Genomic DNA, 44,440 nt, shown 5'->3' on the forward strand with positions numbered 1-44,440 from the left:
AACGCATTTCTACGCGCGATGATTTTGTTGAAGGTTTTGCTGATGCTGTCCCTCGGTTCGTCAGCGGCTTGGGCCGAGTGCGATGAGCATGAAAAACAAGCGGCGAACGGACACGTGGCGCAGGGCGAATTGATGCTTGCCGCCAATGAAGAACAGCAACCCGGCGATCAGGATGATGACGATTCGACGATTGATGATGACCCGGATGCCGATGATGGTGGTGAGGGTGATAGCCAGACGTAGGGTTCAGACAACAAAAAACCCCTGCTGCCCGATCCTATATTTGACCGGGCAGCAGGGGTTTTTCATGTTCGCAGATGCATTACGCGTGGCGAGGGAGCTTGCTCCCGCTGGGGCGCGAAGCGGCCCTGTTTTTCAGGACTGCTGCGCAGTCCATCGGGAGCAAGCTCCCTCGCCACAAGTGCTGTATTGCCTTTTGGTTTACGCCGCGCCGTCGAGGAATTGCTCGGCGTAGTGACAGGCCACCTGCCGGTTATCCAGCAACCGCAGGGCCGGTTCTTCGGTCTGGCAGCGCTCGGTCGCATACGGACAGCGCTTGTGGAAGGCGCAGCCGGACGGTGGGTCGAGCGGGTTGGGCAGTTCGCCGACGATCTTGATCTTCGGCTTGTTCGGGTCCGGGTGGATGGTCGGGGTGGCCGACAGCAGCGCCTGGGTGTACGGGTGCAGCGGACGGCTGTAGATGGACTCGTTAGGGCCCATTTCCACCGGACGGCCGAGATACATCACCATCACGTCGTCGGCCACGTGCTGCACCACCGCCAGGTTGTGGGAGATAAACACGTAAGCGGTGTTGAACTCCTGCTGCAGATCCATGAACAGGTTCAGCACCTGGGCCTGGATCGACACGTCCAGCGCCGATGTCGGTTCGTCCGCCACCAGCACCTTGGGTTGCAGCATCATGGCGCGGGCCAGGGCGATGCGCTGGCGTTGGCCGCCGGAGAACATGTGCGGGTAGCGCTGGTAATGCTCGGGGCGCAGGCCCACCTGCTTCATCATCGCCTGGACTTTCTCCCGCCGCTCGGTGGCCGACAGGTTGGTGTTGATGAGCAAGGGCTCGGCCAGTTGATCACCGACTTTCTGCCGAGGGTTGAGGGACGCGTACGGGCTCTGGAACACCATCTGCACGTCTTTGCGCAACTGCTTGCGCTCGGCCTTGTTCGCCCCGGCCACTTCCTGGCCGGCGATCTTCAGGGAGCCGGTGGACGGTTCCTCGATGAGCGTCAGGGCCCGGGCGAGGGTGGATTTGCCGCAACCGGATTCACCCACCACGGCGAGCGTCTTGCCGGCCTCCAGTTCGAACGACACACCGTTGAGGGCACGTACGGTGGCATGGCCCTTGAACATGCCACGGGACACTTCGTAATGACGGGTCAGGTCACGGGCGGTAAGTACGACGGCCATCACGCCACCTCCTGGTTCAACGGGTAGAAGCAGCGGACGAGGCTGGCGGCTTTCGGGTCAAGGTTGGGGCGCTGCTGACGGCAGTTGTCCTGCACATACGGGCAGCGCGGCGACAGCAGGCAGCCCTGCGGACGGTCGTAGCGACCGGGGACGATACCTGGCAGCGTCGCCAGGCGCTCGGCGCCCATGCTGTGTTCCGGAATCGCCGCCAGCAGTGCTTCGCTGTACGGGTGGGCCGGGATGTCGAACAGCTCCGGGACCTTGCCCACTTCCACCGCCTGGCCGGCGTACATCACGCACACGCGCTGGGCGGTTTCAGCCACCACGGCCAGGTCATGGGTGATCAGCACCAGACCCATGTTCTGCTCTTTCTGCAGGGCCAGCAGCAGGTCCATGATTTGCGCCTGAATGGTCACGTCGAGGGCGGTGGTCGGTTCGTCGGCGATCAACAGTTTCGGCTCGCCGGCAATGGCCATGGCAATCGCCACACGCTGGCTCATGCCGCCGGACAGTTGGTGCGGGTAGGCGTTCATGCGGCTGGCGGCGCCCGGGATTTCGACTTTCTCCAGCAGTTCGATGGCGCGCTGACGGGCGGCCTTGCCGGACATCTTCAGGTGCAGGCGCAGCACTTCTTCGATCTGGAAACCCACTGTGTAGCTGGGGTTGAGCGCGGTCATCGGGTCCTGGAACACCATCGCCAGGTCCTTGCCGACGATCTGCCGACGCTGGCGGTTGCTCAGCTTGAGCATGTTCTTGCCATCGAAGTTCAGCGCGTCGGCGGTGACGATGCCAGGGTGCTCGATCAGCCCCATCAGCGCCATCATGGTCACGGATTTACCCGAGCCCGATTCACCGACGATGGCCAGCACTTCACCCTTTTCCACGCTCAGGTCCAGGCCGTCGACCACCGGCACGGCGGTGGCGTCGCCGAAGCGAACGTTGAGATTCTTGATTTCTAGCAGTGACATGGGAATCTCCTCAGGCGGCATTCTTGAGTTTCGGGTCCAGCGCATCGCGCAAACCGTCGCCCATCAGGTTGATTGCCAGCACGCTGAGCAAAATGGTCAAGCCAGGCAGGCTCACCACCCACCAGGCGCGTTCGATGTAGTCTCGGGCCGAGGCCAGCATGGTGCCCCACTCCGGGGTTGGCGGCTGGACGCCCAGGCCGAGGAAGCCCAGGGCGGCGGCGTCGAGGATCGCCGAGGAAAAGCTCAAGGTTGCCTGCACGATCAGCGGCGCCATGCAGTTGGGCAGCACAGTGATGAACATCAGGCGCGGCAGGCCGGCCCCGGCCAGGCGGGCGGCGGTCACGTAGTCACGGTTGAGTTCGCCCATCACCGCGGCGCGGGTCAGGCGCACGTAGGATGGCAGCGACACGATGGCGATGGCGATCACGGTGTTGATCAGGCCAGGGCCGAGGATGGCGACAATCGCCACGGCCAACAGCAGCGAGGGCAGGGCGAGCATGATGTCCATCAAACGCATGATGGTCGGGCCGAGCAGGCGCGGGAAGAACCCGGCGAACAGTCCCAGCAGGATGCCCGGGATCAGCGACATCACCACCGACGACAAGCCGATCAGCAGCGACAGACGCGAACCCTGGATCAGCCGCGACAGCAAATCGCGGCCCAGTTCGTCGGTGCCCAGCAAAAATTGCATCTGACCGCCTTCGAGCCAGACCGGCGGTGTCAGCAAAAAGTCGCGGTACTGTTCGCTCGGGTCATGGGGGGCGACCCACGGGGCGAAGATCGCGCAGAACACGATCAGGGTCATGAACATCAGCCCGGCCACGGCGCCCTTGTTGCGGGAAAACGTCTGCCAGAATTCTTTGTAGGGGGACGGGTACAGCAGGCTTTGATCGACTGCTACCGAGGTAGTTGGAGTACTCATGGTTTTGATCTCAGCGCTGGTGACGAATACGTGGGTTGGCAAAGCCGTAGAGCACGTCCACGACGAAGTTGACCAGAATCACCAGGCAGGCGATTAACAGGATGCCGTTCTGCACCACGGGATAGTCCCGGGCGCCGATGGCTTCGATCAGCCACTTGCCGATGCCCGGCCAGGAGAAGATCGTTTCGGTCAGCACCGCACCGGCCAGCAGTGTGCCGACTTGCAGGCCGACCACGGTCAGCACCGGGATCAGCGCGTTGCGCAGGCCATGCACGAATACCACTCGCGAAGGCGACAGGCCCTTGGCGCGTGCGGTGCGAATGTAGTCTTCACGCAGCACTTCGAGCATCGAGGAGCGGGTCATGCGGGCGATCACCGCCAGTGGAATAGTGCCCAGCACGATGGCCGGCAGGATCAGGTGGTGCAGGGCGTCGAGGAACGCACCCGGCTCATCGGCCAGCAGCGTGTCGATCAGCATGAAGCCGGTTTTCGGCTCGATGTCGTAGAGCAGGTCGATCCGTCCCGACACCGGCGTCCAGCCCAGGGACACCGAGAAGAACATGATCAGGATCAGGCCCCACCAGAAGATCGGCATCGAATACCCCGCCAGGGAGATGCCCATCACCCCGTGGTCGAACAGGGATCCTCGCTTGAGTGCCGCGATCACCCCGGCCAAAAGGCCCAGGATACCGGCGAACAACAGGGCGGCCATGGACAGTTCCAGGGTCGCGGGAAACAGGGAACTGAACTCGGTCCAGACGCTTTCGCGGGTGCGCAGCGATTCGCCGAGATCGCCCTGGGCCAGTTTGCCGATGTAGTCCAGGTACTGGGCATACAGCGGTTTGTTCAGGCCAAGGCGTTCCATTGCCTGAGCGTGCATTTCGGGATCGACCCGACGTTCGCCCATCATCACTTCCACGGGGTCGCCGGGGATCATGCGAATCAACGCGAAAGTCAGCAAGGTGATGCCGAAGAACGTGGGGATCAATAATCCCAGTCGGCGGGCAATAAAACTAAACATCTTAAGGTGTACCTCATCAGCCGGTTAGGCGTGCCCGACAGCTCCTGGATAAGAGTTGCCGGGCGTTTTCTTATCTACTTCACCTGGGTAGTGGCGAAGTTATTGGTCGTAAGCGGGCTAATCACATAACCCTCTACGTTCTTGCGCATTGCGGTAAACATTCGGGTGTGGGCCATGCTGATCCACGGCTGGTCCTGGTTGAAAAGCACCTGAGCCTGTTCATAGAGCTTGGTGCGCTCCTCGGGGTTCACTGTGGCGCGGGCCTGGTCGATCAGCGCCTGGAATTGCTCGTTGCACCAGCGCGCGTAGTTTTCGCCGTTCTTGGCCGCTTCGCAACTGAGCATAGGCGTCAGGAAGTTATCCGGGTCGCCGTTATCGCCCGCCCATCCGGCGGAAACCATGTCGTGCTCGCCGTTCTTGGCGCGCTTGAGCATTTCGCCCCACTCCATCACGCGGATGTCGACCTTGATCCCGACTTTGGCCAGGTCGGCCTGCATCATCTGCGCGCCGAGCATCGGGTTGGGGTTGGTCGGGCCGCCGCCGTTACGGGTGAACAGGGTGAACACGGTGCCTTCAGGTACGCCGGCTTCCTTGAGCAGTTGACGGGCTTTGTCCAGGTCCCGGGGCGGATTTTTCAAATCATGATTGAAGCCCAGCAGCGTCGGTGGGTACGGGTTGACCGCCACGGTGGCGTTGCCCTTGCCGAACAGCGCGTTGACGTAGGCTTCCTTGTCGAAGGCCAGGTCGATGGCTTTGCGCACCCGCACATCGCTCATGTATTTGTGGCTGGTATTCAGGGCGGTGTAGGAAACGGTCATCGCGTCCAGTTCCGCCACCTTCAGGTTGGGGTCTTTCTTGATGCTCGGAATATCGTCGGGTTTGGGGTACAGCGCGATCTGGCACTCGTTGGTCTTGAGCTTTTGCATGCGCACGTTGTTGTCGGTGGCGATGGCCAGGATCAGCGCATCAGCCGGTGGCTTGCCACGGAAGTAGTCCGGGTTGGCCTTGAAACGAACCTGGGCATCCTTGTTGTAGCGCTGGAAAATGAACGGGCCGGTGCCGATCGGCTTGCTGTTGAGGTCGCCGGTCTTGTTTGCCTTGAGCAACTGGTCGGCGTATTCAGCCGGGTAGATCGAGGAGAAGGCCATGGCGATGTCCGCCAGAAATGGCGCCTCGCGGCGGGTCAGGCTGAACCTGACTGTGTGCTCGTCGACTTTCTCGACGCTCTTGAGCAGCTCTTTGAAGCCCATGCTTTCAAAGTAGGGGAAGCCTACGCTCGACAGCTTGTGCCAGGGATGATTCGGGTCCAGCTGGCGCTGGAAACTCCAGACCACGTCGTCGGCATTCATGTCGCGGGTCGGCTTGAAATAATCGGTGGTGTGAAACTTGACGCCTTTGCGCAGATGAAAAGTGTACGTCAGGCCGTCGTCACTGATGTCCCAGGATTCGGCCAGGGCCGGAATCACTTCGGTGGTGCCGGGCTTGAAGTCGGCCAGGCGATTGAAGATGGTTTCTGCCACGGCATCGGCAGTGACTGCAGTCGTGTACTGGACCATGTCGAAGCCTTCCGGGCTGGCTTCTGTGCAAACCACCAGGGGTTTGGCCGTGGCGCCTACGGCGACACTCAGCAACGCAGCGGCGATGGCTGCGCGTAGGGGATTCATGTTCATCGGCAATCCTCTGCAATCGGTTCAATGGCAAAAACCGAACGACCGACCTTGTGAGTCGGCCGTTCGGTGGATGGTTTAGAGAATGTTGAACGGGATGGTGGTGACCAGGCGGAATTCGTTGAGGCTGCCGTCGGCCTGGTTTTCGCTGGCGCGGTGCGTGGTGTAGGTCGCGCGTACCGCGGTGGCTTTCAGTGGGCCGCTTTGTACGGCGTAAGACGCACCGATGCCGTATTCGTAGTGATGTTCACCGTCCATGGCTCTCACATCGGTATAGCCGGTGCTGTTGTAATGCGTACCGTCGATGCCCCAGCCGCGAGCCTGATAGATGTTGAATTTCAGGCCTGGCACGCCGTACTCAGCCATATTCAGGCCATAGGCGATCTGGAAGGACTTCTCGTTCGGGCCGTTGAAGTCCGACAGCAGGGAGTTGGCCAGGTAGATGCCGTTGGTTTCGTGCAGGTAGTCGAAGTACTCGTTACCGTCCACTTCCTGGTACGAGAACGTCAGGCTGTGGGCTTGGTGAGTCAGGCCAAACGACAGGGAGTAGGTATTGTTGTCGATATCACCCAGTTTGCTTTTGCCCGAATCCACGGTCCTGTAGTAGTTCAGGCCGGTGGTCAGGCTGAGCACCGAGCTGTCGCCCAATACGTGGCTGGCGCCGAAGTAGTATTGGTTCCACAGGTCTTCGGCCTGGGTGCCCCACAGGCTGGTGGTGAGGCTGGCGAACGGCTGGTAGGTGATACCGGCGGTGTTCACATGATCGGCTTCGGCCGAGGAGCTGCCGTATTCGGAGCGGAACTTGGCGAGGCTTTGCTCGGTACGTGGAGAATTGCGGTCGAAGGTCGCGACGTCGAATGCCAGGTTTTCCAGTTCTTCGCTGTGCAAGCTCACGCCCTGGAAGCTCGAAGGCAGGGCACGGTTACCGATGACGTCGACCATCGGGCTGCTGAAGTTTTGACGACCGGCGGTCAGGGTGGTGTTGGAAACCCGCGCCTTTACGTTCGCCAGGCCCAGTTTGCTCCACTGGTCGACGGCGTCGCCGTCGGAGTGTGCCAGGGTACGGTTGGAACCGCCCATGATGTCATCGTGATCACCAAGCAACGCGATAGCGTTATAGGCCGCGACTTCGGTGCTGAAGCCAACGGTGCCTTGGGTGAAGCCGGAGGTGTAGTTCAGGATGGTGCCCTGAACCCAGTTGGTACGGCGCGAATCGCTGTGTGTAACGCCGTCGCGCGTGTAGCTGAAGGCGCCGCCGCGGCGTCGCAATTCGTTCGAATACCAGTTGCGAGTGCTGCCACTGACCGACTGTCCTTCTACGAAACCGGTGGCTTCGGATTGAGCGCTGGTGGTCTTGACGGTCACCGGATTGAACGCCTGGCTCTGCGATTCTGCGTACGCCGTGGCGGTGACGCTGCTGATGGCCAAGGCCAGTAACGCGGTGCTGCTAAGTTTCATGGGTAACGCTCCTTTTCTTTCTTTTAATGCCGGTCTTTTTTAGTGATACGGCTATCGGTTTTTACAACTCATCTTGGCTTCGCAAACGTTTGCACCACGCCTGAACGGTGAATTTCGGCAAGACGTCTACGTGAGGGCCCCAAATGGGGCCCTGCTGTATGGCTAATCAGTTATGGGTTCAGGCTGACGCCCGAGAACACGTTGCGACCGAAGGGGCTGACCTTGAACCCTTCGACTTTGGCGCTCAGCGGCTGGTTGACCGTCGAGTGAGCGACAGGGGTGATCGGCACTTGCTGCTTGAGCAATTGCTGGGCCTGTTTGTAGAGCACGGTGCGCTGGTCGCGATCGGTGACGACCTTGGCCTGCTTGATCAGCTTGTCGTAGTCCTGATCACACCACATGGAGTAGTTGTTGCCGCCAATGGCATCGCAGCTGTACAGCGTGCCCAGCCAGTTGTCCGGGTCCCCGTTGTCACCGGTCCAGCCGATCAGGCTGACATCGTGCTCGCCGTTCTTGGTGCGCTTGATGTATTCGCCCCATTCATAGCTGACGATCTTCACCTTCAGGCCGATTTTCGCCCAGTCGGCCTGAAGCATTTCGGCCATCAGCTTGGCGTTGGGGTTGTACGGGCGTTGGACCGGCATGGCCCAGAGGGTGATTTCGGTGCCTTCCTTGACCCCGGCAGCCTTGAGCAACTCTTTGGCTTTTTCCGGGTTGTAGGCGGTGTCCTTGATCGTATCGTCGTAAGACCACTGGGTCGGCGGCATGGCGTTGACCGCCAGTTGCCCTGCGCCCTGGTACACGGCGTTGAGGATGCTCTGCTTGTTCACCGCCATGTCCAGCGCCCGGCGCACTTCGACCTGGTCGAACGGTTTGTGACGGGTGTTATAGGCGATGTAGCCGAGGTTGAAACCGGGTTTCTCGATCAGTTGCAGTTTCGGGTCGTTCTTCAAGGCCGGCACATCGGCTGGACGTGGATGCAGGGTGACCTGGCATTCGTTGGCCTTGAGTTTTTGCACCCGTACCGAGGCATCGGTGTTGATGGAGAAGATCAGGTTGTTCAGCTTGACCCGCTCCGGCGCCCAGTACTGTTTGTTGGCGACATAGCGGATGTTGGAGTCTTTCTGGTAGCTCTTGAACTCGAACGGCCCGGTGCCGATCGGCTTCTGGTTGATGTCGCTGGGCTTGCCGGTCTTGAGCAACTGATCGGCGTATTCGGCCGACAGGATCGCGGCGAAACTCATGGCGATATTCTGGATGAACGCGGCGTCCACACTGTTGAGCGTCATGACCACGGTCAGCGGCCCGGTGGCCTCGACCTTGGCGATGTTCTTGTTCAGGCTCATGCCGTTGAAGTATGGAAACTCGGTCGGGTAGGCCTTACGGAAGGGGTGCTGCGGGTCAAGCATGCGGTTGAAGGTGAACAGCACGTCGTCGGCGTTGAAATCCCGGGTCGGCGTGAAGTAATCGGTGGTATGAAACTTCACCCCTTCGCGCAGGTGAAAGGTGTATTTCAGGCCGTCTTCGGAAATGTCCCAGCTAGTCGCCAGACCAGGTACGACGTTGGTCGCGCCCTTTTCAAACTCGGCCAGGCGGTTGTACAGCGGTTCGGCGGCATCGTTGTCAGTGGCGGTGGTGTATTGCGCGGTGTCGAAACCGGCGGGGCTGCCTTCGGAGCAGAACACCAGACTGCCGCCGGCGGCCTGGGCCATGGAAGTGGCGGCCAGCAGGCCGGTGCCCAGCAATGCGGATAAAACCAAGGTATGGCGCATGACGCTCCCTCTCTCTATGGGGTGTTTAACAGTGACCGGCGCCCGTGCAGGACCTGTCCGGGCACTGAGTTCAATCCATTGCGAACAGCGATGCCGCAGCGCCAGCAGATCGACCTGGCTCCCGACGGTATGGGCCGCGGGCCAGGCAGTAAATGCGTAACGCCTGAAAGACTTGTGGGAAAAGGCGATACGTCCTAAACCAGCTGCTGTGGTACGCAGTGCTTTTGGATGTAGGCGTTTTCCTGAGTCTTGGCCTAAAGCAACGGTATGCCGTGGGAGCGAGCCCTGCTCGCGATGGCGTTGTTGGTACACCGCCATCGCGCTTAAAAAGGGGCTGCTACGCAGCCCAGCGGGAGCAAGCTCCCTCGCCACAGGTCACTTTATTTGCTGACGCTGACGCCGTAGAAGGAGTTCAAGCCAAACGGGCTGATCTTGAAGTCCTGCACATTGGCGCGCATGGGTTGATACACCGTCGAGTGAGCGATAGGTGTCATCGGCACAGCGTCCTTGAGGACGTGTTGCGCCTGTTTGTACAGTTCGGTGCGCTTGGCCTGGTCGGTCGTGCGCTTGGCCTGCTTGACGAGGTCGTCGAACTTCTTGTCGCACCATTTGGAGAAGTTGTTACCGGCCAGCGAGTCGCAGCCGAACAGCACGTTGAGCCAGTTATCCGGGTCACCGTTGTCACCGCTCCAGCCAATGATCATGGCCTGGTTCTCGCCGCCCTTGGAGCGCTTGATGTACTCGCCCCATTCGTAGCTGACGATGTTGACGTTCAGGCCGATCTTCTTCCAGTCGGACTGCAGCATTTCAGCCATCAGCTTGGCGTTCGGGTTGTACGGACGCTGTACCGGCATCGCCCACAGGGTGATGTTGGTGCCTTCCTTGACGCCGGCTTCCTTGAGCAGCGTCTTGGCTTTCTCAGGGTCGTACTTGGCGTCCTTGATGGTGGTGTCGTAGGACCATTGGGTCGGCGGCATGGCGTTGACCGCCAGTTGACCAGCGCCCTGGTAGACCGAATCGATGATCTGTGGCTTGTTGACCGCCATGTCCAGCGCCTGGCGAACTTTCAGGTCGGCCAGAATGTTCGGCTCGTTGCTGCCCTTGATCTTGTCCATCACGTTGTAAGCGATGTAGCCCAGGTTGAAACCCGCCTGGTCAGGCATCTTCAGTGCCTTGTCTTCCTTCAGCGCCTTGAGGTCGGCTGGGCGTGGGAAGAGGGTGACCTGGCACTCGTTCTTCTTCAGCTTCTGGATACGTACCGATGGGTCGGTGGTGATGGCGAAGATCAGGTTGTCGATCTTCACGTCTTCAGGCTTCCAGTAGTCCTTGTTCCCGGTGTAGCGGATGTTGGAGTCTTTCTGGTAGCTCTTGAACACGAACGGGCCGGTGCCGACCGGTTTCTGGTTGATGTCGGGGGCCTTGCCTTCCTTGAGCAGCTGGGCAGCGTACTCGGCGGACTGGATCGAGGCGAAGCTCATGGCCATGTTCTGGATGAACGCGGCGTCAACATCCTTGAGGGTGAACTTGACGGTGTGGTCGTCGACTTTATCGATCTTGGTGATGTTGGTGTCCATCCCCATGTCGGTGAAGTACGGGAATTCGGTCGGGTAGGCCTTACGGAACGGGTCATCCTTGCTGATCATGCGATTGAAGGTGAACAGCACGTCGTCGGCGTTGAATTCACGAGTCGGCTTGAAATACGGGGTGGTGTGGAACTTGACGCCTTCACGCAAGTGGAAGGTGTAGGTGAGGCCGTCTTCGGAAATGTCCCATTTGGTCGCCAGGCCAGGAATCACAGCGGTGCCGCCGCGTTCGAACTGGGTCAGGCGGTTGAACATGGTTTCTGCAGAGGCGTCGAAGTCGGTTCCGGTGGTGTACTGACCAGGGTCAAAACCGGCCGGACTCCCTTCGGAGCAGAACACCAGGTTAGTCGCCGCATGGGCGAAAGGTGCGCTGGCTAACAAGCCTGCGCCGACTAAAAACGGAATGACCGCGTGTTTAAGCATGTTGGCCTCATGATTTGTTGTCATTTTTGGATTTGAGGGCGACCTCGTGAGTCGTCCTGCGGATACTTATGCAGGCCCCATACCCAATGCAAGATCCAGAGCGGTTACAGGCCTGAAACAGTGGCACGAACGTACCTTAATGTCGCATCTGTGTAACTTCTGACGCATTTGATCGTTTGCGTGGCCGTTTCTGATACAAGTCGCGCCCGATTCCTGTGCGCCTCGAAGGTATTTGTGCACCGCATTGGGGCAGGTATCACCCCATGAAACCCGCGAGATAGAGGGGTGCAACCCAAGGGTCTTTATGTGTTTATCGACGCGGCCTTTGTGTGTATTGCGCGCTACTGGGTTAGCTCGGGTTGGTGACGTGGCGGCCTGCTAGCCGGCCTGTTTCTTGCGGTTGTACCCCGATCCAATGGTGGGAGCGAGCCTGCTCGCGAGGGCGGTCCGGCAACCGACGCCTACGCTTCGTCGAACACCAGACCCGTGGCGAGGGAGCTTGCTCCCGCTGGGCTGCATAGCAGCCCAAAACCTGACACCTCGGTTTGTCAGATGAATGGCGTCGCTGTTTTTAGGGCCGCTTCGCGCCCCAGCGGGAGCAAGCTCCCTCGCCACGGGGTTTGCGGCGTCAGGAAGCGAAGCGGCACGAGTCATTCATTTGTGTCGGAAGGATCACCGGCCCCGAACCGAAACATCCCACAGTTTTTTAGGGTTGCCGCTCGGAAGTGGGCTCTCTAACCTTTTTCTTGTCGCTGCGATTCAGCGACCGGGAGTGGGAACCCGAAATTAATAGGTCGTAAGCCTCACGACCATAACGGCAAGTGATGGCTCCAATTTCATCAGGAGCATGCACATGAACGAAGGAAAGACTGAACCGAACTTCAACAGAACAAATCCATTGGCGGATTTCGATTCCATCGAAGACCTACTCAAAGACCGAGCCGCCGCAGAGCGGGCACTCAATCATTACCTCAATCCAAAAAAACCAGAGCCAAGCACCGATCCGCGCATCGACAGCCTGTTTTCCGTCACAGCGGAAGCCGACGCCGACACGCTGCTGACCAGCACCTCCGAAACCCTGGCCTCGATAAAAGCCATGGCCGAGGACCTGGCCTTTGAAGTGGAGGGCACGCGGCGAAGTGTGGCGCTGGGGATTCATCAGTTGGTGGAGTTGTGTCAGTTGCTGGTGGACAAGGCGTTGGATCAGCTTGAAGTGCCGGCCAGCCCGGCACCTTGATCCCCTCGCCACGGAAGTTGATCGTTCCCATGCTCCGCGTGGGAATGTAGCCCGGGACGCTCTGCGTCCCTTTCCAAAGCCGAACGCGGAGCGTCCGTGGAGGCATTCCCACGCGGAGCGTGGGAACGATCGGCAACGATCAGGCGGGTTACTGCATCAACACCTCAACCACCCCATCCGCCGTCATGTTCACTTTGCTGGTGCCCGCTTCCACTTCAGGCGTCACCGACTCGGCATCCATGGACGCCGCTTTCATCATCATCTGCGGGCGCATGTAGGGCTGTGGGTAGCCGTTGCTGTTGAGGTTCAGGTTGACGATTTTGTAACCCTTGCCGCCCAGGGCTTCGGTGGCCAGTTGGGCGCGGGCTTTGAAGGCGTTGACGGCGTCCTTGAGCAGGGCGTCTTCGCTGGTCTGGCGGGTGGCGGTGGAGATGGTGAAGTCCATGCCGCCCATTTTCAGGTCGGTGAGTAACTCGCCAGTGAGTTTGGACAGGGCCGCGAAGTCGGCGCTTTCCAGGCGCAGTTCGGCGCGTTCGCGCCAGCCGGTGATTTTCTGGCCTTTGTTGTCGTAGACCGGGTAACTGTTACGGCTGCCCTGGCGCAGGGTGATGTCCTTGACCTGCTTGGCCTGGCCGATGGCTTTGTTCAGCGTGGTGGTGACGGCCGCGGCGAGTTTGGCCGGGTCGGTGTTTTGTTCCTCGGTGTAGAGGGTGACGATCATCAGGTCGCGGGCGACTTCCTGGCTGGCTTCGGCGCGCAGGGAAATCTGGTTGTAGTGAAGCTCATCGGCGGCCAGGGCCGGCAGGCTGGCGACGGTGCCGAGGCTGAGGGCGAGCAGGGCGGCGTGACGACTGAACGTTTGCATGAAAGCTCCTTGGGATGAGGCGCAGGGGTGAGATCCGGGCCTGCGTGAACGGTAAGACTCTAGCTTTTATGGGCGGGTTCGCACAGTTACAACTTCTATACAGATTGCGGGTGAGAGGCTTTTTGTGGCGAGGGGATTTATCCCCGCTGGACTGCGCAGCAGTCCCAGAATTGTCATGATCTAGCTCAGCGTGGTGCCCGACCTTATTTTGGGAGCCGCTTCGCGCCCCAGCGGGGATAAATCCCCTCGCCACAATGGTTAGTGTGTCATTTCGGGGCTGTGGCGCTTTGCCGCATAGCTGCCTGTGCAAGCCGCGCCTTGGTTATACTCCGTGCGATCCGCCTGGAGCGCTCATCAGGAGAGCTCATGCTCGCCCCTTTGCAAATGACTTCCGCCTCTCGCCAGAACCTCTGGCGTCTGACGTTTATCCGCATTCTGGTCCTGGCCGCCCAGGCCGGGTCCGTGGGGCTCGCCTATTGGTTCGAGCTGCTGCCGCTGCCGTGGCTGCAATTGGCGATCACCCTGGCCTGCTCTTCGATACTGTGCGCGCTGACCGCCATCCGCCTGCGCACCTCGTGGCCGGTGACTGAGCTGGAATACGCCGTGCAACTGGCCTGCGATCTGTTTATCCACAGCGCGTTGCTGTATTTCTCCGGCGGCTCCACCAACCCTTTCGTGTCCTATTACCTGGTGCCGCTGACCATCGCCGCGGTGACGTTGCCGTGGCGGTATTCGCTGATCCTGTCCGGCATCGCCCTGGCGCTGTACACCTTGTTGCTGGCGCGCTTCTATCCGCTGGAAACCTTCCCCATTGCCCGGGAAAACCTGCAGATATACGGCATGTGGCTGAGTTTCGCCCTGGCGGCGGCGGTCATTACGTTTTTTGCTGCGCGCATGGCCGAAGAGTTGCGTCGTCAAGAAGAGCTGCGGGCCATTCGCCGTGAAGAGGGCCTGCGGGACGAGCAATTGCTGGCCGTGGCGACCCAGGCCGCGGGTGCCGCCCATGAGTTGGGCACGCCGTTGGCCACCATGAGCGTACTGCTCAAGGAGATGCGCCAGGATCATCACGACCCGGCGCTGCAGGAAGACCTCGGTGTATTGCAGGATCAGGTCCAGCTCTGCAAGGAAACCCTGCAGTACCTGGTGCGTGCCGCCGAGGCCAACCGCCGGCTGGCCATCGACATGCAGGACGTCACCGACTGGCTCGACGAGGCCCTGAATCGCTGGCACCTGATGCGCCCGGAGGCCAGTTATCGCTTCCAGCGTCTGGGTCAAGGACCGGTGCCGCGCATGGCGCCGCCACCGGACCTGACCCAGGCGTTGCTCAACTTGTTGAACAACGCCGCCGACGCCTGCCCCGAAGGCCTGGAAGTGGCGCTGGACTGGAATGCCTACGAGCTGACCATAAGCATTCGCGACCATGGCGCCGGTGTGCCGCTGGCGATTGCCGAGCAAATCGGCAAGCCGTTCTACACCACCAAGGGCAAAGGTTTCGGCCTGGGCCTGTTTTTGAGCAAGGCCAGCGTGACACGCGCCGGCGGCTCGGTGAAACTCTACCCCCATGAGGAGGGCGGCACGCTCACCGAGCTGCGCCTGCCCCATGCCGACCGAGGAGACGAACATGAGTGACGAGATCCAAGTCGACGGCGAAGAACTGCCGCATCTGTTGCTGGTGGACGACGACGCCACCTTCACCCGCGTCATGGCCCGGGCCATGTCCCGTCGGGGCTTTCGCGTGAGCACCGCCGGTTCCGCCGAGGAGGGCTTGAGCATCGCCCAGGCCGACCTGCCGGACTACGCCGCGCTGGATTTGAAAATGGACGGCGACTCGGGCCTGGTGCTGTTGCCCAAACTGCTGGAGCTGGACCCGGAAATGCGCGTGGTGATCCTCACCGGTTACTCGAGCATCGCCACCGCGGTGGAGGCGATCAAACGTGGCGCCTGCAATTACCTGTGCAAACCGGCCGACGCCGATGATGTGCTGGCGGCCCTGTTGTCCGAACACGCCGATCTGGACACCCTGGTGCCGGAAAACCCCATGTCGGTGGACCGCCTGCAATGGGAGCACATCCAGCGGGTGCTGACCGAGCACGAAGGCAACATTTCCGCCACTGCCCGCGCCCTGGGCATGCACCGGCGCACCTTGCAGCGCAAATTGCAGAAGCGCCCCGTGCGTCGCTGAACCTGCGCTGAACAGATGTTGTCCACCCTCGCGGCAAATCGGGCCGTTGTTCTATGATCGGCCCGAGTTTTTTTTCTTTACAGAGCCTTAACCATGAATCAGAACGCTGAATATTCCGCGGTCAATGATGCGGTGCGCGGGCAGTTTTTCCGCCGTGTCTGGCAAATGACCACGCCGTACTGGCGCAGTGAGGAGAAGGGCAAGGCCTGGACGCTGTTGATTGCCGTCATCGTGCTGTCGCTGTTCAGCGTGGCGATTTCGGTGTGGATCAACAGTTGGTACAAGGATTTCTATAACGCCTTGCAGGAGAAGGACAGCGTCGCGTTCTGGCGGTTGATCCTGTATTTCTGCGGCATCGCCGCGGTGGCGATCCTGGGCGCGGTGTATCGCTTGTACCTCACGCAGATGCTCACCATCCGCTGGCGGGCCTGGCTCACGGAGAAACACTTCGCCCGTTGGCTCAATGACAAGAATTACTACCGACTGGAGCAGGGCGGTTACACCGATAACCCGGACCAGCGGATTTCCGAAGACCTCAACAGTTTTACCAGCAACACCTTGGGCCTGGGCCTGGGGCTGCTGCGCACCGTGGTCAGCCTGGTGTCGTTCTCGATCATTTTGTGGGGCGTGTCGGGCAGCATCCAGGTATTTGGCTACACCATCCCCGGCTACATGTTCTGGTGTGCGCTGGTGTATGCGGCGGTGGGCAGTTGGCTGACGCACCTGATCGGTCGTCGCTTGATCAGCCTGAACAACAACCAGCAACGCTTTGAAGCCGACCTGCGTTTTTCCATGGTGCGGGTGCGTGAGAACGCCGAGAGCATTGCCTTGTACAACGGCGAACCCAACGAGAACCGCCGCTTGAGTGGCCGCTTTGGTCTGGTCTGGCATAACTTCTGGGACATCATGCGGGTGTCCAAGCGCCTGACCTTCTTCACCTCCGGCTACGGCCAGATTGCAATCATCTTCCCGTTCATCGTCGCCGCGCCACGCTACTTCGCCGGCAAGATCCAGCTGGGCGAGCTTATGCAGATCAACTCGGCGTTCGGCAATGTGCAGGAGAATTTCAGTTGGTTCATCAGCGCGTACACCGACCTTGCCGCGTGGCGCGCCACGTGTGACCGTCTGCTGAGCTTCCGCCAGGCCATGAGCGACAACGAAGACCGCGTGCCGGCCATCGATGTGCAGAACCAAGGCCATGCATTGAAAGTGCAAAACCTGGGGTTGGACCTGGCCGACGGCCGCCATTTGCTCAGCCATACCGACATGACCGTCGAACCGGGCGAGCGGGTGATGCTCAGCGGGCGTTCGGGCAGCGGTAAATCCACCCTGTTCCGGGCAATGGGGCATTTGTGGCCGGATGGCCACGGCGCGATCCGGTTGCCCGCGGCGCGTTATCTGTTCCTGCCGCAAAAACCCTATCTGCCCATTGGCACCCTGCGCGAAGCGCTGAGTTATCCACAACCGGGCGACACGTACCCGCCAGAGCGTTATGCCCAAGTGCTGGAAACCTGTCGCCTGCCGCATCTGGTGGCGCGACTGGACGAGGCCAACCACTGGCAGCGCATGCTCTCGCCCGGCGAGCAGCAACGCCTGGCGTTCGCCCGCGCATTGCTCTACGCACCACAATGGTTGTATATGGACGAAGCCACGTCGGCGATGGACGAAGAAGATGAAGCGACGCTGTACCAGGCGCTGATTGATCAGTTGCCGGGGCTGAGCATTGTCAGCGTTGGCCATCGCAGCAGTTTGAAACGGTTCCATCCGCGACATGTGCGTATCGAAAATGGCCAACTGGTGGAGCAAGCTGTAGTCGCCTGATTGTCATTGCCGAACACCGTTGTGGCGAGGGGATTTATCCCCGTTGGGTGCGAAGCGCCCCTTCAAAATCAAAGGTCAACGATATTGATCTGCTGGTAGATCAAGAGGGCTGCTCCGCAGCCCAGCGGGGATAAATCCCCTCGCCACAACGGTGCATGGCGGCAAACTTTGCCAAGACCGCCAGGGAGCACGGTGATCGTACAACCCCGTTGCGCTATCATGATGCGCATTCAGCCGCTTGCCGAGACACAGACACATGGAAAGACCGATCGACGTACCACGCCTTCCCCGCAAGCGCCGCAGCCTGGCGCAGGAGCTGGTGACGGTGTTGACCGAGCAGATTCGCGACGGTCTGCTCAAGCGTGGCGATAAATTGCCCACCGAGTCGGCGATCATGGAAGCCCATGGCGTCAGCCGCACCGTGGTGCGCGAGGCGATTTCCCGTTTGCAGGCCGCCGGCCAGGTGGAAACCCGCCACGGCATCGGCACCTTCGTGCTGGACACGCCCAGCCCGAGCGGCTTTCGCATCGACCCGGCGACGGTGGTCACCTTGCGTGACGTGCTGGCGATCCTGGAGCTGCGCATCAGCTTGGAAGTGGAGTCCGCTGGGCTTGCGGCGCAGCGTCGTAGCGACGAGCAGTTGGCGACGATGCGCGCCGCCCTCGACGCCTTGAACGAAAGCGCCGCTCACGCCAGCGACGCGGTGGCCTCGGACTTCGCCTTCCACCTGGAAATCGCCCTGTCCACCGGCAACCGCTACTTCACTGACATCATGACCCACCTGGGCACCAGCATCATCCCGCGCACCCGGCTGAATTCGGCGCGCCTGGCCCACGACGACCACCAGCACTACATGGATCGCCTGAGCCGCGAACACGAAGAAATCTACGAAGCCATCGCCCGCCAGGACTCCGACGCGGCCCGTGCGGCCATGCGCTTGCACCTGACCAACAGCCGCGAACGGCTGCGCCAGGCTCATGAAGAGGCGCAAGCGCAGGGCTGAATCGCTCACTGCTCTGCTGGCAAGGATGCTGTCGTGGCGAGGGAGCTGGCTCCCGCTGGGCTGCGAAGCGGCCCCTCAGCTCTTTCGGTCGATCGCCGTTCAACAGGTTGGCGACTGCTTCGCAGTCGAACGGGAGCCAGCTCCCTCGCCACAGCGGTGCCGTGTTTGGTTCGAGTGCAATAAGCCCTACACCTTAATCCGCAACTTGAAGAGCGGTCCGCTGCCTCGCAGGGCAAGATTCCTCAGTTTGCCAGCAAACCTCAAAGACCCGATCTCAAAGGCTTTTCGCCAAACTCCGCGCACCTGACCCCCGACAAAAGACGAAATGCAGTTGACGTTCGTATTTTAAGTTGTACGATGACTTACAACTTCTCTTGAAGCTGAACCGTTTCCTACAACACAACATTTGCGTCCAGGGTGTTCGAATAATGAATCCACAAGAACTGAAGTCCATCCTCTCGTCTGGCCTGCTGTCTTTCCCGGTCACCGATTTCACTGCTCAAGGCGATTTCAATCGCGACAGCTACGTCAAGCGCCTCGAGTGGCTGGCCCCGTATGGCGCCTCGGCACTTTTCGCAGCGGGCGGCACTGGTGAGTTTTTCTCCCTGGCGGCCAGCGAGTATTCGCAAGTCATCAAGACAGCTGTTGATACCTGCGCCACCAGCGTGCCAATCCTCGCCGGTGTTGGCGGTGCTACCCGCCAGGCCATCGAGTACGCTCAGGAAGCCGAGCGTCTGGGCGCCAAGGGCCTGTTGCTGCTGCCGCACTACCTGACTGAAGCCAGCCAGGACGGCGTAGCCGCCCACGTTGAAGCCGTGTGCAAATCGGTGAAGATCGGCGTAGTGGTTTACAACCGCAACGTCTGCCGCCTGAACGCCACGCACTTGGAGCAACTGGCCGAGCGCTGCCCGAACCTGATCGGCTACAAGGATGGCCTGGGCGATATCGAACTGATGGTGTCGATCCGCCGTCGTCTCGGCGATCGTTTCAGCTACCTGGGCGGCCTGCCGACCGCAGAAGTCTATGCCGCGGCCTACAAGGCCCTGGGCGTGCCGGTCTACTCCTCGGCGGTGTTCAACTTCATTCCGAAAACCGCGATGGATTTCTACCACGCCATTTCCCGTGAAGATCACGCGACCGTCGGCAAGATCATCGACGACTTCTTCCTGCCTTACCTGGACATTCGTAACCGCAAGGCCGGTTATGCCGTGAGCATCGTCAAGGCTGGCGCGAAGATCGTCGGCTACGACGCAGGCCCTGTGCGTACGCCGCTGACCGACCTGCTGCCGGAAGAATACGATGCCCTGGCCGCGCTGATCGACAAGCAAGGCAAGCAGTAACAGATCCGACGAAGCCGCTGAGCAATCAGCGGCTTTTTGCGTAAGGCTTGATCGTTCCCACGCTCCGCGTGGGCACGCAGCCAGGGACGCTCTGCGTTCCTAGACAGCTATTGTAGAAGGAGTAGCTCCGTGGCAGATTCAAAGCGTTTCGATAACTACATCAACGGTCAGTGGGTGGCCGGTGCCGACTATTGCACCAACATCAACCCGTCTGACTTGTCCGATGTCATTGGTGAATACGCCAAGGCTGATGCAGCTCAAGTCAATGCCGCCATCGAAGCCGCCCGCGCCGCGTTCCCGGCCTGGTCGACCTCGGGCATCCAGGCCCGTCACGATGCGCTGGACAAAGTCGGCAGCGAGATCCTCGCCCGTCGCGAAGAACTCGGCCAACTGTTGGCCCGGGAGGAGGGCAAGACCCTGCCCGAAGCCATTGGCGAAGTGACCCGCGCCGGCAACATTTTCAAGTTTTTCGCTGGCGAGTGCCTGCGCCTGTCGGGCGATTACTTGCCGTCGGTGCGCCCGGGCGTCAACGTCGAAGTCACCCGTGAAGCGTTGGGTGTGGTCGGTTTGATCACGCCGTGGAACTTCCCGATCGCGATCCCTGCCTGGAAGATCGCCCCGGCGCTGGCCTACGGCAACTGTGTGGTGATCAAGCCCGCCGAATTGGTGCCAGGTTGTGCCTGGGCCCTGGCGGACATCATTTCCCGCGCCGGTTTCCCGGCCGGTGTGTTCAACCTGGTGATGGGCAGCGGCCGTGTGGTCGGTGAAGTCCTGGTCAACAGCCCGAAGGTCGACGGTATCAGCTTCACCGGTTCCGTGGGCGTGGGGCGGCAGATCGCGGTCAATTGCGTGGCGCGCCAGGCCAAGGTGCAACTGGAGATGGGCGGCAAGAACCCGCAGGTCATCCTCGACGACGCCGATCTCAAACAGGCTGTCGAACTGGCGGTGCAGAGCGCGTTCTACTCCACCGGCCAGCGTTGCACGGCTTCGAGCCGCCTGATCGTGACCGCCGGCATCCACGACAAGTTCGTCGCTGCCATGGCCGAGCGCATGCAGTCGATCAAGGTCGGTCATGCCTTGAAGGCCGGCACCGATATCGGGCCGGTGGTTTCCGAAGCCCAGCTCAACCAGGACTTGAAGTACATCGACATCGGCCAGAGCGAAGGTGCGCGGCTGGTCAGCGGTGGCGGCCTGGTGACGTGCGACACCGAAGGTTATTTCCTGGCACCGACACTGTTTGCCGACAGCGAAGCCTCGATGCGCATCAGCCGCGAAGAAATCTTTGGCCCGGTGGCCAACGTCGTGCGTGTGGCCGATTATGAAGCGGCGCTGGCGATGGCCAACGACACCGAGTTCGGGCTGTCCGCCGGTATCGCCACCACCTCGCTCAAATATGCCAACCACTTCAAGCGTCATTCCCAGGCGGGCATGGTGATGGTCAATCTGCCGACCGCCGGCGTGGATTACCATGTACCGTTCGGCGGCCGCAAAGGTTCGTCCTATGGCTCGCGCGAGCAAGGTCGCTATGCGCAAGAGTTCTACACCGTGGTGAAAACTTCTTACATCGGATCGTAATTGCGACACCGGCCGGAGCGGGACAACCCGCCCGGCCGTACAACCAGATTTCCCGTATAAAAATAAATAGTGGAAGTAGATTTAAATGCAAGAAACCAAGCCGACTCGCGTCCGCTATTTGATCCTGCTCATGCTGTTTCTGGTGACAACGATCAACTATGCCGACCGCGCAACCATCGCTATCGCCGGCTCCAGCCTGCAGAAAGACCTCGGCATCGATGCCGTTACCCTCGGTTATATCTTCTCCGCCTTCGGCTGGGCCTACGTGGCCGGGCAGATCCCGGGCGGCTGGCTGCTTGACCGGTTCGGGTCGAAAAAAATCTATGCCTTGAGCATTTTTACCTGGTCGCTGTTCACCGTGCTGCAAGGCTATGTCGGTGAATTCGGTGTCTCCACCGCCGTGGTGGCGCTGTTCATGCTGCGTTTTCTGGTGGGGCTGGCCGAGGCGCCTTCCTTCCCGGGTAACGCCCGCATCGTCGCGGCCTGGTTCCCCACCGCTGAACGCGGCACCGCTTCGGCGATTTTCAACTCGGCCCAGTATTTCGCCACGGTGTTGTTTGCGCCGCTGATGGGCTGGATCGTCTACCGCTTTGGCTGGCAGCACGTGTTCATCGTGATGGGCGTGGTCGGTATCGTGTTCTCGCTGGTCTGGCTGAAGGTTATCCACAGCCCGCGTCAGCACCCGATGATCAATGAGGCCGAGTTCAATCACATCGCCGCCAACGGCGCGATGGTCGACATGGACCAGGACAAGGGCAGGGGTAAGAAGACCGACGGTCCGAAGTGGGATTACATCCGCCAACTGCTGACCAACCGCATGATGCTCGGCGTGTACCTGGGCCAATACTGCATCAACGGCATCACCTACTTCTTCCTGACCTGGTTCCCGGTGTACCTGGTGCAGGAACGCGGCATGACCATCCTCAAGGCTGGTTTCATCGCCTCCTTGCCGGCGATCTGCGGCTTCATCGGTGGCGTGCTAGGCGGGGTGATTTCCGACTACCTGCTGCGCAAGGGCCACTCGCTGACCTTCGCTCGCAAGGCGCCGATCATCGCCGGCCTGCTGGTGTCCAGCAGCATCGTGGCGTGCAACTACGTGGACATCGAATGGATGGTGGTGGGCTTCATGGCCTTGGCCTTCTTCGGTAAAGGCGTAGGCGCACTGGGTTGGGCCGTGGTGTCCGACACTTCGCCAAAACAGATCGCCGGTCTGAGTGGCGGCCTGTTCAACACCTTCGGCAACCTGGCATCGATCACCACGCCGATCGTCATCGGCTACATCATCAGCTCCACCGGTTCGTTCAAATGGGCGCTGGTGTTCGTGGGCTGCAACGCGCTGATGGCGGTGTTCAGTTACCTGGTGATCGTCGGGCCGATCAAGCGTGTCGTGCTCAAAGAGCCCGCGGCCCGGGATGATCAACTTTCCAGCCTGTCTGAAGCGAAATCCTGAAGGAGCGATGTCGATGCAACTGATTGAACATGCCGATTCGCCCCGTTACATCCGCCTGAATGAGCGGGACAACGTGGTCATTGTGGTGAACGACCAGGGCGTGCCAGCCGGGACTGAGTTCCCGGATGGCCTGGTCACCGTGGACTTTGTACCGCAGAGCCACAAGGTCACCCTGGAAGATATTCCCGAGGGCGGCGAGGTGATTCGCTACGGCCAGGTCATTGGCTACGCATTGCAACCAATCCCCCGTGGCAGTTGGGTCAAGGAAGACCAACTGCGCATGCCCACCGCGCCGCCGCTGGACAGCCTGCCGCTGTCCACCGACGTGCCGGCGGCCGATGCGCCGTTGCAAGGCTACACCTTCGAGGGCTATCGCAACGCCGACGGTACCGTGGGCACACGCAACATCCTGGGCATAACCACCACGGTGCAGTGCGTGACCGGGGTGCTGGACCATGCGGTCAAGCGCATCAAGGACGAATTGCTGCCCAAGTACCCGAACGTCGATGACGTGGTGGCGCTGACCCACAGCTACGGCTGCGGCGTGGCGATCACCGCCACCGACGCGTACATCCCGATCCGAACCGTGCGCAATCTGGCCCGCAACCCGAACCTGGGTGGCGAAGCGCTGGTAATCAGCCTGGGCTGCGAGAAATTGCAGGCCGGGCAGGTGATGCATGAGAACGACAGCTCGGTGGACCTCAGTGAGCCGTGGCTGTATCGCTTGCAGGATTCCAGTCACGGTTTCACCGAAATGATCGAGCAGATCATGGAACTGGCCGAAACCCGGCTGAAGAAACTCGACCAGCGCCGCCGCGAAACCGTGCCGGCCTCGGAGCTGATCCTGGGCATGCAGTGCGGCGGCAGCGATGCGTTTTCCGGCATCACCGCCAACCCGGCCCTGGGCTATGCCTCGGACCTGCTGCTGCGGGCCGGGGCGACGGTGATGTTTTCCGAAGTCACCGAAGTGCGCGATGCGATCTACCTGCTGACCTCCCGGGCGCAAACCCGGGAAGTCGCCCAGGAGCTGGTACGCGAGATGGACTGGTACGACCGTTACCTGGCCAAGGGCGAGGCCGATCGCAGTGCCAACACCACACCGGGCAACAAGAAGGGCGGGCTGTCGAACATCGTCGAAAAATCCCTGGGCTCGATCGTCAAGTCCGGCAGCAGTGCGATCAACGGCGTGTTGGGTCCGGGCGAGCGCTTTAAGCAAAAGGGCCTGATCTTCTGCGCCACGCCGGCCAGTGATTTTGTCTGCGGCACCTTGCAACTGGCGGCGGGGATGAACCTGCATGTCTTCACCACCGGCCGTGGCACGCCGTACGGCTTGGCCATGGCGCCGGTGGTGAAGGTCTCGACCCGCACCGAACTGGCCCAGCGCTGGCCGGACCTGATCGACATCGACGCCGGCCGGATCGCCACCGGGCGCGCCTCCATCGAGGAACTGGGCTGGGAACTGTTCCATTACTACCTGGACGTGGCCAGCGGCAAGAAACAGACCTGGGCCGAGCGGCACAAGCTGTACAACGACATCACCTTGTTCAACCCGGCGCCGATTACTTGATGATTTCGTGATCGCTGGAGATCCAGTGTGGGAGCGAGCTTGCTCGCGATGACGGCGGTACATTCAGCATTTATGCAAGCTGACACACCGCTATCGCGAGCAAGCTCGCTCCCACAGGAGTTTGTGGTGAATATGGATTTTGTGTTCACCCAGGAACAAATGTGGGAGCGAGCCTGCTCGCGATAGCGGTCTACCAGACGCCAGTGTCGTTAGTGGCTATCATTAGCCACCTAACGACACCCTTCTCAAGGTCCCCGGCATGCTGGCAATTTTCCTCGAAACCCTGAACATCACCGCGCCGGTGTTTGCCATGTTGTTTCTGGGGACGTTGCTCAAGCGCATCTATTGGATCAACGACAACTTCATCCACATGGCCTCGTCCCTGGTGTTCAACGTCACCATGCCGGCGCTGTTGTTCCTCGGCATCCTGCATGCCGATCTCCACGCGGCATTGCAGCCGGACCTGTTGATCTATTTCTCCATTGCCACCCTGGTGTGCTTTGCCGTGGCCTGGGGCTGGGCGATCTGGCGTTGCCCGCGTGAGGACCGTGGCATCTATACCCAGGGCGCCTTTCGCGGCAATAACGGCGTGATCGGCCTGGCACTGGCGGCGAGCATGTATGGCGACTACGGGATTTCCCTGGGGTCGATACTCGCGGCCCTGGTGATCCTGTTCTACAACACCCTGTCGACCATCGTGCTGGCGGTCTACAGCCCAGTGATCAAGTCCGACCCCTGGAGCATCTGCAAAAGCGTGGTCAGCAACCCGCTGATCATCAGTGTGGTCGTAGCCGCGCCGTTGGCCTATTGGCAGATAGGCCTGCCGAACTGGTTTGAAACCTCGGCCAAATACCTTGCCCAGATGACTTTGCCGCTGGCGTTGATCTGCATCGGCGGCACGCTGTCGCTGGCGGCGCTGCGCAAAAGCGGAAAGATGGCCCTGAGTTCGAGCCTGGTGAAAATGATCGGCCTGCCGCTGCTGGCGACCCTCGGCGCCTGGCTCTGGGGTTTTCGTGGGGCGGAGCTGGGAATTCTGTTCCTGTACTTTGGCAGTCCCACCGCCGCCGCCAGTTACGTCATGGCCCGCGCGGCCGATGGCAACCATGAACTGGCCGCGGCGATCATCGTCATCACCACGCTGATGGCGGCGATTACCACCAACCTGGGGATTTTTGTGTTGCAGTGGGGTGGGTGGATCTAGGTTCTGGGTTGTGGTGTTCTTGAGGGCCAATCGCGAGCAAGCTCGCTCCCACAGGTAATCGCAGGTGTACCGGAATTTTATGTACACCGAAGATCCACTGTGGGAGCGAGCTTGCTCGCGATAGCGATCTAACAGTCACTCAGATTTCTGATAACTATCGATCACTTCCTGCGCCGCCCGAAACGCATCAATCGCCGCCGGCACCCCCGCATACACCGCGCAATGCAGCAACGCCTCGCGAATCTCCTCAACCGTACAACCATTGTTCAGCGCCCCGCGCACGTGGCCTTTCAATTCCTGCGGGCATTTGAGGGCGGTGAGGGCGGCGAGGGTGATCAGGCTGCGGGTTTTGAGCGGCAGGCCTTCGCGGCTCCAAACGCTGCCCCAGGCGTGCTCGTTGACGAAGTCCTGCAGCGGCTGGGTGAATTCGGTGGCGTTGCCCAAGGCACGGTCGACGAACGCGTCGCCCATCACCTGGCGGCGCATGTCCAGGCCGGTCTTTGGAGTGTCGGTCATGGCAAATCCCTCTTGTGGTGTTGACGGCGCCAGGCGCGCAAGGAACTGAACAGCAAAAACGCGAGCAGGGCCGGCAGCACATAGAACAGCATCAGTCGTTCCAGTTGGCCGGCCAGAGGCATGCCGGTAGTGAACGACACCACATGCAGCCCATAGGCCAGGTACAAGCCCAAAAACAGCAGACCTTCGGCGCGGGTGACGCGGTAGCCGGAATAAAACACCGGCAGGCACAGTACCGCCACGCCGAGCATCACCGGCAGGTCGAAATCCAGAGCATTGGGGGAAACCGAGAGCGGCGAGGGCGCGGCGAGGGCCGTCACCCCCAGCACGCCCAGCAGATTGAACAGGTTGCTGCCGATCACGTTGCCCACGGCAATGTCTCGCTGGCCCCGCAGGGCGGCGATCAGCGAGGTGGCGAGTTCCGGCAGCGAGGTGCTGACGGCGACGATGGTCAGGCCGATGATGCGTTCCGACAGCCCCAGGTCCGTCGCCACTTCCACCGCCGCGCCCAACAGCAAGTGCCCGGCGAAAATCAGCATCGCCAGGCCCACGACCATCATCGACAGGCTTTTGGGCCATGACACTTGCGCCACGTCCACGCCCATCCCATGCGGTCGCCCCGAATGCCGCGACTGGCGCAGCAACAGGCCCAGGTACACCGCCAGGGCCATCAACAGCAACGCGCCGTCCAGTTGCGTCAGTTCCTCGTTCCAGGCCAGCACGAACACCAGCAGGCTGGCGCCGATCATCAGCGGGATGTCCAGGCGCACCAGTTGACGCGAGACGCGCAACGGAATGATCAGGGCCGACAACCCAAGGGTGACGAGGATGTTGAAGATGCTGCTGCCGATCACGCTGCCCACGGCGATGTCGGCGTTCTGCGCCAGGGTCGCTTGCAGGCTGACGGCCATTTGCGGGGCGCTGCTGCCAAAGGCGACCACGGTCAGGCCGATGATCAGCGGTCGCACCTGCAAACGTGCCGCCAGGCCCACGGCGGCGCGCACCAGCAGCTCGGCACCAGCGATCAGCAACAGCAGGCCACCGAACAGTTCGATCAGGCTCAGCAGCGGGATGGCATTGAGTAGGGAAATGTCCGGGCTCCGTCTATCAATCGTCGAGGGCTTGCACACGCACCCGTGCGGTGCCGCTGCGTAGCATGCCCAGTTGCTCGGCGGCAGCGCGGGATACATCGATCAGACGGCCACGAGTGTAGGGGCCACGGTCGTTGATGCGGACCACGACACTGTCATTGTTTTTCAGGTTGGTGACTTTCACCCGTGTGCCGAACGGCAACTGGCGATGGGCGGCGGTCAGGCCATGCTGGTTGAAGCGCTCGCCGCTGGCGGTGCGCTTGCCATGGTGCCTGGCACCGTAATAAGAGGCGACGCCGGTCTGGTCATAGCCGTGTGGATCGACCGTCCCGCTCTGGCTGGCACAACCGGCCAGCAGGGACAGCAGGGCGCAGGTGGCGAGGAGACGCTTCATGTTGGGGTTTCCCACATCAATGTGGTTGTGGAATGCATTGTGGCGAGGGAGCTTGCCCCCGCTGGGGCGCGAAGCGGCCCCCATTTCCGCTGCCGGATTTGGGGGCTGCTGCGCAGCCCAGCGGGAGCAAGCTCCCTCGCCACAGGGGAATGAGCCAGATGCAGGTACTGGCTCCATGGCAATCAGCCCTCGAGCTTGCTTTTAAGCAGTTCGTTGACCTGTTGCGGGTTGGCCTTGCCCTTGGAGGCTTTCATGGCCTGGCCGACGAAGAAACCGAACATCTTGCCGCGCTTGGCTTCGTCTGCCGCACGGTATTGCTCGACTTGCTCGGCGTTGGCCGCGAGCATTTCATCGAGTACGGCGCTGATCGCACCGGTGTCGGTGACTTGCTTCAAGCCGCGCTTCTCAATGATCTCATCAGCGCTGCCTTCACCATTGGCCATGGCTTCGAAGACCATTTTGGCGATCTTGCCGGAAATGGTGTTGTCCTTGATCCGCAACAGCATGCCGCCCAGTTGCTCGGCCGATACCGGCGACTGGTCGATCTCCAGGCCCTGCTTGTTCAGCAGGCTGCCCAACTCGACCATCACCCAGTTGGCCGCCAGCTTGGCGTCGCCGCCGATGCTCACGACTTTTTCGAAGTAATCGGCCTGTTCGCGGCTGGTGGCCAGGACGTTGGCGTCATAGCTCGACAGCCCGAACTGCGCCTGGAAGCGCTCGCGTTTCTGGGGTGGCAGTTCCGGCAAGGTGGCACGTACGTCATTGAGGAACGAGTCCTCGATCACCACGGGCAGCAGGTCCGGGTCGGGGAAGTAACGGTAGTCGTTGGCTTCCTCTTTACTGCGCATCGGACGGGTTTCGTCCTTGTTCGGGTCGTACAGGCGAGTCTGCTGGATGACCTTGCCGCCGTCCTCGATCAGTTCGATCTGGCGCTGGATCTCGCTGTTGATCGCTTTCTCGATGAAGCGGAACGAGTTGACGTTCTTGATCTCGCAGCGGGTGCCGAATTCAACCTGGCCCTTGGGCCGGATCGACACGTTGCAGTCGCAACGCAGCGAGCCTTCGGCCATGTTGCCGTCGCAAATGCCCAGGTAGCGCACCAGCGCGTGGATCGCCTTGACGTAGGCTACGGCTTCCTTGGCACTGCGCATGTCCGGTTCAGAGACGATTTCCAGCAACGGCGTGCCGGCACGGTTCAGGTCGATGCCGGTGGCACCGTTGAATTCTTCGTGCAGGCTCTTGCCGGCGTCTTCTTCCAGGTGCGCACGGGTGATGCCGACGCGCTTGACCGTACCGTCTTCCAGGGCGATGTCCAGGTGGCCCTTGCCGACAATCGGCAATTCCATCTGGCTGATCTGGTAGCCCTTGGGCAGGTCCGGGTAGAAGTAGTTCTTGCGGGCGAATACGTTGTGCTGGCCAATCTCGGCGTCAATCGCCAGACCGAACATCACCGCCATGCGCACGGCTTCGGCGTTGAGCACCGGCAGCACGCCGGGCATGCCCAGGTCGACCAGGCTGGCCTGGGTGTTGGGCTCGGAGCCGAACGTGGTGGAGCTACCGGAAAAGATTTTCGACCGGGTGGTGAGCTGGGTATGAATCTCCAGCCCGATCACGACTTCCCATTGCATGTGTTTCTCCTCAGAAGCCGGTTGGGGTGCGGGTGTGCCAGTCAGTGTTCAACTGATACTGGTGCGCCACATTGAGCAGGCGGCCTTCCTGGAAGTACGGTGCGAGCAACTGCACGCCCACCGGCAGGCCATCGACGAAACCGGCCGGCATGGACAGGCCCGGCAGGCCAGCGAGGTTGGCGGTGATGGTGTAGACGTCTTCCAGGTACTCAGCGACCGGGTCGCTGCTCTTGGCGCCGAGTTTCCAGGCCGGGTTCGGCGTGGTCGGGCCAAGGATGATGTCGACCTCGTTGAAGGCGGCCATGAAGTCGTTCTTCACCAGGCGACGGATTTTCTGCGCCTTGAGGTAGTAGGCATCGTAGTAGCCGGCGGACAGCGCGTAGGCACCGACCATGATCCGGCGCTGCACTTCGGCGCCGAAGCCTTCGCCACGGGAGCGCTTGTACAGGTCCATCAGGTTGTCCGGATTTTCGCAGCGATAGCCGAAGCGCACGCCGTCGAAACGCGACAGGTTCGAGGACGCTTCCGCCGGGGCGATCACGTAGTACGCCGGAATCGCGTGCTGCATGTTCGGCAGGCTGATTGGCTTGATCACCGCGCCGAGCTTCTCCAGCTCCTTGATGCTGTTGTGGGTCAGCTCGGCGATGCGCGGGTCCAGGCCGGCGCTGAAATATTCCTTCGGCACGCCGATGCGCAGGCCCTGCAACGAGCCGTTGAGGCTGGCGCTGTAGTCCGGCACCGGTTCATCGATGCTGGTGGAGTCGTTCGGATCGAAGCCAGCCATGCCTTGCAGCAGGATCGCGCAGTCTTCGGCGGTGCGGGCCAGCGGACCGCCCTGGTCGAGGCTGGAGGCGTAGGCGATCATGCCCCAGCGCGATACGCGGCCATAGGTCGGCTTGAGGCCCGTGAGGTTGGTAAACGCCGCCGGCTGGCGAATCGAACCGCCAGTGTCGGTGGCGGTGGCGGCCGGCAGCAGGCGCGCGGCCACGGCGGCGGCGGAACCACCGGACGAGCCACCCGGTACGTGTTCCAGGTTCCACGGGTTTTTCACTGCGCCGTAGTAGCTCGACTCGTTGGCCGAACCCATGGCGAATTCGTCCATGTTGGTCTTGCCCAGGGTCACGGCGCCGGCTGCGGCCAGTTTGGCGACCACGGTGGCATCGTACGGGGCCTTGAAGTTGTCGAGCATCTTCGAGCCGCAACTGGTGCGGATGCCCTGGGTGCAGAACAGATCCTTGTGGGCAATCGGTGCGCCGAGCAGGGCGCCGCTCTCACCGTTGGCGCGACGGGCGTCGGCGGCCTTGGCCTGGCTCAGGGCCAGTTCTTCGGTGAGGCTGATGAAGCTGTTGAGCTGCGGGTCGAGCTGGGCGATGCGCGCCAGCAGGGCCTGGGTCAGCTCTTCGGAAGAAAACTTTTTATCGGCGAGTCCGCGGGCGATCTCGGCCAGGGTCATGTGATGCATGAGAGGCTCTTTCCCTTTAGTCGATGACTTTCGGAACCAGGTACAGGCCGTTTTCGACCGCTGGTGCGATGGACTGGTAGGCCTCGCGGTGATTGGACTCGGTCACGACGTCGGCGCGCAGGCGCTGGCTGGCTTCCAGTGGGTGGGCCAGGGGTTCGATGCCGTCGGTGTTGACCGCCTGCATCTCGTCGACCAGCCCCAGAATGCTGTTCAGGGCAGAAGTAATGTGTGGAAGATCGGCTTCATCGAGGCCCAGACAGGCCAGGTGAGCGATTTTTTCCACGTCGGAGCGTTCAAGCGCCATGGGATTCTCCAGTGGAAAACAAAACGGACGCAATCTGTCCGTGTGTTAGATTGTCGGAACACTACCGCATTTCTACGGTCCAGTGCCCTGTATCACAAATACTGTTCCTTTTTGACGGCCTCTATTGTCGTCAACAAAGGAACGTATCTGTGAAACAGGGCATTGGCCGCGATTTCGGGGTTTGGTGCACAGAAAAGCGGCCAATTTAACATATTGGCGCCTTGCCCAAAATCCCTGTCGTTGTTAGAGTTTGCCGCACTTTTTTACCCACGCGTTGCCTAGGGTCCCTTTCCCATGTTCAAGAAACTGCGTGGCATGTTTTCCAGCGATCTTTCCATTGACCTGGGCACTGCCAACACCCTTATTTACGTGCGCGAGCGCGGTATCGTCCTGAATGAACCCTCGGTAGTGGCCATCCGCACCCATGGTAACCAGAAGAGTGTCGTGGCTGTCGGTACCGAAGCCAAGCGCATGCTGGGCCGTACTCCGGGCAACATTGCAGCCATTCGCCCCATGAAGGACGGCGTGATCGCCGACTTCAGCGTCTGCGAAAAGATGCTGCAGTACTTCATCAACAAAGTTCACGAAAACAGTTTCCTGCAGCCCAGCCCTCGCGTGCTGATCTGCGTGCCCTGCAAGTCCACCCAGGTGGAGCGTCGTGCCATCCGTGAGTCGGCCCTTGGCGCCGGTGCCCGTGAAGTGTTCCTGATCGAAGAACCGATGGCCGCTGCCATCGGTGCCGGCCTGCCGGTCGAAGAGGCCCGTGGTTCGATGGTCGTCGACATCGGTGGTGGTACCACTGAAATCGCCTTGATCTCCCTCAACGGTGTGGTCTACGCCGAGTCCGTACGTGTGGGCGGCGACCGTTTCGACGAAGCGATCATCACCTACGTGCGCCGCAACTACGGCAGCCTGATCGGCGAATCCACCGCCGAGCGCATCAAGCAGGAAATCGGCACGGCCTATCCGGGCGGCGAAGTACGTGAAGTCGACGTTCGCGGCCGTAACCTGGCTGAAGGCGTTCCACGTGCCTTCACCCTCAACTCCAACGAAGTGCTCGAAGCACTGCAAGAGTCGCTGGCGACCATCGTGCAGGCGGTCAAGAGTGCTCTGGAGCAGTCGCCGCCGGAACTGGCGTCGGACATCGCCGAGCGCGGCCTGGTGCTGACCGGTGGTGGCGCGCTGCTGCGTGACCTCGACAAGCTGCTGGCCCAGGAAACCGGCTTGCCGGTGATCGTTGCCGAAGACCCGCTGACTTGCGTTGCCCGCGGCGGTGGCCGTGCATTGGAAATGATGGACAAGCACACCATGGATCTGCTCTCCAGCGAATAAGCCCGCCTGGATGGTCTATGTTGTTCGCTCCCCGGGCAGCACTTTGCAGTGCTGCCCGTTGACGTTTATCTTCTGTCATTCGTATCCAGGCCGGTTTGATGCCGTATGAATAAAGAAAACATTTGCCTGGGAGGAGCGGCTTATTAAACCGCTTTTCGCCAAAGGCCCCTCATTGGGTGTGCGCCTGCTGGTGCTGACCGTGCTGTCGGTCGCGCTGATGGTGGTCGATGCCCGTTTCACGCTGCTCAAGCCAGTGCGCAGCCAGATGTCGCTGGTATTGATGGAATCCTACTGGATCACCGATTTGCCGCAGCGCTTGTGGCAGGGTGTGGCCAGCCAGTTTGGCAGCCGGACCGAGCTGGTGGCCGAAAACGAAAAACTCAAGACCGAGAACCTGCTGTTGCAGGGACGCATGCAGAAGCTGGCGGCCCTCACCGAGCAAAACGTGCGGCTGCGCGAGCTGCTCAATTCCTCGGCGCTGGTCAACGAGAAGGTCGAAGTGGCCGAGTTGATCGGCATGGACCCCAACCCCTTTACCCACCGCATCATCATCAACAAGGGTGAGCGCGACGGTGTTGTCCTCGGCCAGCCGGTACTCGATGCTCGCGGCCTGATGGGGCAGGTGGTGGAGTTGATGCCCTACACCTCTCGCGTGCTGTTGCTGACCGATACCACCCACAGCATTCCCGTGCAGGTCAACCGCAACGGCTTGCGGGCGATTGCCAGCGGCACCGGTAATCCGGAGCGCCTGGAGCTGCGGCACGTCGCAGACACCGCCGACATCAAGGAAGGCGACCTGCTGGTCAGTTCCGGTCTCGGTCAGCGATTCCCGGCCGGGTATCCGGTGGCGACGGTCAAGGAGGTCATACACGACTCAGGTCAGCCGTTCGCCATCGTGCGTGCGGTGCCAACGGCTGCGCTGAATCGCAGCCGATACCTGCTGCTGGTATTCAGCGACAACCGCACCCCGGAAGAGCGCGCCAACGACGCCGCCGTGGCCCAGGAGGCCGAGGATCGGCAGAACATCGACTCGACCGCGACCCCGGTTACCCCGGCGACAGCCCCGGCTGCAACGACCCCGGCGCCAACGCCAGCGACCGCTCCGGCTGTTACGCCGGCCACCCAAGCGCCGGCGACTCAACCCGCAAGGCCCGCGGCCAAACCGCCTGTCTCCACGCCGGCCACCGCGCCAGCCACCAGGGGAGCACGAGAATAATGAGCAGTACACATTCCGGTAACGGCTGGATGGTCTGGCTGACGTTCGCCATCGGCCTGTTGCTCAGCGTTTCGCCGCTGCCACAATTCATGGAAATCCTGCGCCCGCTGTGGCTGGCGCTGCTGCTGGCATTCTGGGCGCTGGCGCTGCCGCACAAGGTCGGCATGGTCACCGCCTGGTGCCTGGGGCTGGCCGAAGACGTGCTTTATGGCACGTTGCTGGGGCAGAACGCGTTGATCCTGACGCTGATCACGTTCCTGGTGTTATCGCTGCAACAACGCCTGCGGATGTTCCCCATGTGGCAGCAGTGCCTGGTGATCCTGGTGATTTTCGGCCTGGCGCAGCTGGTGCAACTGTGGCTCAGCGCGCTGACCGGCAATCGCCAGCCGACCCTGGCGCTGGTGTTGCCGGCACTGGTCAGTGCCTTGCTCTGGCCGTGGGTCAGCTTCGGTTTGCGTGGCTTGCGCCTGCGTTTCAAAATCAACTGATTCGGTCAGGCATTGGCCCGCACCTTGAGAGGGAGATGTCTTGATGAAACCGCTTTACCTCGCCTCGGGCTCGCCGCGTCGGCGTGAGTTGCTCACGCAGATCGGTGTGCCATTCACCGCCGTCAGCGCAGACATCGACGAAACTCCCCTGGATGACGAAACCCCTTCGGCCTATGTCGAACGTCTGGCGCGCGGCAAGGCCGAGGCCGGGCGACGTGCTTTGCCCGCAGGCGTGGACGGCTGCGTGCTGGGTGCCGACACCGCCGTGGTGCTGGACGGGCGGATTCTGGGCAAGCCGCTGGATCAGGCCGACTCGATGGCGATGCTCTTGAGCCTGTCCGATCGTGACCATGAGGTGCTGACCGCCATTGCGATACTGGACGGGCAACGTTGTGAATCCCGTGTGGTGCGCAGCCGGGTCAGCTTTCGCTCCATCACTGAGCAACAAGCGCTAGCCTATTGGAACAGCGGTGAGCCCCGGGACAAGGCCGGCGGCTATGGTATTCAGGGCTTGGGGGCGGTATTCGTCGCCGGACTTGAAGGCAGCTATTCAGCCGTGGTCGGCCTGCCGTTGTGCGAAACCTCGGAGCTGTTGGGCCATTTCGGCATACCCTGTTGGCAAACCCTGAGCGCGCGCTGAGCGCCGTCTGACTTGATGCGGCCATTATCGTGAACACGCCTGAACGAGACCCTGCCATGAGTGAAGAGATCCTGATCAACATCACGCCGATGGAATCGCGCGTGGCGGTGGTTGAAAACGGTGTTCTGCAAGAAGTTCACGTCGAGCGCACGCAAAAACGTGGCATCGTCGGCAATATCTATAAAGGCAAGGTGGTGCGGGTGTTGCCGGGCATGCAGGCGGCGTTCGTCGATATTGGCCTGGATCGTGCGGCATTCATTCATGCTTCGGAAATATCCATGCGTGAAGGCCCAGCCGTGGAGAGCATCAGTGCCCTGGTTCATGAAGGCCAGAGCCTGGTGGTCCAGGTCACCAAGGACCCCATCGGTTCCAAGGGCGCGCGCCTGACCACGCAGTTGTCGATTCCGTCGCGCTACCTGGTGTACATGCCGCGTACCGCTCACGTCGGCATTTCCCTGAAGATCGAAGATGAAGCCGAGCGCGAACGCCTCAAGCAGGTGGTCAGCGATTGCGTGGAGAAAGAGGGCATCAAGGAAGCTGGAGGTTTCATCCTGCGCACCGCCGCCGAAGGGGCCGGGGCCGATGAGATTCTCATGGACATTCGCTATTTGCGCCGGCTCTGGGACCAGATCGCCGATCAGATCAAGACCATCGCCACCCCCAGCGTGATCTACGAAGACCTCGGTCTGGCGTTGCGGACCCTGCGGGACCTGGTCAGCCCCAAGATCGAGAAAATCCGCATCGATTCCCGGGAAACCTTCCAGAAAACCACCCAGTTTGTGGCGGAGCTGATGCCGGAAATCGCTGATCGTCTCGAGCATTACCCCGGCGAGCGGCCGATTTTCGACCTGTACGGCGTCGAAGACGAAATCCAGAAGGCCCTGGAGCGCAAGGTGCCGCTCAAGTCCGGCGGCTACCTGGTGGTGGACCCGGCCGAGGCCATGAGCACCATTGACGTCAACACCGGGGCGTTCGTCGGCCATCGCAACCTCGAAGAAACCATCTTCAAGACCAACCTGGAAGCGGCCACCGCCATCGCTCGTCAGCTGCGCCTGCGCAACCTGGGCGGAATCATCATCATCGACTTCATCGACATGGAGCATGAAGAGCACCAGCGCCAGGTGCTGCGGACCCTGGAAAAACAACTCGAGCGCGACCACGCCAAGACCAACATCATCGGGATCACCGAACTGGGCCTGGTGCAGATGACCCGCAAGCGCACTCGCGAGAGCCTTGAGCAGGTGCTGTGCGAACCGTGCAGCAGTTGCCAGGGCCGGGGCAAGCTCAAGACCCCGGAAACCGTGTGTTACGAAATCTTCCGGGAAATCCTCCGGGAGGCACGCGCTTACCAGGCCACAGGTTATAGAGTGTTGGCGAACCAGAAAGTGGTGGATCGCCTGCTCGATGAAGAGTCAGGGAACGTTGCGGAACTGGAGGCCTTTATCGGTCGCACGATTCGCTTTCAGGTGGAAACCATGTATTCCCAGGAACAATACGACGTGGTGCTGCTCTGAAGTGGCTTCATGAGCGGCAGCCCCGCGGATTTGAATACTTTTGCCAGGGGAGCCCGCTGACATGGAGCGTCTGACACGCATTTTGGCCGCGCTGACCCGTTGGGGCCTGGGCCTGTGCGCGCTGCTGTTGGTGCTGGTGGCACTGTATGTCAGCCTCGGGCGAGAACTGGCTCCGCTGGTGGCCGAATACCGCGCCGAGGTCCAGACCCGCGCCAGCGAAGCGTTGGGCATCCCCGTGCATATCGGCAGCCTGGACGGTAGCTGGAGCGCCCTGGCCCCCATCCTGCTGGCCCACGACGTGATGGTCGGCGAGGGCGCCAATACCTTGCATCTGGATCAGGTGCGGGCCGTGCCGGACTTGTGGGGCAGCCTGGTGGCGCGCCAGGTGCGCATTGCTCACCTGGAACTCAGCGGCCTGAAGATCAGCCTCAAGGAAGGCGCCGACGGCAAGTGGGCCCTGGAGGGGCTGCCGGTGCAGGACGATCAGCCCCTGGATCCCCAGCAACTGCTCGAGCGCATGCAGATGATCTCGAAGCTGTCGGTGCTCGACAGCCAGGTGACCTTGCAGCCGCTGGAACAACCGCCGCTGACCCTGACCTATGTTGGCCTGAGCCTGCGCACCGGTGTTGCCCGTCAGCGTCTGGATGCCCGACTGACCCTGCCTGACGGCCAACCCGTCGCGATCAACCTGCGCACCCGTATCCGCGCCAGCGACTGGAAGAACGGCCAGGCTGATGTCTACCTGAGTCTGCCGCAAAGCGATTGGTCCAAATGGCTGCCGGAACGCCTGACCCGACAATGGCATTTTTCCCGGATCAAGGCTGGCGCAGAGTTCTGGCTGAGCTGGGGGGCGGGCACCGTGCAAAGCGCGGCCATTCGACTGAACGCGCCGGACATCCAGGGCGCCTATGCCGAGCGCAAGCCGGTGCAGATCCATAACCTGGCGCTCAACGGGTATTTCCAGCGCAGCGACCAGGGATTCAGCGCAACCTTCGATTCCCTGGCAATGAGCCTGGGCGAAACCCGTTGGGAATCGCGCCTGCAGTTGCAACAGAACAACGCCACCGAAAAAACCGAAGAACTCTGGCACGTGCAGGCTGATCGCCTCGACCTCACGCCGCTGACGCCGTTGCTCCATGCCCTGGCGCCGTTGCCCGAAGGCGTTGCCACGGCAATCGACCGGCTCAAGTTCACGGGTGGCCTGCGCAACGTGCTGCTGGACTACCGCCCGCAGAACAGCGGTGATCAGAAAGTCAGCTTCGCCACCAACCTGGACACCGTAGGCTTTGATGCCTATCGCGGCGCCCCGGCGGCGCGCAACGTGTCCGGGAGCCTGAGCGGCGACCTGGGCGGCGGCGAGCTGCGCATGGACAGCAAGGATTTTTCCCTGCACCTGGACCCGATCTTCGCCAAGCCCTGGCAATACTTGCAGGCTAACGCCCGGCTGACCTGGAAATTAGACAAGCAGGGTTTCACGCTGATTGCGCCGTACCTGAAGGTACTGGGGGAGGAGGGCCGGATTGCCGGTGACTTCCTGATTCGCCTGCATTTCGACCACAGCCAGGAAGACTACATGGACCTGCGGGTCGGCCTGGTGGATGGCGACGGTCGCTATACCGCCAAGTATCTGCCTGCTGTCCTGAGTCCTGCGCTGGATGAGTGGCTGCGCACGGCAATCGTCAAGGGCGCGGTGGATCAGGGTTTTTTCCAGTATCAAGGTTCGCTGAACCAGGGCGCTGAAGACGCGGCTCGCAGCATCAGCCTGTTTTTCAAGGTGCATGATGCCGAGCTGGCCTTCCAGCCGGATTGGCCTTCGGTGAGCAAGGTCAGCGGTGATGTTTTCGTCGAAGACAGCGGCGTGCGTATCTTTGCAAGTCAAGGGCAGTTGCTGGACACCCAGGTCAGGAATGTTTCGGTGAACATCCCCCATGTGCCCAGCGGCCAGAATTCCCATCTGCTGTTGGACGGCGAGTTCGCCGGAGGCTTGGGTGACGGCTTGAAGATCCTGCAGACGGCGCCGATCGGTACGGCGCAGACGTTCGCCGGCTGGGAAGGCGAGGGCGACCTGCTGGGCAGTGTGAAGCTGGATATTCCTTTGGCGAAAGGCGAGCAACCGAAGATTCTGGTGGACTTCAAGACCGACAAGGCCCGGCTCAAGCTCAGCGAGCCGGTGCTGGAGCTGACGCAGCTCAAGGGCGATTTCCGCTTCGACAGCAACAAAGGACTGAGCGGCAAGAATATCGCGGCCCGAGCGTTCGACCGGCCCGTGACCGCGCAGATTTTTGCCGAAGGCCGTGCCGGTGAACTGACTACGCGGGTGGCCGCCTCCGGACAGGTGGAGGTCAAGAAACTCACTGACTGGCTGAAGGTTACACAACCATTGCCGGTGACTGGCGTGGTGCCGTATCAGTTGCAGGTGATCCTCGACGGTGCCGACAGCCAACTGTCGGTCAGTTCCAGTCTCAAGGGCGTGGCCGTGGATCTGCCCGCGCCCTTCGGGTTGGCGCCCGATGCCGGGCGTGACACGGTGTTTCGCATGACCTTGCAAGGCGCGGAGCGCCGTTACTGGGTGGATTATGGCGACCTGGCCAGCTTCACCTACGCGGCGCCGAATGGACAGGTTGCAGACGGTCGCGGTGAACTCTTGCTCGGTAACGGTGATGCGATTCTGCCGGGAGGCAAGGGCCTGCGCCTGCGCGGGACGCTGTCGCAGCTGGATGTGAGTCCGTGGCAGGAGCTGGTGGGCAAGTATGCGGGGCAGGATCCGGGCGGTAGCGCCAAACAACTGCTTAGCAGCGTCGATCTGAACATCGGCAAGCTCACCGCCATGGGCACGACCCTGGACCGGGCTTCGGTGCAACTGGACCGCAAGCCTGACGCCTGGGCTTTGCGACTTGCCAGCGAGCAGGCCAAGGGCACCGCCAGTCTGCCGGACGCGAAGGCCGCACCGATCGGTATCAAGCTTGACTACATTCGCCTGCCGGCCGCCGACCCGACGGTCCAGACCGACGAAAACGCGCCGGACCCGCTGGCCTCGGTCGATCCCCGCAACATTCCGGCCATGGATATTGTCATTGACCAGTTGTTCCAGGGGCCCGACCTCATTGGTGCCTGGTCGTTGAAGGTGCGTCCGACAGGCAAGGGCGTTGCCTTGAACAACCTGGACATGGGCCTCAAGGGCATGGTCTTGAGCGGCAATGGTGGCTGGGAAGGCGTCCCCGGCTCCACCAGCAGTTGGTACAAAGGCCGCATCGGTGGCAAGAACCTGGCCGATGTGCTCAAGGGCTGGGGCTATGCGCCGAGCGTGACCAGCGAGAAATTCCGCCTGGACGTCGATGGTCGCTGGCCTGGCTCGCCAGCGTGGGTCGCCACGAAGCGCTTCTCCGGGAGTCTGGATGCGTCGCTGAGCAAGGGCCAGTTCGTCGAGTTGGAAGGCGGCGCCCAGGCGCTGCGGGTATTTGGCTTGCTGAACTTCAACTCCATCGGCCGCCGATTGCGCCTGGACTTCTCTGACCTGTTCGGCAAAGGCTTGAGTTACGATCGGGTCAAGGGGCTGCTGGTGGCGAGCGACGGTGTTTACGTGACCCGTGAACCCATCACCCTGACGGGACCGTCGAGCAATCTGGAGCTCAACGGCACACTGGACATGGTGGCCGATCGGGTCGACGCCAAGTTGCAGGTGACGCTGCCGGTGACCAACAACCTGCCGATTGCAGCGCTGATTGTCGGCGCGCCAGCGGTGGGTGGGGCGCTGTTTCTGATCGACAAACTGATTGGCGACCGTGTGGCGCGCTTTGCCAGCGTAAGATACGACGTCAAGGGGCCGTGGAAAGAGCCGAAGATTACCTTCGACAAGCCGTTCTGACAGGCGATGATATCCCCCTTGTGGGAGCGAGCCGGTGGGAGCAAAGCTTGCTCGCGATTGCGGTGTATCAGCCAGCCTATATGTTGGATGTACCTGCCTCATCGCGAGCAAGCTTTGCTCCCACAGCCGCCTCGGGCGAGGATAAAAAAGAGGGAAGCACCATGCCAGTGGCAGTGATTCAGATGGTCAGTCAAAGCGATGTGCTCGCCAATCTGGCCCGCGCTCGTGTGCTGCTGGAACAGGCTGCCGCTGGCGGCGCAAGGCTGGCGGTGCTGCCTGAAAACTTCGCGGCCATGGGCCGGCGGGATGTGGCGGACATCGGTCGTGCCGAGGCCTTTGGTCAGGGACCGATCCTGCCCTGGTTGAAACAGACCGCCCGTGACCTCAAGTTATGGATTGTGGCCGGCACGTTGCCGTTGCCGCCGATGGAACAACCGGACGCCAGGGTGCATGCCTGTTCGTTGCTGATCGATGATCAGGGCCAGATTGTCGCGCGCTACGACAAGCTGCACCTGTTCGATGTGGACGTGGCAGACAATCGCGGTCGTTATCGCGAGTCTGATGACTATGCTTATGGCTACAACGTGGTAGTGGCCGATACACCTGTAGGGCGGGTTGGTCTGACGGTTTGTTATGACTTGCGTTTCCCGGAACTCTATAGCGAGCTGCGCGCCGCTGGGGCTGAATTGATCACCGCGCCTTCGGCGTTTACCGCAGTGACTGGCGCTGCCCATTGGGAGGTGTTGATTCGCGCCCGGGCCATCGAGACCCAGTGTTATGTGCTGGCAGCCGCTCAGGGCGGGCTGCATCCAGGGCCACGGGAAACCTTTGGCCATGCAGCGATAGTCGACCCGTGGGGCCGCGTGCTGGCGCAACAGGATCAAGGCGAGGCCGTTTTGCTGGCCGAGCGCGACAGCAGCGAACAGGCGTCCATCCGGGCGCGTATGCCGGTGGCTAGCCATCGGCGCTTTTTCTCGCAGGGCGCTCGACAGCGGCCTGTCCAAGACGACGAATTCAAGGCGTAGAACATATGAGCGGGTTGTTATCCTCAGTCAGTGAACACCTTTTAGCCCCCGGTGGCGTCACCCTCGAAAGCCTGCAAGGGGTGCTGGGCGACCTGGCCGGCCCGGGCATCGATGCAGCCGACCTGTATTTCCAAGGGATGATCTCCGAGTCCTGGTCGCTGGAAGACGGCATCGTCAAGGAGGGCAGTTTCAACCTTGACCAGGGCGTGGGTGTGCGTGCCCAGTCCGGGGAAAAAACCGGCTTTGCCTACAGTAACGCCATCACCCTTGAAGCACTGGGCGCCGCAGCCCGTGCCGCTCGTTCGATTTCCCGGGCCGGGCAGAACGGCAAGGTACAGGCCTTCAGCAGCCAGGACGTGACGCAGTTGTATGCGCCGGACAACCCGCTGGAAGTCATGAGCCGCGCCGAAAAGGTCGAGCTGCTCAAGCGCATCGACGTCGCCACTCGCGCCCTTGATCCACGCATCCAGCAAGTATCGGTGAGCATGGCCGGGGTCTGGGAGCGAATCCTGGTGGCGTCCACCGACGGCGGTCTGGCGGCGGACGTCCGGCCGCTGGTGCGTTTCAATGTCAGTGTGATCGTCGAGCAGAACGGTCGTCGCGAGCGCGGCGGCCATGGTGGCGGCGGACGCACCGATTACCGTTATTTCCTCAGCGAAGATCGCGCCATGGGTTACGCCCGCGAAGCGCTGCGCCAGGCCCTGGTCAATCTTGAAGCGATCCCGGCGCCGGCCGGCACATTGCCGGTGGTGCTGGGTTCTGGCTGGTCCGGTGTGCTGCTGCACGAAGCGGTGGGGCACGGTCTGGAAGGCGACTTCAACCGTAAAGGCAGTTCGGCCTACAGCGGCCGCATGGGCGAAATGGTTGCTTCGAAACTCTGCACCATCGTCGATGATGGCACCCTGGCCGGACGTCGCGGCTCCCTGAGTGTCGACGATGAAGGCACCCCGACCGAATGCACCACCCTGATCGAGAACGGCGTGCTCAAGGGCTATATGCAAGACAAGCTCAACGCCCGCCTGATGGGCGTGGCCCGTACCGGCAATGGTCGCCGCGAGTCTTACGCGCATCTGCCGATGCCGCGCATGACCAACACCTACATGCTGGGCGGTCAGAGCGATCCGGCGGAAATCATCGCTTCGGTGAAAAAGGGTATTTACTGCGCCAACCTCGGCGGCGGCCAGGTGGATATCACCAGCGGCAAATTCGTGTTTTCCACCAGTGAGGCTTACCTGATCGAAGACGGCAAGATCACTGCGCCGGTCAAGGGCGCGACCCTGATCGGCAACGGGCCGGAGGCGATGAGCAAGGTGTCGATGGTCGGTAACGATCTGGCGCTGGACAGTGGCGTGGGGACGTGCGGCAAGGATGGGCAGTCAGTACCGGTGGGTGTCGGTCAGCCGACCCTGAAGATTGATGCGATTACCGTGGGTGGCACGGGCGCATGATGGGAGCGCTGGGTGGAGTGCGAGGCCTCCACCCGCGGTCGTTACTCAGCGCAGGCCGCGTTGAGTTTCGTCCAGCTCACGAATGTATTTGAAGATTTTACGGCTCGAGGCCGGTGGCTTGTTTTGCGCCAACTCGTGCTGGGCCTGACGGATCAGGGAGCGCAGTTGCTGACGGTCAGCCTCCGGGTAGTCAATGACGAATTTTTCCAGTACGCCGTCATCGCCTGCGATCAGGCGATCGCGCCAGCGTTCCAGGTTATGGAAGCGTTCGTTGTACTGCCGGGTAGAGGCATCGAGTTGATCGAGCAGAACCAGGATGGCGTCAGTGTCCTGATCGCGCATCAGTTTGCCGATGAATTGCAGGTGCCGTTTACGCGCGATATTCGCGGTGTGCTTGGGCGCATCGGCCAGGGCCCGGCGCAAGGCGTCGGTCAGAGGCAGTTTGGCCAGCAAGTCAGGCTTGAGTGTTGTCAGGCGCTCGCCGAGGTCAACCAGAGCATGCAGCTCGCGTTTGACCTGGGATTTGCTTTTTTCACCCTCGTAGAGGGAGTCGTCGTAAGAATCAACCATGGTGGCAGTCCGCAAAGAAACGCCGCCATGATAACCAGTCGGGGGCCGCTTGTCCGGCCCGGTCGCACGAAGGCCTCAGGTTTGTACGCAAAGTCGCGAAGGCACTATTCGTACAAACCTGACCGAAAGCAGAATTTGAGTGGAGATACACCATGAGTGCAGTTCAGAGCGTCGGCCCGCAAGCATTGCCGGCACTGCAGGAACAAGTCGAGCAGATCCTTGCCGAAGCCAAGCGACAGGGCGCCAGTGCGTGTGAGGTGGCGGTCTCTCTGGAACAAGGTTTGTCGACATCGGTACGCCAGCGTGAGGTGGAGACCGTCGAATTCAATCGCGACCAGGGGTTTGGCATCACGTTGTATGCCGGCCAGCGCAAGGGCTCGGCCAGCACGTCGGCCAGTGGTCCTGACGCCATTCGCGAAACCGTTGCCGCTGCGCTGGCGATCGCCCAGCACACCTCGGAGGACGAAGCTTCGGGCTTGGCCGATGCTGCGCTGATGTGCAAGGAACTGCGAGACTTCGACCTGTTTCACGCCTGGGACATCACCCCGGAACAAGCCATCGAGCAGGCGCTGCGCTGTGAGGCGGCGGCTTTCGACGCCGACCCGCGAATCAAAAACGCCGACGGCACGACCCTCAATACCCATCAGGGCTGCCGTGTATACGGTAACAGCCACGGTTTTATCGGTGGTTATGCGTCGACCCGGCACAGCCTCAGTTGCGTCATGATCGCCGAAGCCAACGGCCAGATGCAGCGCGACTACTGGTATGACGTGAACCGCCAGGGCAATCGTCTGGCAGATCCGGTGAGTATTGGCCGCAAAGCCGCGCAGCGGGCGGCCAGCCGCTTGGGGGCGCGGCCGGTGCCGACCTGTGAAGTGCCGGTGCTGTTTGCCGCCGAACTGGCCGGCGGGTTGTTTGGCAGCTTTTTGTCGGCGGTCTCCGGCGGCAATTTGTATCGCAAATCATCGTTTCTCGAAGGGGCACTCGGCCAGAAACTGTTCCCGGAGTGGATGACCATCGATGAGCGTCCGCACCTGATGCAGGCCATGGGCAGCTCCGCCTTCGACGGCGATGGCCTGGCCACCTACGCCAAGCCATTCGTGGAGAATGGCGAACTGGTGTCCTACATTCTCGGCACCTATTCCGGTCGCAAGCTCGGCATGCCCAGCACCGCCAATGCCGGTGGCGTGCATAACCTGTTCGTGACCCATGGCGAAGAGGACCAGGCAGCCTTGCTGCGCCGCATGGGCCGTGGCCTGCTGGTGACGGAACTGATGGGGCATGGCCTGAACATGGTCACCGGGGACTATTCTCGCGGCGCGGCGGGGTTCTGGGTCGAGAACGGCGAGATTCAGTTTGCCGTCCAGGAAGTCACCATCGCCGGTAACATGCGCGATATGTTCAAGCAGATCCTGGCGGTGGGTAACGACCTGGAACTGCGCAGCAACATTCGCACCGGCTCGGTGTTGA

General features: G+C 61.3%; 36 protein-coding genes (1 of these 36 running past the window's edge). 20 read left to right on the forward strand and 16 right to left on the reverse strand.

Annotation, left to right across the window (positions count from 1 at the left end; genetic code table 11):
• Nucleotides 1–243 carry the 3' portion of a hypothetical protein gene (locus PSEUDOMOFG3G_RS02345; RefSeq protein ID WP_139049135.1) on the forward strand. Its footprint begins 3 nt before the window's first position, so 243 of the gene's 246 nt are visible here — the last part of the coding sequence; its start codon lies off the left edge, out of view; it ends in the stop codon at nt 241–243.
• A 198-nt stretch (nt 244–441) separates the two neighbouring features.
• Here PSEUDOMOFG3G_RS02345 and PSEUDOMOFG3G_RS02350 read toward each other — a convergent pair whose 3' ends face one another.
• The 8 genes from PSEUDOMOFG3G_RS02350 to PSEUDOMOFG3G_RS02385 all read right to left on the reverse strand — a co-directional run bounded on the left by PSEUDOMOFG3G_RS02350 (nt 442) and on the right by PSEUDOMOFG3G_RS02385 (nt 11,236).
• Nucleotides 442–1,422, reverse strand: coding sequence for a peptide ABC transporter ATP-binding protein (locus PSEUDOMOFG3G_RS02350; RefSeq protein ID WP_047229032.1), 981 nt, complete (start codon nt 1,420–1,422; stop codon nt 442–444).
• On the reverse strand, nt 1,422–2,390 hold the full coding sequence (locus tag PSEUDOMOFG3G_RS02355) for an ABC transporter ATP-binding protein (protein WP_139049136.1): 969 nt from the start codon (nt 2,388–2,390) through the stop codon (nt 1,422–1,424). Before PSEUDOMOFG3G_RS02355 ends, PSEUDOMOFG3G_RS02350 begins: the two co-directional genes overlap by 1 nt.
• Nucleotides 2,391–2,400: 10 nt before the next feature.
• On the reverse strand, nt 2,401–3,312 hold the full coding sequence (locus tag PSEUDOMOFG3G_RS02360) for an ABC transporter permease subunit (RefSeq protein WP_139049137.1): 912 nt from the start codon (nt 3,310–3,312) through the stop codon (nt 2,401–2,403).
• A 10-nt stretch (nt 3,313–3,322) separates the two neighbouring features.
• Nucleotides 3,323–4,333 (reverse strand): ABC transporter permease subunit, encoded by a 1,011-nt coding sequence (locus tag PSEUDOMOFG3G_RS02365; RefSeq protein WP_047229029.1) that lies wholly within the window; start codon nt 4,331–4,333, stop codon nt 3,323–3,325.
• A gap of 74 nt (nt 4,334–4,407) precedes the next feature.
• On the reverse strand, nt 4,408–6,003 hold the full coding sequence (locus tag PSEUDOMOFG3G_RS02370; RefSeq protein ID WP_047229028.1) for an ABC transporter substrate-binding protein: 1,596 nt from the start codon (nt 6,001–6,003) through the stop codon (nt 4,408–4,410).
• A gap of 75 nt (nt 6,004–6,078) precedes the next feature.
• Nucleotides 6,079–7,458, reverse strand: a complete 1,380-nt coding sequence (locus PSEUDOMOFG3G_RS02375; RefSeq protein ID WP_139049138.1) for an OprD family porin — start codon at nt 7,456–7,458, stop codon at nt 6,079–6,081.
• A gap of 170 nt (nt 7,459–7,628) precedes the next feature.
• Complete coding sequence (locus PSEUDOMOFG3G_RS02380) at nt 7,629–9,230, reverse strand: ABC transporter substrate-binding protein (protein ID WP_047229026.1); 1,602 nt, start codon at nt 9,228–9,230, stop codon at nt 7,629–7,631.
• Between the two features lie 380 nt (nt 9,231–9,610).
• Nucleotides 9,611–11,236: an ABC transporter substrate-binding protein gene (locus tag PSEUDOMOFG3G_RS02385; protein ID WP_076383545.1), complete on the reverse strand. Its 1,626-nt coding sequence runs from the start codon at nt 11,234–11,236 to the stop codon at nt 9,611–9,613.
• Nucleotides 11,237–12,089: 853 nt separating this feature from the next.
• Between PSEUDOMOFG3G_RS02385 and PSEUDOMOFG3G_RS02390 the strand changes: the two genes are divergently transcribed.
• The gene (locus PSEUDOMOFG3G_RS02390; RefSeq protein ID WP_107321874.1) at nt 12,090–12,473 is read left to right on the forward strand and encodes a DUF6124 family protein; all 384 of its coding nucleotides are present in this window, start codon (nt 12,090–12,092) and stop codon (nt 12,471–12,473) included.
• Nucleotides 12,474–12,621: 148 nt separating this feature from the next.
• Here the strand turns inward: PSEUDOMOFG3G_RS02390 and PSEUDOMOFG3G_RS02395 are convergent, their stop codons facing one another.
• Nucleotides 12,622–13,338 (reverse strand): SIMPL domain-containing protein, encoded by a 717-nt coding sequence (locus PSEUDOMOFG3G_RS02395; protein ID WP_047229019.1) that lies wholly within the window; start codon nt 13,336–13,338, stop codon nt 12,622–12,624.
• A 366-nt stretch (nt 13,339–13,704) separates the two neighbouring features.
• Here PSEUDOMOFG3G_RS02395 and PSEUDOMOFG3G_RS02400 point away from each other — a divergent pair, with 366 nt between their 5' ends.
• From PSEUDOMOFG3G_RS02400 to PSEUDOMOFG3G_RS02440, 9 genes are all read left to right on the forward strand, one after another.
• A complete protein-coding gene (locus tag PSEUDOMOFG3G_RS02400; protein WP_047229018.1) occupies nt 13,705–14,967 on the forward strand; it encodes an ATP-binding protein in 1,263 nt (420 codons plus the stop codon).
• The gene (locus PSEUDOMOFG3G_RS02405; protein ID WP_047229017.1) at nt 14,960–15,520 is read left to right on the forward strand and encodes a response regulator transcription factor; all 561 of its coding nucleotides are present in this window, start codon (nt 14,960–14,962) and stop codon (nt 15,518–15,520) included. The genes PSEUDOMOFG3G_RS02400 and PSEUDOMOFG3G_RS02405 overlap by 8 nt, the downstream gene beginning before the upstream one ends.
• 93 nt (nt 15,521–15,613) lie before the next feature.
• Nucleotides 15,614–17,341, forward strand: coding sequence for an ABC transporter ATP-binding protein/permease (locus PSEUDOMOFG3G_RS02410; RefSeq protein ID WP_139049139.1), 1,728 nt, complete (start codon nt 15,614–15,616; stop codon nt 17,339–17,341).
• Nucleotides 17,342–17,597: 256 nt separating this feature from the next.
• Entirely contained in the window at nt 17,598–18,344 is a 747-nt protein-coding gene (locus PSEUDOMOFG3G_RS02415) for a FadR/GntR family transcriptional regulator (protein WP_139049140.1), read from the forward strand.
• A gap of 428 nt (nt 18,345–18,772) precedes the next feature.
• On the forward strand, nt 18,773–19,684 hold the full coding sequence (gene kdgD / locus PSEUDOMOFG3G_RS02420) for a 5-dehydro-4-deoxyglucarate dehydratase (protein WP_107321877.1): 912 nt from the start codon (nt 18,773–18,775) through the stop codon (nt 19,682–19,684).
• 129 nt (nt 19,685–19,813) lie between these two features.
• Nucleotides 19,814–21,259, forward strand: a complete 1,446-nt coding sequence (locus tag PSEUDOMOFG3G_RS02425) for an aldehyde dehydrogenase family protein (RefSeq protein WP_047228689.1) — start codon at nt 19,814–19,816, stop codon at nt 21,257–21,259.
• Nucleotides 21,260–21,344: 85 nt separating this feature from the next.
• A complete protein-coding gene (locus PSEUDOMOFG3G_RS02430) occupies nt 21,345–22,709 on the forward strand; it encodes an MFS transporter (protein ID WP_047228688.1) in 1,365 nt (454 codons plus the stop codon).
• A 13-nt stretch (nt 22,710–22,722) separates the two neighbouring features.
• Nucleotides 22,723–24,276 carry a galactarate dehydratase gene (garD, locus tag PSEUDOMOFG3G_RS02435; RefSeq protein ID WP_139049141.1) on the forward strand — a complete coding sequence of 518 codons (1,554 nt, stop codon included), beginning with the start codon at nt 22,723–22,725 and terminating at the stop codon, nt 24,274–24,276.
• A gap of 259 nt (nt 24,277–24,535) precedes the next feature.
• Nucleotides 24,536–25,477, forward strand: coding sequence for an AEC family transporter (locus PSEUDOMOFG3G_RS02440; protein ID WP_047228686.1), 942 nt, complete (start codon nt 24,536–24,538; stop codon nt 25,475–25,477).
• A gap of 135 nt (nt 25,478–25,612) precedes the next feature.
• On the opposite strand, the gene PSEUDOMOFG3G_RS02445 is transcribed toward PSEUDOMOFG3G_RS02440, so the two are convergent.
• The 6 genes from PSEUDOMOFG3G_RS02445 to gatC all read right to left on the reverse strand — a co-directional run bounded on the left by PSEUDOMOFG3G_RS02445 (nt 25,613) and on the right by gatC (nt 30,872).
• Complete coding sequence (locus PSEUDOMOFG3G_RS02445) at nt 25,613–25,993, reverse strand: carboxymuconolactone decarboxylase family protein (RefSeq protein ID WP_076383558.1); 381 nt, start codon at nt 25,991–25,993, stop codon at nt 25,613–25,615.
• Nucleotides 25,990–27,051, reverse strand: coding sequence for a calcium/sodium antiporter (locus PSEUDOMOFG3G_RS02450; protein WP_047228693.1), 1,062 nt, complete (start codon nt 27,049–27,051; stop codon nt 25,990–25,992). The genes PSEUDOMOFG3G_RS02445 and PSEUDOMOFG3G_RS02450 overlap by 4 nt, the downstream gene beginning before the upstream one ends.
• Nucleotides 27,052–27,100: 49 nt before the next feature.
• A complete protein-coding gene (locus tag PSEUDOMOFG3G_RS02455) occupies nt 27,101–27,478 on the reverse strand; it encodes a septal ring lytic transglycosylase RlpA family protein (protein ID WP_139049142.1) in 378 nt (125 codons plus the stop codon).
• Between the two features lie 182 nt (nt 27,479–27,660).
• On the reverse strand, nt 27,661–29,106 hold the full coding sequence (gatB, locus tag PSEUDOMOFG3G_RS02460) for an Asp-tRNA(Asn)/Glu-tRNA(Gln) amidotransferase subunit GatB (RefSeq protein ID WP_047228683.1): 1,446 nt from the start codon (nt 29,104–29,106) through the stop codon (nt 27,661–27,663).
• A 10-nt stretch (nt 29,107–29,116) separates the two neighbouring features.
• The gene (gatA, locus tag PSEUDOMOFG3G_RS02465) at nt 29,117–30,568 is read right to left on the reverse strand and encodes an Asp-tRNA(Asn)/Glu-tRNA(Gln) amidotransferase subunit GatA (RefSeq protein ID WP_107321878.1); all 1,452 of its coding nucleotides are present in this window, start codon (nt 30,566–30,568) and stop codon (nt 29,117–29,119) included.
• 16 nt (nt 30,569–30,584) lie between these two features.
• Complete coding sequence (gene gatC, locus PSEUDOMOFG3G_RS02470) at nt 30,585–30,872, reverse strand: Asp-tRNA(Asn)/Glu-tRNA(Gln) amidotransferase subunit GatC (RefSeq protein ID WP_047228681.1); 288 nt, start codon at nt 30,870–30,872, stop codon at nt 30,585–30,587.
• A 294-nt stretch (nt 30,873–31,166) separates the two neighbouring features.
• Here gatC and mreB point away from each other — a divergent pair, with 294 nt between their 5' ends.
• From mreB to tldD, 8 genes are all read left to right on the forward strand, one after another.
• Nucleotides 31,167–32,204: a rod shape-determining protein MreB gene (gene mreB, locus PSEUDOMOFG3G_RS02475; protein WP_002555108.1), complete on the forward strand. Its 1,038-nt coding sequence runs from the start codon at nt 31,167–31,169 to the stop codon at nt 32,202–32,204.
• A gap of 142 nt (nt 32,205–32,346) precedes the next feature.
• The gene (gene mreC / locus PSEUDOMOFG3G_RS02480; protein WP_139049143.1) at nt 32,347–33,420 is read left to right on the forward strand and encodes a rod shape-determining protein MreC; all 1,074 of its coding nucleotides are present in this window, start codon (nt 32,347–32,349) and stop codon (nt 33,418–33,420) included.
• Nucleotides 33,420–33,908 (forward strand): rod shape-determining protein MreD, encoded by a 489-nt coding sequence (gene mreD / locus PSEUDOMOFG3G_RS02485; protein WP_047228679.1) that lies wholly within the window; start codon nt 33,420–33,422, stop codon nt 33,906–33,908. The genes mreC and mreD overlap by 1 nt, the downstream gene beginning before the upstream one ends.
• A gap of 43 nt (nt 33,909–33,951) precedes the next feature.
• A complete protein-coding gene (locus PSEUDOMOFG3G_RS02490) occupies nt 33,952–34,548 on the forward strand; it encodes a nucleoside triphosphate pyrophosphatase (RefSeq protein ID WP_139049144.1) in 597 nt (198 codons plus the stop codon).
• Between the two features lie 56 nt (nt 34,549–34,604).
• Complete coding sequence (rng, locus tag PSEUDOMOFG3G_RS02495; protein ID WP_047228677.1) at nt 34,605–36,062, forward strand: ribonuclease G; 1,458 nt, start codon at nt 34,605–34,607, stop codon at nt 36,060–36,062.
• Nucleotides 36,063–36,123: 61 nt separating this feature from the next.
• Nucleotides 36,124–39,927, forward strand: coding sequence for a YhdP family protein (locus tag PSEUDOMOFG3G_RS02500; RefSeq protein ID WP_139049145.1), 3,804 nt, complete (start codon nt 36,124–36,126; stop codon nt 39,925–39,927).
• A 161-nt stretch (nt 39,928–40,088) separates the two neighbouring features.
• Complete coding sequence (locus PSEUDOMOFG3G_RS02505; RefSeq protein ID WP_047228675.1) at nt 40,089–40,952, forward strand: carbon-nitrogen hydrolase family protein; 864 nt, start codon at nt 40,089–40,091, stop codon at nt 40,950–40,952.
• Nucleotides 40,953–40,957: 5 nt separating this feature from the next.
• Nucleotides 40,958–42,400: a metalloprotease TldD gene (gene tldD, locus PSEUDOMOFG3G_RS02510; RefSeq protein WP_047228674.1), complete on the forward strand. Its 1,443-nt coding sequence runs from the start codon at nt 40,958–40,960 to the stop codon at nt 42,398–42,400.
• A 45-nt stretch (nt 42,401–42,445) separates the two neighbouring features.
• On the opposite strand, the gene yjgA is transcribed toward tldD, so the two are convergent.
• Nucleotides 42,446–42,970 (reverse strand): ribosome biogenesis factor YjgA, encoded by a 525-nt coding sequence (gene yjgA, locus PSEUDOMOFG3G_RS02515; RefSeq protein ID WP_003197830.1) that lies wholly within the window; start codon nt 42,968–42,970, stop codon nt 42,446–42,448.
• A gap of 152 nt (nt 42,971–43,122) precedes the next feature.
• On the opposite strand from yjgA, the gene pmbA reads away from it, so the two are divergent.
• Nucleotides 43,123–44,440, forward strand: a 1,318-nt coding sequence (pmbA, locus tag PSEUDOMOFG3G_RS02520) for a metalloprotease PmbA (RefSeq protein ID WP_139049146.1), incomplete at its 3' end; no start/stop codon positions are given.

The organism is Pseudomonas sp. FG-3G (genome assembly GCF_901007645.1).
Classification (GTDB): Bacteria; Pseudomonadota; Gammaproteobacteria; order Pseudomonadales; family Pseudomonadaceae; genus Aquipseudomonas; species Aquipseudomonas rhizophila.

Excerpts from the sequence above, each read along its gene's own strand:
- PSEUDOMOFG3G_RS02350 (WP_047229032.1), bottom strand. The coding sequence starts at position 1,422 with ATGGCCGTCGTACTTACCGCCCGTGACCTGACCCGTCATTACGAAGTG.
- PSEUDOMOFG3G_RS02355 (WP_139049136.1), bottom strand. The coding sequence starts at position 2,390 with ATGTCACTGCTAGAAATCAAGAATCTCAACGTTCGCTTCGGCGACGCC.
- PSEUDOMOFG3G_RS02360 (WP_139049137.1), bottom strand. The coding sequence starts at position 3,312 with ATGAGTACTCCAACTACCTCGGTAGCAGTCGATCAAAGCCTGCTGTAC.
- PSEUDOMOFG3G_RS02365 (WP_047229029.1), bottom strand. The coding sequence starts at position 4,333 with ATGTTTAGTTTTATTGCCCGCCGACTGGGATTATTGATCCCCACGTTC.
- PSEUDOMOFG3G_RS02370 (WP_047229028.1), bottom strand. The coding sequence starts at position 6,003 with ATGAACATGAATCCCCTACGCGCAGCCATCGCCGCTGCGTTGCTGAGT.
- PSEUDOMOFG3G_RS02375 (WP_139049138.1), bottom strand. The coding sequence starts at position 7,458 with ATGAAACTTAGCAGCACCGCGTTACTGGCCTTGGCCATCAGCAGCGTC.
- PSEUDOMOFG3G_RS02380 (WP_047229026.1), bottom strand. The coding sequence starts at position 9,230 with ATGCGCCATACCTTGGTTTTATCCGCATTGCTGGGCACCGGCCTGCTG.
- PSEUDOMOFG3G_RS02385 (WP_076383545.1), bottom strand. The coding sequence starts at position 11,236 with ATGCTTAAACACGCGGTCATTCCGTTTTTAGTCGGCGCAGGCTTGTTA.
- PSEUDOMOFG3G_RS02390 (WP_107321874.1), top strand. The coding sequence starts at position 12,090 with ATGAACGAAGGAAAGACTGAACCGAACTTCAACAGAACAAATCCATTG.
- PSEUDOMOFG3G_RS02395 (WP_047229019.1), bottom strand. The coding sequence starts at position 13,338 with ATGCAAACGTTCAGTCGTCACGCCGCCCTGCTCGCCCTCAGCCTCGGC.
- PSEUDOMOFG3G_RS02400 (WP_047229018.1), top strand. The coding sequence starts at position 13,705 with ATGCTCGCCCCTTTGCAAATGACTTCCGCCTCTCGCCAGAACCTCTGG.
- PSEUDOMOFG3G_RS02405 (WP_047229017.1), top strand. The coding sequence starts at position 14,960 with ATGAGTGACGAGATCCAAGTCGACGGCGAAGAACTGCCGCATCTGTTG.
- PSEUDOMOFG3G_RS02410 (WP_139049139.1), top strand. The coding sequence starts at position 15,614 with ATGAATCAGAACGCTGAATATTCCGCGGTCAATGATGCGGTGCGCGGG.
- PSEUDOMOFG3G_RS02415 (WP_139049140.1), top strand. The coding sequence starts at position 17,598 with ATGGAAAGACCGATCGACGTACCACGCCTTCCCCGCAAGCGCCGCAGC.
- kdgD (WP_107321877.1), top strand. The coding sequence starts at position 18,773 with ATGAATCCACAAGAACTGAAGTCCATCCTCTCGTCTGGCCTGCTGTCT.
- PSEUDOMOFG3G_RS02430 (WP_047228688.1), top strand. The coding sequence starts at position 21,345 with ATGCAAGAAACCAAGCCGACTCGCGTCCGCTATTTGATCCTGCTCATG.
- garD (WP_139049141.1), top strand. The coding sequence starts at position 22,723 with ATGCAACTGATTGAACATGCCGATTCGCCCCGTTACATCCGCCTGAAT.
- PSEUDOMOFG3G_RS02440 (WP_047228686.1), top strand. The coding sequence starts at position 24,536 with ATGCTGGCAATTTTCCTCGAAACCCTGAACATCACCGCGCCGGTGTTT.
- PSEUDOMOFG3G_RS02445 (WP_076383558.1), bottom strand. The coding sequence starts at position 25,993 with ATGACCGACACTCCAAAGACCGGCCTGGACATGCGCCGCCAGGTGATG.
- PSEUDOMOFG3G_RS02455 (WP_139049142.1), bottom strand. The coding sequence starts at position 27,478 with ATGAAGCGTCTCCTCGCCACCTGCGCCCTGCTGTCCCTGCTGGCCGGT.
- gatB (WP_047228683.1), bottom strand. The coding sequence starts at position 29,106 with ATGCAATGGGAAGTCGTGATCGGGCTGGAGATTCATACCCAGCTCACC.
- gatA (WP_107321878.1), bottom strand. The coding sequence starts at position 30,568 with ATGCATCACATGACCCTGGCCGAGATCGCCCGCGGACTCGCCGATAAA.
- gatC (WP_047228681.1), bottom strand. The coding sequence starts at position 30,872 with ATGGCGCTTGAACGCTCCGACGTGGAAAAAATCGCTCACCTGGCCTGT.
- mreB (WP_002555108.1), top strand. The coding sequence starts at position 31,167 with ATGTTCAAGAAACTGCGTGGCATGTTTTCCAGCGATCTTTCCATTGAC.
- mreD (WP_047228679.1), top strand. The coding sequence starts at position 33,420 with ATGAGCAGTACACATTCCGGTAACGGCTGGATGGTCTGGCTGACGTTC.
- PSEUDOMOFG3G_RS02490 (WP_139049144.1), top strand. The coding sequence starts at position 33,952 with ATGAAACCGCTTTACCTCGCCTCGGGCTCGCCGCGTCGGCGTGAGTTG.
- rng (WP_047228677.1), top strand. The coding sequence starts at position 34,605 with ATGAGTGAAGAGATCCTGATCAACATCACGCCGATGGAATCGCGCGTG.
- PSEUDOMOFG3G_RS02500 (WP_139049145.1), top strand. The coding sequence starts at position 36,124 with ATGGAGCGTCTGACACGCATTTTGGCCGCGCTGACCCGTTGGGGCCTG.
- PSEUDOMOFG3G_RS02505 (WP_047228675.1), top strand. The coding sequence starts at position 40,089 with ATGCCAGTGGCAGTGATTCAGATGGTCAGTCAAAGCGATGTGCTCGCC.
- tldD (WP_047228674.1), top strand. The coding sequence starts at position 40,958 with ATGAGCGGGTTGTTATCCTCAGTCAGTGAACACCTTTTAGCCCCCGGT.
- yjgA (WP_003197830.1), bottom strand. The coding sequence starts at position 42,970 with ATGGTTGATTCTTACGACGACTCCCTCTACGAGGGTGAAAAAAGCAAA.